The following is a 57,671-nucleotide window of genomic DNA, read 5'->3' on the forward strand; positions in this document are numbered from 1 at the left end:
TGCCGGAAATGCCCGCCGAACAATACCACACCCTCAGTTTCATCAACCGGGTTGAGGCCCACATCCACACCGAAGTCAAAAAACTCTATCCTGATGCTAATCCGCCAAAGTTTGATTTTCTGTCTCAGACAGAATCGACCCTCATCATGGACTACAAGTCAGCGCGTTGCATGGGCCACGTCTGTCTCGGGCTGATTAAAGGCTGTGCCGTTCATTTTGGTGACCGCATCGCTATCGAGATGATGCCGGTATCAGGGCAGCAGGATCATGTCCGTTTCAAAGTGGAGCGGCTCACGGAGTGACTATGGATTTGCACCAACACATTGCCCTCCTTGAAAAGAAAGTGGAGCGAGAGCGTGAAGCCAGACGAACCGCCGAGAAGTTACTGGAAGCAAAAAGTCGGGAGCTGTTTAACGCCAATTTACTCGTTCAAAAGAGTCTGGATAAACTCGAAGCCCGGGCGGAAAGTGATTCGGAACTCCTGGCTTATCAAATGCGGATTGAAAAGCAGCTGCTGGAATTTGGCCGCAAGTTTCTCAAGCATCCCCCGAATGAAGCCCTGTTTCAGGCGCTGGCTGATGCGTTAGTCGATAATCATACTATTCGCGCCTGCGGGTTATACCTCCGCTGTGAGTTGGATAAGGGACTCAATGTCAGTTATACCTCCGGACGACAACAGAAATGGACCAGCCCTGACACCCTGCATCTGAATGGCGATTACTGGGATGCCAAAGACGGCACGTTATGGTTGTCTTTGTCTAACCACGCGGTCGACGGTTTTTTTGTCACCCGCATCAATACACTGCCGGAATGGTCTCAAACCATTCAGCAACATATGCACCTTTTTGGGGAGATGCTTCGTTCATCGATTGACCGTCAGCTCAAGCTGGAGGAAGCCATACGCGCCAGACAACAGGCGGAAGCATCCGAGAAATCCACCCGAGATTTTCTGGCCATGATCAACCATGAACTGCGAACGCCGCTCAATGGCCTGCTCGGCTCTGCTGAATTGCTTGCCGACACCTCGCTCGATCAGCACCAGCACCGTTTGCTCAGTACACTGAACCATTCCGGGGAGCTGTTACGAGCCATCATCAATGACCTGCTGGATTACAGTAAGATCAACGCCGGTATGCTGGAACTCGCCAACAAGCCATTTGATAGTCACAATCTGGCAACGGTGTTAAACGATATTTTTCAGCACCGAGCCAATGAAAAACAACTGGCCCTGAACATACACTGTCAACCAGACACCCCCCGATGGCTGATCGGGGACGAAGACAGGATTAAACAGATTTACGTCAATCTTATCGGCAACGCGATTAAGTTTACCCAGAAAGGATCTGTCAGCGCTGAGCTATGCTGGCGAGAAAACGCCTTGTCATTCTCAGTAACAGATACCGGTTGCGGCATTCCTGTGGCCAGCCAGCAGGATTTGTTTGAGCCGTTTACTCAGGTCGATAATTCAAGTCAGCGAAATCATGAAGGGACAGGACTGGGACTGGCAATCTGCAAAAAACTCACGGAACAGATGAACGGCGCTATTGGGGTGAACAGTCAGGAGAACGCCGGAGCCACATTCACAGTTGCCCTCCCCCTGGAACCACATCATGCCGATAATACCACCAATCTAATTTCTCCGGATTTGCCAGGGCCAATTGATGCGCTTCGGGTACTGGTTGTCGAAGATCTGAAAACCAACCAAATGATTATTACACTCATGATGAGTAAATTTGGCATTCAGCCAGTCATTGCTGAGAATGGGCAGCAAGCGCTGGACATACTGAAGAACACTGAATTTGACATCATTCTGATGGATTGCCGAATGCCCATCATGGATGGATACACCACAACAGAAAAACTACGAAAATCCGGTTACCGAAAACCGATTGTCGCGTTGACCGCCGGCACAACCACAGCGGAACGAGAAGACTGTTTTGCCTGTGGCATGGACGATATTTTGTGCAAGCCCTATCAGGCTTCAGAACTCAGAGAAATGCTGGAAAAATGGGGCGCCTGATGTGCGCCCCATGTGATGAGTTATCGAGTCTGACCGCGCTCAACGGTCGGTACTACCGTTTTCAGGCAGAAACCGTCAGCAAAGCTTTCGCCACGTAATCAAGCTGATTTTCCTGCAAGCCCGCGATGTTTATACGGCCATCGCCTACAGCATAAATGGCAAACTCATCCCGCAGTCGACCAATCTGCTCCGGGCTTAGCCCTGTCACAGAGAACATCCCTTTATGCAGACAGATAAAATCAAACTGCTCCGAGCCCTGCGCCCGTACGGCTTCAACCAGACCATGACGCAGTGATACTAAACGCTGTTGCATTTCAGACAGTTCCTGCTTCCAGACTTTCGTCAGTGCGGCATCATTAAGAACGGTTGCCACCAACGCAGCACCATGATCCGGTGGCATAGTGTAAGAAGAGCGAGCAAGGTTCAAAATACGGCCTTTCGCTTTGTTGGCTTGTTGCAAGGAATCGCTGACCACAATCGCTGCACCAGTACGCTCACGGTACAAACCGAAGTTTTTAGAACAGGACGTTGCGATCACCATTTCTTCAACGTTATTAGCCAGATGCTGCAGACCTGCAGCATCCTGCTCCAACCCGTCACCGAACCCCTGATACGCGATATCGACAAATGGCAGGAAACCATTCTTATTCGCCAGATCGGTAATAGCCTGCCAGTCCGCGAAGGAAATATCTGCGCCGGTCGGGTTGTGGCAACAGCCATGCAGCAGAACAACATCTTTCGGACCAGCTTTAGCCAGCTCAGCCAGCATTGCGTCACTGTCCACCTGTTTGGTTTCAGGATTAAAATACGGATAAAAACGTACTTTCAGGCCAGCAGCTTCCATCACAGGCTTGTGGTTAACGTAACTTGGATTCGTGATCCAGACCGTTGTATCAGGCTGCGCCAGATGCATCAGATCCGCCAGCATACGCAGTGCGCCGCTGGCACCCGGCGTTTGAACTGCAGCTGCACGCGAATGTGCCGATGTACCAGTTAACAACAAATCCATCATTGACTGGTTGAAAGGTTCACTGCCAGCCAGCCCAACATAGGCTTTGGTTGTCTGGTTTGCGACAACCTGTTGCTGCGCCAATTGCACAGCTTGCATGATAGGGGTCTGCCCCTGATTATTTCGGTAAACCCCAATACCCAAATCGACTTTTTCTTCACGCGGGTCTTCACGAAAAGCCAGTGTCAGGGAAAGTATCGGATCCGGTTGTGCTTCGGCTAGCTGCTTAAACATAATAAAAATTCCGTTTTATGGTGATTTCATTCTTCGTACTATCAAGCTACCACTTCATTTGCCTGCCGTCACCTTGAAATGAAGAGGAAAATCAACATCAAACGCAATTAAAAAAGTTGATCTGGAATAAGGATTTGACAGGTTGTCTTGCAGCCCATATAGCAGAATCTAAATTTAAAAGTAGGAATAGAAAATTCTGCGATATTTGCTACCCGCTATCGGCCCTGAATGTACCTGCATTCATCGACAGCAGAGATGGAGGCTATTATGAAAAACAGCGTTGATGTACGTACCCTTTTGAGTGTCTACGAAAAAATAAAAACCCAGGGAAAACCCATAGAATTCGGCAGTCAGCTGGAAGATATTAAATGCACTGAAAGTCATGATGGCTACTCTGTCAGCCTGTCGGATGAGCATGTCAGCCTGGATATCAACTTCCACAATACATATCACTTCCATACCATGAACGAAGACCCTGAATCAGTGATCAATCAAACGACCACAGAGTTTCACAATAACAACGAAACTCAAATTCAGGCATTCTTGAAAAAACTGGAAGAAATTGACAAGAACTATTGAGCTAAACATCTGATCTCAACATCGGTGCCGATGACATGGGTGGTCACGGCACCGACTGAGTCACTTTCCCACTCACTTTCATCGCTTGAACATCATACGGCTTATCATAACTCGCTGGCTTATGCTCACAGCATAAACACGCATAATTTTGCCACTATAATTATAGGTAACTACCCACAAATTTTATAAAAACACGTATTATTGCAGTATAAATTCGCACCAAAATCGCAAATCCATTCCTTTTTGACATCGCTCTAACATTATTCTGACAGTTCCCCTACTTTCCTTGATTACTCTTATTGATAACTTACAGTTTTAAAGAAGCAATCATAGAAAAACGCGTGAGTCCATTCAGAGATGGTTCATGACAAACACTGTAAGTTAACACTGAGACTTTTCATCCAAGCAATGATTGTAATCGGCATAACACCTCGCCTGTATGCCCCCATCAAGCGGCCAGGTCAATGCCTTATTAAGGAAAAAGCAATGTTTGCAAAACAGTTAAAATCGAATGAAGCAGATACTGTGATCCGTGCGCTTGACGAATGCTACCGCCGCCTTAAAGCCGCTGACATTTCCGCTAAAGAGCTGACCCAGGATGGTTTCACGCTGATGTTCAAATCAGCCTATCAAACCGTCGCAACCAAACGACGCCACTAGCAGTTAACATCGCATACGGCTGATTCTTTACTGGTTCAGGTCCCGACCTGATGTGATCGGTATCGATAGATACAAACAAAAAAGCTCAAGGATATCCTTGAGCTTTACTTCACATTCCCGGTCTGCAATCACTTATCCCAGTCGCGGTTTTGAAGCACAACACGGTAACCGTCAATGTCTTCAAAAGTCTTACCGACCTGTTCCCAGTATGGATTGCTTGATTCAACGACGCTAAAGCCTGCATCAATCATGCTGCGACAAGCGCGCTCCCAAGCTTGGCTGCAATCAACATAAAACACCAGCAGATGCTCCTGAGTCGGGGCTTTACCTACTTTTGTTCCAATCTGATGCACAAATTCCAGGTGATAAGGGTGCTTTTTGTGTCCGAGCACAACACCGTCAAAGCCTTCGTGATCTTTGAATTGCTTTAGCATTTCAAAACCCAGCGCTTTGCTGTACATGATGGCAATATCATTGACATTGTCGGTTGGTCTGACAACGCGAAGTGTCGAATCTGTCGGTATCATATTGAACTCAAACTCCATTTTCTTTGGAATGCATTATTTTATGCTTCTAGTTGAGTCTATTCAACTAAGTTGATAATACCTTCTGTACATTCCTTGAATTTAGTCACACAAATATTGGGTTCTAATGATTTTTCCCGGGATTTATACTGTTTTGGCTCAGGAAGTCCAGTTATCCCTATGAACAATTTACCGCGCCGAGCCAGACATCTGACAACCTCTTAACATGAAAAACCCGACCAATTCTTTATTAAACAGGTATAATACCTCCAGTTTTTTATTATTGATTCGATTACAGAAAAGCATGAGTAAAGTTCTTACGTTTTTGAAAGGAATGGCAATGGGGGCAGCAGACGTTGTTCCTGGTGTGTCTGGCGGCACCATCGCCTTCATTACGGGCATATATGACACCCTGCTTGAGAGTATCCGCCGTGTTAACCCGAGTCTGATTGGGCTTTGGCGACGCGAAGGCTTTAAAGCCGCATTTGCCCATATTAACGGTACATTTCTGATCCTGTTGCTGACAGGTATTCTGACTAGCATCTTCACGCTTGCCCGTGTCATTACTTGGATGCTGCATACCCACCCAATCCCATTGTGGTCATTCTTCTTCGGACTGATCATTATTTCCGTGATTCACATGTTCAAGCAGGTCAGCCAGTGGGGTTTCAGCCGCCTCGTTGCTGTCGCACTAGGTGCCTTGTTTGCCTTCGGCATTACGGTGTTGCACCCGCTGAACCTGGAGCCGACCTCGCTCAATATTCTCCTTGCTGGTTCTATCGCCATTTGTGCCATGATTCTGCCGGGGATTTCAGGTAGCTTCATCCTGTTACTGCTTGGCATGTATACCCCGATTCTAGGAGCTGCTAAAACGCTGGATATCACCACCCTGGGACTGTTTGCTACTGGCTGTGTCATTGGCCTGCTGACGTTTTCCCATGTTCTATCCTGGGTACTACGCAACTATCGGGACATTGCCCTGACATTTCTGACTGGCCTGATGATAGGTACTCTCAGCAAAATCTGGCCGTGGAAACAAACACTGACTTGGCGTACCAACTCCAGCGGTGAACAAGTGCCCCTGATTGAACAGAACCTGTCCCCTTTCAACTTTGAACAGCTAACCGGCCAGCCTGCACTGCTGGGCTATGCTGTTCTGGCAATGATTGTCGGTATTACCCTGGTATGGGGGCTTGAAAAGCTCGCAGAAGATTAAGGTATACCTTTAATCATTCACCAAAATACAAAAAGCCCGGACTATGCCGGGCTTTTCTGTACCTGAACTGTGCTTACTGAAAACTGTACTTACTGATACTCACTACAGCCTGAACAAAGCACTCTCAATCGTTCACACTGAAATCAGTAATACTGGAACATCTTCTGCACTTCACGATAGTCCTGAGTTTGTGTCAGGGACAGCATAAGCAAAATTCTGGCTTTCTGCGGGTTTAGCGTACCGGACGCAACAAAGCCATATTTCTTATCGTCCACTTCTGCATCCAATGTTGTGGAACCCGCCCCCGTTCTGGCACTGCGTACCACCATCACGCCATCTTTACTGGCTTTTGCCAGTTCATCAAATACCGTGTGGTACATATTACCGTTACCGACACCGGCGCTCACAATACCGTCGAAGTTAGCTTCAACCATGGCTTTAACTGGCAACGCCGAGGCATTCGCATAGTTATAAACGATACCGACTTTCGGCAGTTTATCGAGTTTAGTCACATCGAAAACCGTTTCCGATGTGTGCTTACGTTCCGGGCTACGTTGGTAGCTAACGTCGCTGTTGTGGATATACCCCAACGCCCCCATGTTTGGTGAGCGGAAAGTATCAACGGCAGTGGTATTTGTCTTAGTGACGTCACGTGCATCAAACACCGTATCATTCATGGCAACCAGTACACCGCGTCCGGCAGAGTCTTTATCAGCCGCAGTCACAACTGCATTGTATAAGTTGACCGGGCCATCCGCGCTCATTGCGGTTGACGGGCGCATTGCACCAACCAAGACAACAGGCTTATTACTTTTGATTGTCAGATCCAGGAAGTATGCTGTCTCTTCCATAGTGTCTGTGCCATGGGTGATCACCACGCCATCAACATCATCTCGCGCCAGCAATTCATTTACATGTTTAGCCAGTTTCAGCCAAACCTCATCGTTCATATCCTGCGAGCCAATGTTCACAACTTGCTCGCCGCTGACATCCGCAATTTTGGTCATTTCGGGTACAGCTTGGATCAGTGACTCAACACCAACCTGTCCTGAGGTATAGCTGGATTCTGTCGCTGACTGTCCTGCCCCGGCGATAGTCCCGCCAGTTGCCAGAATTTTGATGTTAGGTAAGTCGTTAGCAGCGAAACTGAGGGAACTGAAGCACAGACCTGCAACCATTATTCCCAGAGACACTTTATTCTTCTTCATCGGAATTATCCTGTAGCAATTTATGTATTTGATTGGAATCGGATCAGGATATTATTCCTATTGCGTAATACTTTTGAGGTAGAGGTCACTTTTCGTATTCTTCTTAAAGTGATCCTGCTAGCATTTTCCTGAATACAGCTCAGAACACCAACAAGGTGATAACACGGATGTTATTAACGTCAAAAAGGCATTACAGACATCCAGTCACAGCAACAATTCCCCCTTTTTATCAAAAGCCTCCTCACAAATTGCACATATCAGCACCGTGACTCGCCTGCTCAGTGATATGATTCGCGCACTGTTTTCTGTTAGGTCTTTGAAATGAAGCGACATCTGAATCATCCCGTACTCCTTGCCGGCGCATGTGTACTGGGGTTTGGCTTAACATACTTGATGGGGAAAAATGTCCTGTCCGGCTCGCTTGGGGATAGCATGTCCTCTCATGCACAGCAAACCTCGACGGCAACACTGATAGCAGGTGTACCTGATGAGGAGATTTGTGCGCTATCGACAACCCCCTGTCACACAACCTCAGCACAGCTTGAGTTGGACACAGATATTGTTCGCCCGATGGCACCAGCCAACCTCTCTGTTACCTGGCCAAAACTTGATAACAATATTAAAGAACTCATAGTGGAACTCGAAGGGCATGAGATGATGATGGGTGTTTATAAGGCCAAGTTGACCCGAGAATCTGACAGCCCACTTTTTCGAGGTGAGCTGATGCTGCCTTTCTGTGTGTCAGATGCAATGACATGGAAAGGGCGGATTATACCCACTACGATCAATAATGATTATCAGCCGCAATATATTTCAGTAAGGATGAAGCAATGAAATACCAATGGATAATTCTGGCTTTGGCGCTCGCTGCCGGCCTTATTACCAGCATTATTGTTGATAAGCAAAATCAGACCGCTGCAAAGCCTGAATATCCTATGAATATTCTGGAAAGCGGCAAAGAAGCTATCGATTTATATAACAATGAAGATTCACGTATCCGTGTCGTTTATTTCGGATATACCCATTGTCCGGATGTCTGCCCTACTTCTTTAGCTGTACTTTCGGCAGCATTACAACAATTAAATGACGATCAACTTCAACGTGTCTGGCCTGTCTTTATTACTCTTGATCCAGAACGTGACACAGCTGAAAAAAGTGCTCAATATGCGCAATATTTCCACAAAAATATTACTGGGATGACGGGGACAGATGAGCAGATTAAAGCCCTAGCGCAAAAATACGGCGTGTTATATATGCGAACAGAACTGGAAGGATCGGCCCTTGAATACGCTGTCGATCACAGCTCTTACTTCTATTTCCTGAAACCTGACGGTTCGCTAATCGAAAAAGTGCAACACACACTCAACCCGAAACGCCTGGTTGATACCATCGAACAAGTCTTACAAGGCAAAAGCTCGTAACACCGCAGACCGCATTTTTACGCTTGTTTAGGCGATGATTCTCACATTTGAGAGAAAAAAAATCGCGTTAAATTGATGTTCAAGCAGCAAATTTCACAAGTTCTGCCATACTAATTCTGCCGACTGAATCTTTTAACACTCGGTCTGTAGTGGCAAACAAAGGAGAATTAAGAAAAATGAACCGTTCATTATCTATCCTTACCGGAATCATCCTGAGTGCGACGCTAATTGGCTGCTCAAGCTCAGACGAAGTAGATCAAATGCAGCAACTCACCAACAAAGTCGATATGCTTTCTGATCAGGTTGGTGCGCTACAAAGCCAGCAAGATCAGATGGCTGGCGCTGTAAACGATGCACGCGCAGCGGCTGATGCTGCTTATCAAGAAGCTATGCGTGCCAACCAGCGTATTGATAATATCGCTAGTTCTTACAGAAAATAACTAAACAGTGGCGCTCTGGCGCCACTTTTTTTGCCTCCACCCTGCCACTCTCCTCTTTTCAAGCCTGAGTTAAATTCAACTAACCGATAAGCCTTAATACACAAAAAATTACGTCATATCTATTTTTACTCATTTTTGTATGCCGTCTCAGATGTATTATTTGCCTACTGGTTCACAATAACCACGTAAAAATTATCACCACTTTTGTTCAGTTCCCAAATACCATTCAGGGCGAACTTACTCGTACACTCTTGCCGTTTCAAAGCCGTCATTCCCCAGAGCTAAATGAAAATTGGTCCTCTGAAAAAATATTAGGTATAGAAAATCATCAGACAGAGCCATTAACCGAAAAATACTTCACTCGGCACGTAGAAATCCAATGACTCGATGCCAGGAGCCTGGCTAGCCCAAAGCCTGCACATTAATGCACGGCCCTCCATCCCGTTGCAGTCTATAACCTGACGAAATCAACACGTGTAAAAACAAACAATATAAACAAGTGAGCCATTTCCGAGCACCACTTACCGGAGGGTGTTGGCCTCCGAGGCACATCATCTTTCGTTCAGCACCATTTAGATATCTAACAAATTGGACACCAAACCCGAAAAAATCATCACTTTGTGAAATTTCCACTCAAGATGTCGATTAATTGAACTGCATCAAGGGTGTTGAATTTACATCATTTTTCATTATTCAAAGGTATTGACTTTGCGGAAAGCAGCATGGCTATTAGCACCGGAGCATTTCCCACAGAGTTACTCACAACTTTTGTGGATAAGAGAGTTATCCACAGGTAGAGAGCTCACAGTTTACCCCCAGAGAATTAAGCCAGTATTGCATTCTATACTTTCCTGTTTGGCCAATAACGCGCGGCCGTAAAAACACTAGAACGCCCTTCGTCACAATCAGCTGAGCCCACCATCACCTTATTGAGCGCACATCAAACATTTTTCCTTCCTCTTCTCCCCATTTTCATTCCGGCATCACAAGCAAAGAGGTCGTAAAAAAGATGGATGAGATACCATATTCAGCCCCTTTTTGTGTTGGATTAATAAGGTGTAAGCGATACTGAAAAGATACGGCCAGCAGTCTGGAAATACTCAGAAACCGGAATTACACATAGGGACGATGAATGATGCTTAAAGCCAACCTGTTGATAACCAATGTCAGCCTGCGTGGAATCAGCGGCTTACACCAAATTCTTATAGAACAGGGAGTGATCAGCAGCATTACTTCCGTAGATACCAAGCTTAACTATTCAGGCACGATACTGGATGGCGAAGGCGGCATGGCGATGCCCCCGTTTTGTGAACCTCACATTCATCTCGATACGACACAAACGGCGGGAGAGCCCAACTGGAACCAGACCGGGACATTGTTTGAAGGTATTGAACGCTGGGCTGAGCGCAAAGCACTCCTCACCGAAGAGGACGTAAAACAACGCGCCCTGAAAACCCTGAAGTGGCAGATAGCAAATGGTGTTCAGCATGTTCGCACCCATGTGGACGTCTCTGACCCGACTCTGACTGCCCTAAAAGGGATGCTATCACTGAAAGAAGAGCTAAAAGAGTCGGTTGACCTTCAAATAGTGGCTTTTCCGCAAGAAGGGATTCTCTCGTACCCTAATGGAAAAGCACTGCTGAAAGAAGCCGTTGAAATGGGGGCTGATGTAATTGGCGCAATTCCGCACTTCGAATTTACCCGCGAGTATGGTGTTGAATCTCTTCACTATGTGTTCGAGCTTGCCCAAAAATACAATACGCTTATTGACGTACACTGTGATGAAATTGATGACGAACAATCACGCTTTGTGGAAACCGTTGCTGCCTTGGCCCACAGGGACCAAATCGGTCATCGGGTCACTGCCAGTCACACCACCGCCATGCACTCGTATAATGGCGCCTACACTTCACGACTGTTCAGACTCCTCAAACTCTCCGGCATCCATTTTGTGGCCAATCCACTGGTAAACATCCACCTCCAAGGAAGATTTGACGATTATCCGAAACGACGAGGCGTAACCCGTGTCAAAGAAATGCTGGCCGCCGGAATCAATGTCTGCTTTGGCCATGATGATGTTTTTGACCCCTGGTATCCACTGGGAACCGGAAACATGCTCCAGGTACTGCACATGGGGCTTCACATCTGTCAAATCATGGGCTACGAGCAATTAAATCAATCTCTTGATTTAATCAGCACCCATTCTGCACGCACCATGAACTTACAGGATAACTATGGTCTGGATGAGGGTAAACCCGGCAATCTGATCATACTACCGGCTGAAAATGACTTTGATGCCCTGCGTCGGCAGGTTCCGGTTCGTTACTCTGTCCGACACGGAAAGATACTTGCACAGACAACGCCGGCGTCGACCAGCATCTGTTTGAACGGAAAGGATGAAATGGTCAGTTTTCAACGCTGAGAATCTGTACGGCAAAACACTCAGCCAGGCTATTCAGTAGTCACTGAGAATATCGAGAAAGGATTAAGGCGTAATCTATTAAAAATGTCACTTCCTGCCGTTCAGAATAGCCAACTAAAAAAGCGTTCTGGGGAAATTTATATAGAAATAGCTCTGAGCCATTGAGAATAGCTCAGAGCTATTTAAAGTGATCATGCAGTCATAGTGGCGATGCAGATAGCTCCCTTACAGATAGCTACCTTACAGCTAACACCTTATAGACAAATAGATACGTCTTAAACCAATAGATCCCTCACAGGCAGCCGACATCAAGGTTTAGGCCCTATCGATTTCCTATGATTGTTTGCTGTTAACGATGACGAAATCGTCGCCAGCCTGCGACCACCAGCAATGAAAACAAGGCTCCCCATGAAGCAGTACCGCCACCACCCGATGAGATATTACAGTTGCTAGGACTGATGCCTTCGACACTCGGATTACATTCGCCAGTGATTTCCTCGTCTTTGCCGCCCGGCGTCCCCCCCGTACCACTATCACTGCCACCGCCTGTGCTGCTGTCATTGTTCTGATCAACAATAAAATCAGGTTCCGTGATGATTTGATCCGGGATCTTTCCGACGTTTTGCTCGATCCATTCAAAGTAGGTTCCTACACGGGTGTAGAATCCTGGGCGGGAATACGATCCACATACTGGTGTTCCGGCGGGACCTCCGCTAACGATGCCCAGCTGTAACCAGTTACCGTTAGCATCCTTTGCTCTCAACGGTCCACCACTGTCCCCTTTACAGGAATCAGCACCATGCCCAAGGGGTTTTCCTTCATCATCAAACAATGCCTCTGGTGGCATAGTACAAATCTTGGTCCGGTTCAGCGGACTATCGATAATGTAGTGAGCTTGGTTGCCTAGTTCCAGGCGCTCGAAACACTCATCAATCGGCAGGTATGCAAGCTCTGCTTCCATGAGCCGCTCAGCGATACCGGTGCCATCAGGCTTGATCGAACCCCAACCTGACACTTTAGTATTTTTCGGACGTTTAGAATCTTCCCATTCATCAGCCAAGCGTCTGTCCAGCTCATCTGCCATAAGGCCATTGCTTAACTGAATCGGCGTCGCTTTATACTCAGGCACACTTTGTTCCAGCCGGAGCAGAGCAATATCATTATCAAGCGCCAACGACAGGACTTCAGTGACGACTGAACCATCCGTCTGGGAAGTCACTTTCACCGTTGGCACTGGCGAATAAGCCGGATGGACAACCACATGCGTGATGGCATAAAGGTTGGATGTATCTTCAACATCCACACTTTTTGAACCGATCATCACATTCAGCTGATTTGGCGCCAAGACGAAAAAACCTTTATCCCCCGAATGAACCAAGCAGTGCGCGGCGGTCAGCACCCAATCTTTGTTGATAAGGCTGCCGCCACAGATATGGCTGGTATCTGCCTGGGTGAGCCGAATCGAGGCCATCCAGTTCTGATCATCTGTTGCCACTACTGGCTCTCCACCAACCACATAGCTAGTCACATCAGAAGCCAGCGAGTATGGCGTGTTCAAGGCAGCCCCGATCGCCAGTAATAAAACAGGTAATTTCATGAGATTGATTTCCAAGACAATTTAAGCTCGGGGCAATGTATCAATCTTTCAAAGCAAATTACTGATATTAAGTAAGGCCTGCGACTGAGTAGCTGAATTTTATTGAAGTCCGGAAGTGACGTTTCCAAGAAGCGTTATATGTCTCGCAACTTGAGGAGCCGCCTCATAATGAGGCTGAAAAGAACAAGTATGCAGGGGCTAATTCGCAGGCCAATGCTACGTGAGCATCAGTAACATTAGCATCAACTACGTCAAGATCGGTGACAAAAAAAGAGGTCACATCAACATACATTGCTTGGACAAGATGAGAGCATAAGAACAATTTACCGTGACGGTGCCTGTTTCAAGGTTCCAAGGGAAGACGCCAGCACGGCAAATTCAAATCAAAGCTCAGCTATTGCCCAATAACTGAGCAAGCCACCTCGTCGATATCAAATGACGCATAGGTATTGCCTAACAGTTCCGCGGCGAGTTTGGGATAAAAACCATTGTCATACGCTAATTTCACATCACCGATACTGATTTTGTAAATGGTCAGTCCTACAGTTTGAACTTCCGACGGAACACAGGCTTTATTGCCTTCTTCGCCAAAACAGACGTCGCCATTACTGGTATCGATGGCACCGCAGGATGTCTCTTCAACGTCAATGCCCAGAGATGCAAGTCGTTGAGCCAGCTCATCCGGTGTGCCAGCCGGAAAATCATCAGGAACCGTAGTGCCTGTCTCATTTTCCAGTGTTGCCAGATCCTTGAAACGGTCTTCACCATCAAGTTTGGCCGACGTAACAGCATAAACATCAGCTTTTCCTGTCAGCGTATCTTTAACATCATCGTCATTACATCCAGTAAGTCCCAGAATACAAAGCAGTACAGCCAGCTTTCTCATAGCATCCCCTGATAGTCTGTTACCTAAATGACAGTTAATTTCTTGTCATAGAAAGCTTAGCTGTTACCACAAATTTATCCCAGTTTAACGCAGAATTTTACTGATTCCGACTGCCGGTGATAAGCCCGATACACACTTTACTCCTGTGATCTTGATCTGGATTCCTTCCCTTTCTGGGATTTAATGGCATAATATTAAACCGAACAACACACTGTATGTGAAATTACCATTACACAATAACGGACAATTTTCCTATGAGTATCGAATCTATTGTTAAGCAGCGTTCTGGTGAACAATGTGAGCTTTGTACCTCCACTGAAGGCCTGAGCGTTTACGAAGTACCAGCGTCTCCAGATGCAACAGCTGGTAGCTGTGTAATGGTTTGTGAGAAATGCCGTTCAGAAATCGAAGATGCGGAAACATTGGATCAAAACCACTGGCGCTGCCTGAACGACAGCATGTGGAGCCAAGAGCCAGCCGTTCAGGTTATGGCTTACCGTATGCTTAACCGCCTGGCTTCTGAAACCTGGGCACAAGATCTGCTGGATATGATGTACTTGGAAGAAGACACTCGTCAGTGGGCTGAAAAAGGTATGTTGTCTGACGAAGACAAGCCTCGCGACGTTAATGGCGTTGAGTTGAAAAAAGGTGACGATGTCACTATCATCAAAGATCTGCCGGTTAAAGGCAGCAGCATGGTCATCAAACAAGGCACTGCGGTTCGTGGTATCAGCGTGACAGATGATCCTAAACACATTCAGGGCAAAGTTAACGGTCAGACAATGTTCATCATTGCTGAATACTGCCGTAAGAAATAAGCTATTTTTCTTGATTTAAAAACAGGCACCTAAAGTGCCTGTTTTTTCTTCTGCTTAAGGGAAAGACTCACGTCATCATATTTTCGGATCAATATGAATGTGAAGACTGCCAATTTTTTATCAGCAAACCATACAATGCAGAATCTGATACTTTGCCGTCAATAATCCATCTTTCAGGCAGGTACCCTTCCTTTATAAAGCCCAAACGTTCCAGCAATCGAGCGGAACCGAAATTAGCAGGATCAATTTCCGCTTCCAATCTGTTCAGGGCCATGGTTGTGAAAGCGTATGTCACAAGAGCCGATGTCGCCTCCAGCGCAATGCCTTTTCCCCAACTTGACTTTGCGATTCCAAATCCTAATTCAGCCCGCTTCGATTCCTCATGTATTTTAAACAACATACATTTCCCATGCAGCTCACCTGAATCACGCGCAAAGATACCCAACGTCAGGCTTTCCCTACGCTCATTTGCCAAATGGGCATCATGGATAAATGCATGTGCTTGATCGATAGTGCGCCACGGTGAACCATCCCAATATTCCATAACTGCAGGGTCAGAGAATATATCAAATAAGGAGTCACTATCTGTGTGCGCTAATGGACGTAATACGAGTCGTTCTGTTTCTATATTTAACACCGTTCTTCCCTCAGCTATTTAGCAACATTCTCAAACGCATTTAAAACAACCACTATTGAAGATGGATAATAATGGTATTCATACTGTGGATAAAAATGACTGAATTTCTTGCGTTTGGATGAATAACGCCTTACATCACACTAGTGAAATCGTAGAAAATATCATCTTCGCTGAGAATCTGTAAGCCCAATGACTGATATAACGCAATAGCAGGAAGATTATTTTTAAACGCACTCAGTGACAATACCTTATTTTTTCTATGCGCTTCTTCTGATAACCGAATTAAAACCTTTCGCCCAATGCCTTTTCGTTGATACTCAGGAAAAAGAATCAACAAATGTACATGCAGGTGAGTGTCAGTGTATTTATAACAGACATAACCACATCGCTGGCCATTTTGCGTTAGCCAGTAAAACCAATCAGGGTGAAGCCTGTTTTGGTATCTCTCTTGCTGAAAGTCTTCGTCCCATCCAATTGCTTCAGAAATGATTGGCATCATACCTTGTTTATAAAAAGTGAAGGTAGATCTGACATCCTCTTGGTCCATCGTTTCAAAATGCACTTCCATCAGACATCCACTCCTTTTGCTGAAGATAAATAAAACAGATATTGTCAACGCCGCACATATCCAGTACGACTTACCACTAACGTCAAAACGTCAAGGGTACAATTAGCATCAGAACCTTATCCATTTCCGGTCCACTGACACATATCGCCCTTTCCATCCTGTTTCATTTACTTATTGGTTATTCTTTTCTGCGCTCTATATGCATTTAAGCCATTTCATCCAGAGCCCTGACAGCCTCTTCGATCGTTGCAAAGTTGGATTTCGCCGCACAACAGAAACCCGAGCATGATTGATGCAGCTGCACATAACTCAACATTTCCGTCAACGTTAGCTGACGCCCGGTCGGTATCAATGCCGCCTGCTGGCTAGCCAATGCTTGCGGTACAAAGAGCATTCCTTTGGAATCAATCAGAACATCTTCTTCCTGATAACCCAGCGCATGCAAGTCAGTGTCTTCGGCCCATGCTTGCTCACCAGAAACATATACCAACTCAGAATCACCGGCATATTTGAGCACCGCAGGCCAATTAACGTTTGTCATGTCGCATACCTTGAACATGTTTTAACAACTTTATTAATCTCACGATCTGCATAAAAAGACTAAATCACAACGCCTTATCCCTGTTAAAAACAGAAACAACACGCCTGATGGCTGGCAGTATAGCGAATTTTCTTCACCGTTGATGTCCTACACTGCTAATGTTCTACATTGCTAAGGTTCTACACTGAAAATGTTTTACACCACGAATAGTCCGCACTGCTAAACGGTCAAGTCGGCTAGCCAGATGCTGACCGTTTGACACTTTACCCACAACGTGATTTCTCTACTAACACCGTATGACGAAGACGGTAGAGGTTAATCGCGGGCAGCACAATAACAGCTTCCATCGGAGTAAAGAGCAAACATGATAGCAGAGTTTCCTTAAATCCGATGGTATTGACACACAGACCTCCTTGTTTGGCTCTTTGATGTAATCGAACATTCGCCCAAAACAGCACCAAAGCAAGATTCCCTAACACGAAAAGATAGCCGAACAGCCATTTCGGGCTATCAAAACTATATAAAATCAAGAGGGTAATACTGATAGCAAGCAGAATCCAAAGGCCGTATAACCCCAATACCAAACGATAGAGGTTCCGCATCCTCACTGTTCCAACCACGGTCCCCGCAGCGATACCGTTTCGGCATCAAAATCAATATCAGCTTTGACACCCAATGGCGTCACTAACATCGGATGTGTATGACAACTGTCAAAGCCATTGAGAATGGGCATTTCCTGATCGTTCAACACTTCCTGCAATACTGCCAGAGGGGTACGTCCGGTTCCTCGATGATTAAAAAGCTCATGTTTACCCAAAATAATGGCGGAAACACGATCAAAAACGCCGCAAAGCTTCAAATGACAAAATGATCGCTCAACGGTTTCAATTCCTTTCAGTGAGTCTTCCAGCAAAAGAATGTCACCTTCCCTAACCTCTGGCATAAACTCACTGCCCCAAATCCCTGTCATGGTATTCAGGTTACCGCCAATGATTCTACCGGACACCGTTCCTGTACCCAGAAACTCCCACCGATTGTCATGGGTTGACTTAGGCGCAGTCTGTTTTTCCCAGTCAATCATTTCCTCGCTCCACTGTGCAGGCACACTGTAGGTAAAGGATTGCTGACGTTCAGAACATAGCAAATCACGAAAGGATGCAAATGTTTTATCCACCAAAGGGGGAAGCTCACCCATCGAGGCCACCAAAGCCGGACCATAGAAGGTAATCAGGCCAGTTTTGGCATAAATACCGAGCAGTAACGCGGTGACATCGGAGTAACCGATGATGATTTTGGGATCGCGTTTCAGCGCCTCATAGTCAATATACGGCAATAACGCATTACTGTTACTTCCCCCAATTGTCGACATAATGCAGCGTACACTCGGGTCACGAATCAATGTGTTCAGTTCACTTACCCGCTCCGCAATCGTCCCCGACCGATAATGATCGCTGCATCCGGTTAATTGTCCGGCTTTGAGCACAAACCCTTGCTGTTCAAGATAGGCTTTTGCGCGCATAAAACGTGTTGGGGCAAACGCGGTGGCTGGGGATGAAGGTGAAAAGAAACCAATCGTATCTCCAGCTTTCAATGGCTTAGGTAAAATAACGTCCATGTTTTCTCCGTACTAAGTGGATATTGAATAGACTCGATATCAGGCACCAGGTTGTTTATCAAATGTCGGCATCCCTTCCGGAATCTGGTACCAGCTCAGTTTTTCACTGACCCAAACGTGCATGGTCGGCGCAAAAACCGTATCGTCAATCATGCCAACCGGTTTCAACTTCAGCTTGATAACGTCCGGTTCTTCCGGATTGAAATGAAAAATCCGATTTCCACAGCCGGAACAAAATTTAGCGTTGTTTCTGTTACCACTCTCAGCCAAGCGTCCCCACTCATGCATCGTCCCGGAAAATTCAATGTCTGCGGCGGACACAATTGCTGTCACACTAAAAGGGCTGGTTGCCAGTTTCTGGCATTCACGGCAATGGCAGGCAATCACTTTCTTCGGTGGTGCTGATAATTTGTAAGTGACCTGACCACACTGACAACTTGCTTCGATCGGATAGCCCATTTTCATTCTCCTTCATGACGGGGTATACAGATATGCCGTTTTGCAACCAAATATTCATCACGATGAATATTCCTTTGCACTATGCCTGAGTCGCCGGTTATTGAAAAGGTGAGGACACATTTAATTCCCAGCAAGTTCAACCCCACATTCTGAGAGCAATGACGCAACCCCCATCAGAAGGAAACATTCATACACAGGCAGCTCCCCTATTAAGGTTGCAGGTAAGGTTACAGGTAAGATTGCAGGCTTATCTCCCGGTAGCAGAGAAAACGGGTGAAAACAGAGCAAAACCAATAGAACGTTTTTATCGCAACAGATCGCAAAAATGGAATACCGCACTGCAGCTAATACTTTGAAAGATTGAGGTTGATCGAGCGACAGGCAACTAACAATAGACATGTTGAAACACAGAATTTTCATCTGTTGTTATTGCTGATTGTTCTAAAAGGTGTTTAAATCAATTTACTTCAGGCGTAAGTCTGAAAAACAATTTAATATTTTCCGGTTTTCGTTTATCTACCGGAAAATCGAAGACTGTTAGTCGGGGAGCCTTGTGCTGAGACCACTCTGTGGGACCCGTTGAACCTGATCCATTTAGCAATGGCGTAGGGAACTAGCTGAATATCAGATCCCACTCTCCCTCACCGGAATCACTGGGCATATCTCTGGCATTAGCTACCTACGCAAGACTGAGGTAGTTATGGCCAATATTTCCAACACTCCAATTACACTCACTATCGCAGGCTCAGACAGCGGTGGTGGCGCAGGCATTCAGGCCGACATTAAGGCTATTTCAGCCACAGGCGGCTACGCCTGCTCCGTTATCACCGCCCTGACGGCACAAAACACCATAGGTGTAACCGGCATTCTGGGTATCGAGCCGGCATTCGTCGAGCAACAACTTGATGCCGTATTCAGTGACCTTCACATCAAAGCCGTAAAAATCGGCATGCTCAGCGACACGAACATTATCCGTGCCGTCGCGCGGAAACTGCGCGAATTTCAACCTGAATTCCTGGTCATTGATCCGGTCATGGTTGCCACCAGCGGGGATCTTCTGCTGCAGGAAGATGCCATTACCACGCTGAAAACGGAATTGCTTCCTTTAGCCACAGTGATCACCCCCAACCTGCCGGAAGCCGCGGCACTGACGCAATTACCGATCCCAGAAAATGAATCGGATATGGAAGCGATGATAGGTGCGCTTCGCACATTAGGGGCACAATCTGTGCTGCTCAAAGGGGGACACCTGGAGAGTGACAAGAACAGTACCGACCTGCTAATCACGGGCACCGATGTTCTCCGCTTTAGCCAACCTCGAGTTGCAACACGTAACACCCATGGCACAGGGTGTACTCTGTCAGCCGCCATTGCTTCGTTTCTGGCTCAAGGCTACCCACTGGCGAAAGCTGTGGGGCACGCCAAGCAGTACATCACACTGGCCATTCAGCATGCGGATGCGCTGACTATCGGTGAAGGACATGGCCCGGTTCACCATTTTTTTGCCGGTCATTATCAACCTGAGTGATCCCGTATGAGTCAATTCTCAACTGGGTGCTCCGTAGACATCCGGCAACTCACCCTGCGGTATCGGGATGCCAACCAACCGCTCTTCTCGTCTCTGGATCTGTCTCTACCGGCGGGTGAGTGGACCTGCCTGCTCGGCAGAAGTGGCTGTGGCAAAACAACCCTCCTCAGATATCTGGCCGGGTTACTGGAAGATCAGGTTGAATGGACGGGCGAGCTGACACCGCACAACCGTCAGCCGACAGCGAATAATATTGCTTACATGGCACAGCAGGATTTACTGCTGCCTTGGCTCAACGTACTGGACAACGTCTGCCTGAGTGCCCGTTTTAATCAGCCGCATAAACCTGACTCCGACAAAGCGCGGCAACTGCTCGCGGCTGTTGGACTGGCTGAGCGTGCATCTGCCATGCCGGATCAATTATCCGGCGGTATGCGTCAGCGCGTTGCGCTGGCGCGAACACTAATGCAGGACAAACCACTGGTACTGATGGATGAACCCTTCTCCGCTCTGGATGCGGTTACCCGCCATAAGCTTCAGACGCTTTCCGCTAATTTGCTGAAAGGCAAAACCGTTTTGTTGATCACGCACGATCCGCAGGAAGCATTGCGGCTCGGTCATCACATTCATGTAATGTCCGGTTCTCCAGCCCGTTTGGAGACGCTGACTGTACCCCATGCGCGGCCGCCAAGAACCTTTGATGCAGAAATGGCTGAGCATCAACAGATGATTATCACTCAGTTGGAGAATGATTATGGCTGACGGTTTCTCGCCTTCACTCAGCAATGAAGCTGTACAAAGCAAAAAGCCCGGTACAGAGACGCTACAGAATCCGCTGATGCTACAACGCCATAGTGCCGATTCTACGCGTAAGAACCTTACAGGTCGTCAAACTGCCGGGCTTGGGATGCAGCTGATGCGTTTCGGGATCAGTGTAGCTGTCATTCTTGGTCTCTGGCAGTCTTGCGTCACCCTGTTTGAGCTACCGCCTTTTATTTTGCCAGGTCCTCTCGCCGTGTTTACCAAGCTGGTAGAGCGCTTTGATGTACTGTGGCAGCACACACTGGTGACCGGCAGCGAAGTGATTCTTGGCCTGATGCTGGGCCTGACCATGGGACTGTTTTTCGCGCTGCAGATGCTGTTGTTTGCACCGCTGCGCCGTTGGTTATTGCCGATTTTGATCACCAGTCAGGCAATTCCGGTGTTCGCAATCGCGCCTATTCTGATGCTCTGGCTGGGGTACGGTATTGCATCAAAAGTCGTCATGGCAGCACTGATCATCTTTTTTCCGGTCACGACCTGCTGTTACGACGGGTTACGGCACACCCCTCACGGTTACCTGGATCTTGCCAAAACCATGGGAGCAACGCGCTGGCAACTGCTGTGGCGAATCCGACTACCTGCTGCCCTGCCTGCCTTAGCGTCCGGTATTCGGGTTGCTGTCGTGGTCGCGCCGATTGGCGCAGTGATCGGAGAATGGGTCGGCTCCAGTGAGGGACTGGGCTACATCATGCTCCAGGCCAATGCCCGAATGTTTGTTGATGAGATGTTTGCCGCCCTGTTCATTCTGGCTTTCTTCTCGGTCACCCTTTACTTCGCAGCCGATATGCTGCTGAAAAAAGCCATTCCATGGCAAAAACAATAACGTCATTTCGCTTGCACAATCAAAAGGAATACACAATGAAATCCCCGATTAAACCGTCTCACCTGTTAGCGACGCTGCTGTCCCTGACAGCCTTCAATGCGGCCGCTGCCGAAAAAGTGACCCTAATGCTGGACTGGTTCGTAAACCCGAACCACGGCCCAATTATTCTGGCAAAAGAAAAAGGCTGGTTTGCCGAACAAGGTCTGGAGGTCGAGATTCAGGAACCCGCCGATCCGAGTGTGCCGGACAAGCTGGTTGCCGCCGGTAAAATTGATCTGGCCGTGTCGTACCAGAGCACGCTGATTTCATCAACAGCTGCCAAGCTGCCGCTGGTTCGCTCTGCCACACTGATTTCCGGCCCGCTGAACTCACTGATTGTGCTGAATAAGTCGGGAATTCACTCTCTGGCCGATCTGAAAGGTAAAAAGATTGGTGTCGCCATTGGCGGAAATGAAGATGCCACCATCGGCACCATGCTGCGCTCTGCCGGTGCCGAGATGGATAACGTCCAGATTATCAACGTAGGCTGGGCACTGTCTTCATCTCTGGCTTCTGGCAAAGTAGATGCCATCTGGGGCGGATTACGCAACTTCGAACTGAACCAGCTTGAGCTGGAAGGCTACGAGGCGACGGCCTTTTATCCGGAAGAGCACGGCGTTCCTCCTTACGATGAACTGATCTTTGTCGCGAACAAGAACAAATATGATCCTGAGGTTATCGCCAAATTCAACCAGGCGCTGGAAAAAGCCACGGTTTACCTGATCAACCACCCGGAGCAAGCCTGGAAAGAGTTTGTAGCTTACTCTCCAGACACACTGAACAATGATCTAAACCGCCACGCCTGGGAAGATACCCTGACCCGCTTTGCGCTGCGTCCGGGGGCCGTCGAGCTGAAACGCTACGATGACTATGCCGCCTTCATGAAAAAGTTCGACATTATCAAGAGCGTACCGGCCGCTAAAGACTATGTACTGACGTTCTGATTCACCTCGCAGCCCGGCGCAAAACCAGCAAAAACCGCAAACAGCAATTTGCCTGAGTTTAGTGTGATAAGCCGGCACCGGGCTGCGTGCCTTGGCGATAACAAAACACAACCAAGAGAGAATACTGATGGACCATAAAGATCTGATTCAATACTGCCAACAGGACTGGGCAGAATACACCGAGCACGAATTCGTTATTCAGCTTGCGCGTGGTGAGCTGAACAAACACGCCTACCTGCATTACCTGAAACAAGACTTCCTGTTCCTCAAGCACTATTCACGGGCGTATGCACTGGCCATTTACAAGTCAGTCACGCTGGAGGAAATGCGAGAGCCCCTGCCCAGCCTGACAGCTCTGCTGCAAACCGAAATGTCACACCACGTGGCATATTGCGGCACCTGGGGGCTGACAGAGCGTGATATGGAAGCCGAGCCGGAAGATTTTGGTACGGTCAGCTACACCCGCTATGTACTGGATACTGGTATGGCGGGAGACAGAACCGATCTGTTTGTAGCTTTAGCGCCTTGTGCTATCGGCTACGGGGTGATTGGTCAGCAACTACTGGCTAACAACGAAACCGTATTGGAAGGTAATCCTTACCGGAGCTGGATTGAGCTTTATGGCGGCGAAGAATTTCAGGCAGGGATGGCAACAACAATTGAACGCCTGGATGCGATGCTGAAAGAAATTCCGCTTAACAGCCAGCGCGGGCAGCGTTTGTGTGAGATATTTAAAACCGCAACCCGCATGGAAGTCGCCTTCTGGCAACAGGGCATGAATGCCGCCCAGCCGATTTAACGGCAGTATGCTGGCTGTGTCTGTTCAGATCAGAGGGGGCTATTCGGCCCCCTCTCTCAAACGCCCTGTCTATACGGATTCAGACCTTATCGTCGCAGCATTTATCTAGCCTTTAGTGGCGGCGATAAGGTGTCTGAAGCGACAAGGTTTCTGAAGCAACAAGGCAATTCAGCCGATATGTTAACTGGCTTGTTTGCCTCACTGGGCTCTGGCGTCGCTTAACTGGTGCTCTCTTCTGGCTCTTTTGCCACTAGATGACCGTCAAACCCCAGCTTCACCAGTTCATTAAATGCTGCCCACACATCGTCAGGAATGTCCTGTTCAATGGCAAAACCATATTGTGGGTACACTTTAATCCGTTCCAAATCCCCCACCATCACGTTCACAACGTCACAAAAGGACAAGTGGTCATCCGGGTAGTTGTCAAAGCTGATTGGCGGAGAGGCAACCATCACCTCTTTGCCCGGCCACTGACACATGAAGGTCGCATAGCTGCGGCGTTCCATAAATGGCTTTTGCACCAAAATAAAACGCTGTGGTGCCAAGCCTTTGGCTTCAAGTAAGGCGCGGGTAAACTGGATATTTTCTCCGGTGTTGGTCGACTGTGGCTCAATCAGAATATCGGAAGCAGGTACGCCCATATCCGTTGCGATAGCAGCGAAAGCTTCAGCTTCTGATGCGTCAAACAGTCCTTGGGTCAGTTCACCAACACCGCCGGAGAAAACCAGATAAGGAGCAAAGCCATCAAGGTAAAGTTGTGCTGCATACTCAGCGACCCGAAGGTCATTACTACATAGCACGACAATGCAATCGGCGGGAGACAAGGTGTGATTGAGCTGGTGATAATTCCATACCTTGGTGGCCAGGGCATGAACCGTTGATGACATAGCATTACTCCTTATCAGTGGGATATTTCCATCGAATGTCATCACCATACATCACGGTATGTGTAAGAAGGTAACAAGCAGGTCATTGCCTCGAATTCAGAATGAGGCAATGTGTACCGTGATTCGCAGGTGAGTTCACGACATTCTTTTGCGCGATCTCAATCAGATGCTTTCAGTATACAGTGGCGAAATCAAATGACGGCTTGATGACAATCATTGCAAGCCGTCTTCTGAGCATTTTTCACCCGAATAACCTGACAGGGAAGAAATTATAACGCTGACCTAAAAACTGACTGGTAATCAGGCGCGGTGCCACCACTCAGGATTGATCGTGCAGCTCTTTTCACCAGCACTCAGCCACCCCTGCTCACCTTCAATGGTCAGCTGTAACTGCATTGAACGCTCAGTCAGGTCTTCCAGTTCTGCCAATGTCTGATCATTAACAAACATCACGGAAATATTGCCATACTGCTGAATTTTGGCTTTGTTCTGCTGCCACCAAATTGGCGCGGCATTATCACCATAAGCCACAATCAGCGCTTTCTTCGCACGGTGTGCCGCTTTCTTCAGTCGTTTCTCATCGGGTAAACCAAGATCAATCCATAGTTCGATCTCATCACTCAGGTTTTTAATCCAGAGATCCGGCTCATCAGTATCGCACAGCCCCTTGGTGAACAGCAGATCTTCATCCGCATTCAGTCCCCAGGTAATCAGTCTGAGCATAAGACGCTGAACAGTTTCAGACGGGTGACACGCCAAGGTGTGAGACTTGTCGATGTATACATGACGATCAAGATCCGCCACATTGATGTGTGCTTTGTAAATAGTGGCTTTAAGCGCCATAACAGTGTTCCCTAAACATTCCCCTTTCGGGGTAAATACGCGACCGAAAGCAGTTTAGTGTCAACTGACTGACGGTTCAATTTCCAAAAGATACCTTTTAACGATACCTAAAGGTTTAATGAGAGGAATATCAATCAATAACGGAAAGGATTACATTCAGTCTCAATCCAGCAGTGACCACAACAGTTGTGAGTCTTTATCACTCTGCAGGATAAGTTGCTCCTTTCGCGCTTTTGTCAGCCGTTTTATCCGATATTCCAACTGCATCGCTGTCCGTTTATCACCAACACTATGCGACCAGACAAGAGACAGCGGACCTTTTCCTTTCAGATACTTTGCCCCTCGGGGCGAGGACTGATGCTCCTCAAAACGGCGATCGACGTCTGTCGTCACACCACAATAAAGCTGGTCTCGGGCCGTTCTGATTAAATAGACCGACCAGACAGCCTGTTTCTTGCAAGTCTGTTTCTGAAGAGCCTGATCTGTGAAATCCTGTGTGGAGAGGATCGGTTCACTGGCGGTTGGCAATTCCATCGAAAGTCCTGACACTCTCAACTCTGCTCTTTTAACCACTCATCAATGATGTGGATAACCAAAGAGTAGATAACTTGATTGGCAAAGTGTTACGAAAGACGCAGCCTAACACAAAAAAGCCCGGCACTGCCGGGCTTTGTGTAAAAACAGAATTAAGAGGTTAAAGATTCGACCAAGGCTTTCAATTCCGCCACTTCCTGCTTCAGGGCTTCAACCTCACTCTCAAGCGCTTCAATACGTTCAGACGCAGCAGATGAAACCGGTGCAGCGGAAGCGGCAGCCTGTTGCAAAGCGTCCAGATCCACTTCTCCGCTGAACAGATGCATATAGCGGGAGTCACGTTTACCCGGCTCTTTAGGCAGTTTTACGACAAACGGCCCCTTCGCATGTTCAACCAGATCATTGAGAACCTGTTCCGCTTCCCTGACATCTTTAAAATCACAAAGACGATTGGTACGAGTACGAATTTCACCGGCAGTCTGAGGACCACGCAGTAATAACACACAAATGACCGCTTTTTCCTGCTGGCTGAACTGGAACGTGCTGAACTCTGTATTACAGAATCGGTGCTGATACTTTGACACGCGACTGCCAAAGCCTGCGGTCACTTCCTGAATAATACGCTTTACTTTCAACGCTTCGACCGTATCCTGCACATCCGCTTCTTCCAGCGCCATCACAGGATCACGATTACTTTTCTGATTACAGGCAGTCGTCAGACTGTTTAATGTTAATGGGTATTGATCAGGTGTGGTTACCTCTTTCTCTAGTAAGCAACCGACAACACGCGCTTCTGTTTGTGAAAAGCAAATATCCATGATCTTCCCTCACCCTTTTTTCAACAATACAAATTCAACTAGGCACCTGCCAGCACTGACAAATCAACCGGTTAGAACCTGTGATTAAGAGAGAAAGATACCCACTGGAATACGCACTGGTTTGAAGGAGATTAGCACGCTCTGCCGGAACGGCAAGCATCTTGGGTGTCGATTGGTGCTAAAAACGCCAAATCGTCGTCATTGAGGAAAATAATGTTAGCGCTGTCATAGAAAAAGCGGCCGCACAATTTATTTTATTGCAGCCACTTCAATACGTTGATTGTTTATCGGTTCATTTATAGACGGAATGTTGCTGTCGAGCAGACCAGACACTTCAGAGACCAAGTACTCGATATTTGTGTACCAGACATCAGGTGAACTCTGCCGCCACAAAGCGGTTACGCCCCTGCTCCTTGGCTTTATACAAAACTTTATCCACGATCTCGTACATGTTCTCAGCCGTCTCCAGCCCTGTAGGCACCCATGACACCATCCCCTGACTAACAGTGACAATATCTGACGTCAGGGACTTAGAATGTGGAATTTCCAGCCGTTGAATGCCGTCTTTGAGGCGTTCACATTCGCGAACAGCTCGGGTTTTATCGCAATTACTCAGCAGCACCACAAACTCTTCACCGCCGTAACGCGCGGCCAGTTCTCCGGCTCGACTGAAGTTTTTCCGCAGTTCATCCGCAACGGCCTGCAGGCAACGATCGCCTTCCAGGTGGCCGTAATGATCGTTAAAGAGCTTAAAGTGATCCACGTCGATCATAATCATGGTCATCGGGAAATTATTGCGGCCATGCCATGCCAGCAACTCTGTCAGCTTCTGATCCAGATAGCGACGGTTTGCCAACTGAGTCAGGCCGTCTTCATTGACCTGCTGTGACAACAGCTCATTGGCCTGCTCAAGTTTTTCTGAGGTTTCTTTAAGCTGGTGACGCATATGCGCTATACGCTGCATGGCTTTGAGCTTGGCCGCGAGCACAATTTTGTTGACCGGCTTCACCAGATAGTCATCGCCGCCCATATCAATAGCCGTCGCGATCATTTCAGGTTCATCATGACCACTGAGGAAGATAATGGGGATCCAGTCCGGGTGTTTAATGCGGATTTTCTCCGCCACTTCAGTGCCGCTCATGTCAGGCATACTGACATCAAGCAGGATTAAGTCAGGGTCAAATAAGGGATATTTGTCAATAGCCTCCTGCCCGGAAGCAACGGCTTCGACAATATGCCCCAGACGCTGCAGGCGCATCGCCAACTGCATCCTTTCCAGATGCACATCGTCTACCAGTAGTATCCGCATTGCTTCCATGTCGGCATCCCTTTGATTTAGAGTCTTTTCCTTTAGATAAGTTATAGCACAGGTTGCTTATTTCCCCAGCATTGCCTCAATACTAACCACAGCAAATGCATTGAACGTGATTCTGATAACAAGTTTGATGTGTACGCGAGAAGTCTTTGCGAGAATCTATCGCAAATTACGCTATGCTAATCCTGCTTCATCCTGCGGTTCGCTGTTGACATTTTGTCACAGGACTATAGGATTCCGACCCTCAATCTTTACATGCTGTAGGAACTAGCGATGTCTGATATCGTAAACACTGAAGAACAACTAGAAGAAACGCTGACACTGGATGATTGCTCCCCTGAGCTTCGTCAGGTTGTTGAGTTTGAGCAAGTACCGGAAGAACTGCTGGGCATGCTGGTAAGTGTGTATAAAGCTTCTGAATCAACAACACGTGAAGCGTGGGATCAGCTACCAGGCAGCGCACAAAACGTTCTGGATAACTTCGAACAGTTCCACGCTCTGGTTGCTCTGAGCCAAAGCTACTCTGGCATTGATTTCCTGGGTGAAATGCAGGAAACAGAAAAACCATCAGACATGACTGATGAAGAATTCGCTGAATACAAAGCAGTAATGCTGGATAAAGTGCTGCACAACTGCGTTAAAGACATGTGTAAGCAGCTGAAGAAAGCGCGCCGTCACCCACCAATGAAGCGTGAGTTTTTGGAAATCTTCAAAAAATAATCATGCGCTTACGGGGAGGTCAGCCTCCCCGTTCACGGTTCCACATCAGTTGTTAGTCATCAGTGAATAGTAAAAGCCTGCTAATCCAAGGTAATGGCCTGATAGATTCTTATCAAAAAAATTTTTTATTGATAATTTAATGACTCTCTACCCGCTCCGAACAGGTATATTGGCCTGACAGTCGACAGCATCTCATTACACCATGAACACACACTTGCATTTACCACAGGATTCTTCCGACGTGTCTGAATCCGGCTCTGTGACGGCGTCACTAACAGCTCAAACGTCGCTTTGCCGATATGTGTTTAAGAATGAGTGCGAGTTTATTCCTCATCAGAGCCTGGTTCGCTCACAGCATCGCTCTTATCCGCTCAACTATTCTGAACACAACATTCTGAGCTACCTACTGGCGCACAAGGCACATCCGGTCAGTAAAACGGATCTCCTGAAAGCAGGCTGGCCAGACCGGGTCGTTTCCGAAGCCTCTTTGTTTCAGGTCATCAGAAGCCTCAGGGTCAAGCTGGAAGAATCAGTGAAGGGCGAAGTTATCAAAACTGTCCCACGGGTTGGTTATCAGATTCCGGAAATCCGCATTGAACCGATAGTAACGCAATCGCCGCAGGATCTGAAATCGCCCCCTCAGCATGAAAAAATAGGTGTCAAAGCATGGGTGACAGGGTCACTAATCGCAACTGGTGTTGTGGGTACGTTGCTCTCGTTTGCGGTATCTCGAAACGCAGAATCTGAGCCTCAATTTCCGTTCGTCACCCATCAATATTTGCTGGATGCCAGCCAGATCACCGTGATTGCTGGCACGCAGCCGGAAATCGAAGATCTTATCGCCAAATTAAATCAGCTTTATCACGACTATCAGCAGGTATCTGGATCTACTTTGAAGGTGCGCGTTTTCGCCTTTAAAGATGAACAGGCCTATTCTGTCTCATGGTGTCAGCTGAGTGATGATCGTAGCTGTCTTTCGGACACCGATTTTTCATTTGTGATTGCGCAAAACAACTGGGATGTATTTCATCAGTCAGCCCTGTCCCAACTGCCACAGAAACGCGCAACGCCGATCATTCAGACGGACATGGCACGCGAGCCCACCTCGCAAATCTATATTCAGTATGTCGACGATTCCGGCATCGATTCCAAAGTGGTTTATCAGTATGCTTCCCAGACCGCTGATGCCTCGTGGAGTTATTCGAATATGAGCTTTATCTCCGAAGCCGTATCGGATTACCACCATGTTTTGTCAATCAGTGCCACTGTTCTGCAAATGACGCCTAATCAATCGGCCACACTAGCAACAGCTCAAGTGACACCAGAAATGTACCACTGGGCATATCAGTCAAATACGATCATTCAGGAAAATGCCTCAATGGCCATTCAGGCCGAAAATGCCCTGCGTCAGCACTACGAATCGCATGCACCTATGAATCAATTCCTGCTTTACCAGCAGCCCTATCTGGATTTGGTCTTTAACGAGTATCTGGGCATTTACTGGGTGCATAACAGCGAGAAAAACACGCTTTTCAGACCTACCGCGCCTTTGAAACAACGCACAGAGGCACAAGAAAATAGCGGCAATCATTTACAGCAATAACAACGGATAGCATCGCAGGTTATTCGTTCTGCTATTTCTTCATAGTAGTATCAGTCATCTGCTCGTTACCGATGGCAGATAGCGAGAAAAGAATAACGCATTCCCTCCCAGCCTGCCCTGATAGTCAGCCAGTTCAATACCGGAAGCCTGGGCATTTCGCCGACAGCTCAGGTACAATTCATGCTTTCTCTCGATTTTGGGCAAACGCTGCGCCAAGTTTGCTTCATTTGGGATTAGTCTTAAATTGATAAAGGTTATGCCCTTTGTCTATCGGAAGCAGTTTTGCATTCACTTTTTGCCGGTTTATTCATTCATGCTAACAATAACAAAATCAATAAAACGAATAGCGCTCGTTGCCGTAACACTCCTCTTCTCTGGTTGTGCCATTTATGCCGGTATCAACTTCGACCAGATTTATGGCAAAGCCGCTCCCCAGCAACGTATCGCTCCCCCCGCATCCCTTCAGGCCAATATGTATCTGACGGAAGTAAAGCCGATCATTGAAAACCGCTGCGTTGTCTGCCATGCCTGCTATGACGCGCCCTGCCAGCTGAAGTTTTCTTCTGCGGAGGGGATTGATCGTGGTGCCAACAAAGAAAAAGTGTACGAAGGGACGCGACTGCTTGCGGCCAACACCACTCGCATGTTCATCGATGCCCAGAATACGGCTGAATGGCGCGACCTTGGCTTTAATGCCATTTTAAATGAACGCGCTCAGACGCCGGATGCGAACACTCAGGCGGGCGTAATGGCGCGTATGCTGAAACTCAAGCAAGCGCACCCACTCCCTCAGCAAGCAATACTGACACCCGATGAGTGGGATTTTTCGCTCGATCGCAATCAACAGTGCCCAACCATTGAAGAAATGTCAGGCTTTGAGCTCAACTATCCACAATGGGGAATGCCATATGGTTTACCTCAAATCAGTGATGCTGAACACGAAGTACTGATGAACTGGTTGTCTTTAGGCGCGCCGATGAGCAGTGTTTCGCCACCCGACGCGGCAAACCTTGCTCTGCTAGAAAAATGGGAAAGCTTCCTTAACGGTGACAGCCTGAAGCAGCAACTGGTCAGCCGTTACATTTACGAGCACCTGTTTGTCTCGCACCTGTATTTTAGCGAAGTCAAACAACCAGTGTTTTTTAATCTGGTTCGCTCACGTACCGCACCCGGTAAGCCTATCGATCTGATTGCAACGCGCCGCCCGTTTGATGATCCTGATGTTGATCGCGTGTATTACCGCTTCCAGCAGGTTCGGGAAACCATTGTCGACAAAACGCATATGCCTTATGCACTGAACGCCGACAAAATGGCACGTATTCGTGCGTTATTTTTTGAACCTGAGTACGAGATTGATACCCTGCCGGGGTACGAACCGGAACTGGCGGCTAACCCGCTGAGTGCCTTCCGTCAATTACCGGTAAATGCCCGTTATCGCTTCATGCTGGATAATGCGCAGAATACGATCATGGGGTTCATCAAAGGCCCGGTATGCCGGGGCCAGCTTGCCCTTAATGTGATCAACGACAGATTCTGGGTGTTCTTCGTGAATCCGGAAATGTCAGACAGCCCAAAAGTCAGTGCCTTTTATGATGAGCAGACTGCCAATCTGCGTATGCCAGCAGAACATGAAAGTAACACTCTGCCAATCAGCAACTGGATTGGCTATGCCAAACAGCAGGGACGGTTCCTGCGCGCAAAAAATGCATTTCTTGCTGATACCTTTAAAGGCGGTGAGCACCTGACAACGGCGGTAATTTGGGATGGTGACGGCCACAATGATAACGCCACACTCACAGTATTACGCCACTTTGACAGTGCGACTGTCACCAAAGGACTGGTAGGTACGCATCCTAAAACCGCATGGGTACTCGACTATTCCCTGTTTGAGCGGATTCATTATTTGCTGGTCGCCGGTTTTGATGTTTACGGCAACTTCGGCCACCAGCTTGTCACCCGGATGTACATGGACTTCTTGCGGATGGAAGGTGAATCCAACTTCCTGTCTCTGCTTCCGGCTGATATACGTCATCAGGAATTGGCTAACTGGTATCAGGATGCCGATCAAAATCTGAGCAAATTTATTCAGGGTGATATCAATCAGTTTTCGCAACCTACCGGCATTACCTTCAAAACCGATGACCCAAAATCGGAGTTGCTGAATATGCTGGAAAATAAACTGAAGCCAGTCAGTTCGCCGCGTTACGATTATCGTCAGGCAACACTGCAACCTGAAAGTCTTGCGCTGCTCGAGCAGATCGATGCACTTAAAGGCACGCAGGCCACCCTTTTTCCTGAGCTGACATTTATCATGGTCGAACCGGCCGCCGCCAAAAGCAGGCCACAACTGTTTACCCTGATCCGAAACAGCGCACACAAAAACGTTTCCAGCCTGTTTGATGAAGAATCGAACCGTCTGTACGAACAGGATGACATGACTTTAGTGAAAGGGCTGCTGGGCAGTTACCCTGGCGCTTTCTGGCAAGTCAAAGAAGCTGCTTTGCCTGAACTGGTTAAGCAACTTTCTCAGACCACCGATGAGAAAAGCTATCAGGCTTTTATGACCCGGTTTGGTGTTCGCCGTACTGACCCGAACTTCTGGTCGTTCAGCGATACGATTAATACACTGTATCGTGAGAACTACCCTATTGAAGCTGGTTTGCTGGATTACAACAGGTTAGAAAACAGATAAGCCTGATTAAACTGTTCGTCTTTGTGTCTACCTGGCTATTTTTATTCCGCTAGTTGTCTAAATAGTCATTTGTTAAGCCGCTAATTTTTAGATAGCTATTTCTTAAGTAGCCATTTCATAAGCAGCTATTTCATAAGTAGCGGTTTTCCTTCATGACAGCCGGCCCGCCGCAACGCGGGCCGCTTCAATATCCATCAGACTCTTCCATTTACTCTTTCTCACAGCCAGCAGCGTAGACATAGACGAAGAACGCATTTCGCTTGGTGATAAATGTAAATAATTGAAAATATTTAGCGTCCTGTGTAGCCACACTGTTTTCAGAAGGTAAAATAGGTGCATATTGAATGCACACGTTCAGACATCACGGAGACTCCTCGCATGGCATCCACCACCCACTATCCGGTTTGGGACAGTTTTATTCGCGGCTATCACTGGCTTCAGGTGATGTCTGTTGCAGGGCTTTGGTATACAGGCACTGAAGGGTTAATGGACTGGCATTTTGCTATTGCCTATTTCCTGTTGGCGTTGCTTTTAACGCGTCTTATCTGGGGCGTGATCGGCAGTGAAACCGCTCAGTTTCGCCACTTCGTCCGTTCTCCGTCAACAGCACTCCAATATCTGACAGCAATACGTCGCGGTGGCGAATCATCCAATGTTGGTCATAATCCTGCCGGGGCATACATGGTCGTTGCTTTCATGTTGCTGCTCGCCACTCAGCTGACAACGGGCTTATTTGCCAACGATGATATTATTTCTGAAGGCCCGCTGGCGCAATATGTCAGTGGGGAACTGAGCAGTCTGATGACATCTATTCACGCCATTAATTTCAATCTTATTCTTGGTGCCATCGCGTTGCATGTCATTGCGATTACCGTTTATCTGCTGCGTAAAGACAACCTGATCACTCCAATGATTACGGGTAAAAAAGCGCTGAAAGCCAACCCACCCCAAATGCATAATGGTCTGGTTGCCTGGGGAATTACCGCCGCAATCGGCAGCCTGATTTATTTTACCTGGGCTGAAGAAGTTGTCGCCTACTTGTGGTGATAACTGACCTCTGTGTTGACGTCATCGCGGGGATTTTGCGCTTATAAAACGGTTTAAATTATTACATTCTAAAAAAGCCAGGTTTCTTACCTGGCTTTTCTGTTTCAGTGTCATGACAACAATTAGCGATATTTGTAATCACTGTGGCACGATTTACAGTTTTTCGCAGCCTGAGCAAACGCACGCTTGGTTGCTTTTTCATCGCCATCACGGGCAACGTTTGCCAGATTGGCCATATCCTGTTGGAAGGTAGTTAGTTTGGCACTGAAACCATTCCAGTCAGACCAGATTTCAGGGCGTGCTTTCGTTTCGCCTTTGTCTGAACCTTCGTATTTAAAGCCTTCTTCAGGCATATAAGTCAACTGAGAAACAAACTGGGCACGCTGGCTGAACAGCTTCTGATCCCATTCTTTGCTTCCTTTAACCATTGCAGCCATGTCGCCAAAATTGGCAGCAATCAGAGTAAACGCAGACTGACGGTATTTGATAGCTTCAGCAGGTTTTTCAAACGGGCTGGCGACAGCCCCGGCAGCAAGAAACATGCACCCAGCGATCATTATTTTTTTCATTGGTTCACTTCCCTATTTTGGTATTGTGGCCTGAAGATAAAACCATGTAATTAAGACAATATGATTTTATTCAGGATAATTGGGCATAGCAGTAAAAATGATACCAAGATGCAAATAGCTGTAAACACATGCCTTGATTAACTTACAATTATTTACAATATCCGAACACAATTGCCTTATATATCACAGTCTTCCTATATGATTAGGGCATAATAATCTCTGTAATTAATACGTCAGGCTATATCAGCAGGAAATATTAGATTCATCAGCAAAGACAGTGCACTACACTTTCATTTCACCTTGGTGAAAAAATAGTTTTCTGCGGTTTATTCCTAATTCTATTTTGAGAAAATCACAAAGAGATAAATTGTCAGCAGGTTAGCTATGTTTGAGCATGTTAAAAATGACATCCTTCCCTTTAACCGTTTCTTGTTCAGGCTGTTCAAATTTTACTGTCTGGCCTGTGCACTGCTGCTTTTTGGCATTCTGCCAGGTGTGATTGGCTTTATGGTGCTGGATGATTTACCCCTTTTCCAGTCCTTCATGAATGCGATTTCATTGCTGGGTAGCATTGAACTGCCCCATCCACCGCAAACTGCCCACTCCCATGTGTTTACGGCACTCTACAGCTTATTCATTGAAACCGTTTTTTTGCTGGCCGTTGCTACCTTGCTCGCGCCGGTTGTCCACCGTATTTTTCATAAAATGCATTTACAGACCGATTAAACGTCATTTCGCTGTAATTACAGCGCCGACAGCACAAAGAGCCAGCAACCTGCCATATCATCGGCATCAAAATTTCGTTACCCTATCCTTATACTTATCAGGCGGTATTCGGCCCACTCTTCATTGCCCTCTTCATATCGAAGACTGGCAACGGGTTGAAGAAAACGCCGCACTATTACAACTATAATGATTTGAGCAATATCAAGAGGATGCAATGTTAGGCACACTGAATAAAATGAAATCGACCTTAGGTGAGGTGGTGGAGTACCACCTGCCGGTCGGCGACGAGTTGCTGGCGCTGAACCCACTGATTGGTCAGCACCTGAAAATGACGTTTACCGGTAATATTTTTTGTGATGCCTGTGGCCGTAAAACCAAAAAGAGTTATTCACAGGGACACTGTTTCCCTTGCATGAAGAAACTGGCCCGCTGTGACATGTGCGTCATGAAGCCTGAGACCTGTCACTATGCTGAAGGCACATGCCGTGAGCCTGAGTGGGGCGATGACCATTGTATGGTGCCTCACTTTGTCTATCTGTCGAATACATCAGGGCTGAAAGTCGGTATCACTCGCCATACCCAACTGCCAACCCGCTGGATTGATCAGGGTGCCACCCAGGCCCTGGCCGTTCTGAAGGTCAAAACACGCCAAATTTCCGGTTTTGCCGAAGTGGCACTGGCCGAACTCGTTGCTGATAAAACCAACTGGCGCGCCATGTTGAAAGGCAGTCAAGATCCAATGGATCTGAAAGCCGAAGCCGAAAAACTGCTGCCACAGATTGAAGCCCGACTCTGCGATTTAGCCTTACGGTTTGGTGCTGATGCCATTGAAAAGCTGGATGAGGAGATCGTTGATATTCATTACCCAGTTTCTCAATATCCAAGCAAAATTGCCTCACACAACTTTGATAAAAACCCGGTTGTGGAAGGTACACTTCTGGGTATCAAAGGCCAGTATCTGATCTTTGATACCGGGGTAATTAACATTCGTAAATTCACCAGTTACGAAGTCAGTGTTGAAACCGCCTGATATTGATAATGCAACAAAAAAACGGCTGTCTCGCAGCCGTTTTTTGTTCGTTCTAAACGTTTTTTTGCTTCAATTAGGGTTCTCGCAGACAGCTCTTATAACAAAGCGCATAAGCAACTCTCTTAAACAGTTTCCGTAAATTGCTCCGAAAACCTGTTTCCACACTCGACGCCAATATTGGACGCTTTAGCTTAAATCTCACTACCTGCAAAGCCTACTGTGCTGCCTTCTGGATTTGCTGTACTGCAAGCAGGGGTCACAAGATTACTAGCCTACTTTACTTTCGGCTGAACAAATTTCCGTTTTCCATCAACAACAGCCACATCGCGGATGAAGTTCACCCCGAGCACAATTCCCTGACCAGCAGTAAGAGCAAATTCAGTCAGCTCATTCAAATCACCCAGCTTAGCCCGCAGTTTAACCACAGCCTGTTTACTGTCGTTCTCTTTTGATTTCAACCAACGCTCTACGGGTAACTCGACACTCTTACCGCCAGAGCTGAATTTCACCCAGTCATTGCCATCACGCTCAAAGGCCTGAATATTGCTCACGCCTAGTGTTGATAGTTGCGCCTGAGAGTCCACCTTAGCCCGGATATGCTGTTTGGGTTGAGTTAACCAAACCCATTCTTCACTACCCAGAATTAACTTGCCATCGTCCGTCTTTGTAACCGCAGGTTTTTGAACCGGAATTGGCTGCGGTTTAGGCTTTGGTTTGGCTTCCGGCTTAACCACAGGTTTTGGCTGCGGCACAGGTGCAATGACCACCGCGGGTGCTGGCTCTTTAATGTCCGTTTCCTTCGCCGTTTGATCAGGTGTTGCTGTCTCAGGCTTGGTCACCTCAGGATTAGCTGTCGCTTCTCGGGAAGTCGTTGTCTGCTGCGCACAACCAGCCAGCAATGCCAGTGCAAAAAAGGCAGTCACTTTATTCATTTTTTTCATCCGGCAGTGTCCACTTATCCCTTATTACTAATACTTACCAATACATTGGCTTCTATGATAATAAATCATCCGCCTAATAAAAGTGTACTCTGTTAGATTGTCGTCAAATATGTGGCAAGCCCAGTCTGGCGCGCAAGCTTTTTACTTTGTCGTTGATAGACAGTACTTACAACTCAATCGCGCGGAACACATCCACTTTCTTCTGCAACCAGGCTTCGTCATACCAGCCCATGTTACGGCTATGCTTGGCATCATCCCACAAGCTGAAAAATGCCCGTCGCAGTTCAAACCCATCCGGTAATTCAACCGCCTGACGATATAAAGTACTCAACTCCAGTTCAGGGCGCACATCATCCAGATGGAAAATATCCAACTCGCGATGTTTATACCCTACATCACAAGGATCAAGGATCGCACTGACCTGAAATGTTGTGGCATCGAACATCACGTTCCCGATATGACAGTCGTCATGGGTCAACGAAGGCGTTGAAGAGATACCGCTTAAAGTAATATGGCGATGTTGCCAGATATCATGAAGTGCTGACTTTAAAGAAAGGGAAAATGGAGAGACTTCACTCATTACATAACGATACACCGGCTCCATCCAGTGGTCATAAGCTGGAGCAAAGTCAGATTCGTAGTGTTGCTGAGCCACTTCGAAGCCCGATGCAGATGTGTATTCGTGAAGGTTCAGCATCACCTCGATGAAACTGTGAGAAAATGCTTTTGTTGCTGCGGGCGTGTCAGGTAATTGATGGCCCGGGATACCCTCTACCCACTCAAGCATCAGGTACTCATGGCCTTCCTCCCGGCCAAAGAAAAACACCTGAGGGACCTTACAAGGCAAGGCTTTTCTCAGTCGCTCCAAGCCCTCAATCTCTTTTGCCAGGCGTCCAACCTCACGAGAGAATTTCACGACCACTTTTCCTTTCGGAGAAGCCAGAAACACCAGCCAGCCGTAAAAGGTCTGTTCTTGTTTACAAAAATCCGGGGCCTGCCGAAACATCATTTTATAGGCGGATAACGCTATTTGCTCTAGCCCGTACTTACTCATCCGGCAATCCCTTACACGTCGAGAAACGCGCACATACAAAAATCAAACGTTTTGCTGTACGTCTTTAATAAAACAACTGAATATTTAATCGCTTATACATTAACGTTTCATTAACCTCGAATGGAATTCGCGACGCAAAAAATGTGGCATCCCTCTCATATTAAATACCGAAAAAGTGAGGTTTCCCTATTAGCAGAGAAAAACCATTTCTCATTACATAAATAAAATAGAGATAAGTAGAGTTCCTGGCATCAAAATTTGACCTTAGTATGCCGAAAAGCGTAGAAGTGGCTTAACTTAAATGCGCAACCTGAATAATTAACGCATTGAATAGAAACAAGTTGATAGTAAGAACTGAAAATACGCCCTGGCAGAACAGGGCATAAGTAAGGCAGCGGATAAAATCAGCTAATTGCAATGCCGAGGGCATCAGCCAACAGGATTAGTTGCTCTTCATTATCCAGGCGTACGGACCAGTTCACCCCAGTTCCCATCGCAGTGACAACATTGACTCCTTTACCACGTAAGGAGACATCTTCAGCCATCGCCTGAAGCGTAATGCGGGCGTCGCCATCAAGCCGAATAACCAGTTCGTGCTGGTTAGCAATCACTCTGCCTTGTGAAAACACAATATTCATGCTGGCTTCTTATGCTTCATAACGGCAATGGTTAACCGGCTAGTACATACCAGTCGTCCCCGCTCATCAGTGATCTCAATTTGCCACACTTGCGTGGTTGCGCCTAAATGAATCGGACTTGTTTTACCGATAACCATCCCTGAACGCATCGCACGGATATGATTCGCATTGATATCCAGACCTACGCAATACTTGCTTTCATCCACACACATGTTGGCAGCAATCGAGCCGAGTGTTTCGGCCAACACTACCGATGCACCACCATGCAACATACCAAGAGGTTGATGCGTTCTGGATTCCACCGGCATTACCGCAGTAATACTGTTGTCGTCGAAACTGGTATATTCAATTCCCAAATGTTCAACCAGGGTATTTACCGAGGTTTTGTTCAGGCTTTCCAGCGTGAACGGTTTTTTCCATATACTCATCACGTTATCCGAATAATGAAAGTTAGGCACCATAATACGCGATATGTATAATTTCGCTATTGTCTCGCTATATTTGTTTTATGTCGTAACGCAATGAAGTACAGAAAGGAGTCTCTCATGAAACGCTTACTGCCGGCCTGTGTTTTAGCAGTGGCCGCGCTGCTTTCAGCTTGTACCAGTTCCCCAACCGGACGCCAGCAGGTACTGTTATTCTCAGAGCAGGATATGTCGCAGCTAGGCGCTCAGTCATTTGACGCACTGAAACAAGAGGAAAAAATTTACACCGACCGGAAAACCAATCAGTACGTACAGTGTGTCACGAATGCTCTGACCGCAAAATTGCCGGGTACCCAGGCATACAGTCAATGGGAAGTGGTCGTTTTTGACAGTGACCAAATCAACGCCTTTGCGCTGCCAGGAGGCAAAATTGGAGTTTACACTGGTCTGCTGAAAGTTGCCGTTAACCAAGACCAGTTGGCTACCGTCATTGGCCACGAAATTGGCCACGTGATGGCCCAACACAGTAACGAACGCCTGTCCCGCTCACAATTGGCCAATATGGGCATGCAGATTTCAAGCATGGCGATGAGTGGCACACAGTATCATGATATGGCCATGGCTGGCTTAGGGCTGGGCATGCAATACGGGGTGTTAATGCCGTATGGACGATCGCAGGAATCGGAATCGGACATTATCGGCCTGCGACTGATGGCAGAAGCTGGGTTTGATCCGAACGAGAGTATCCGTTTATGGCAGAACATGGCTAAAGCCTCAGGGGGTAATCAGCCACCGGAACTGCTATCGACCCACCCGTCGCATTCAACCCGTATTGATGATTTGAAAAAAGAGATCGGCAAACTACCGACTTACAACACGCCTCACCCTCAATGCCGTTTATAACGGTTAGCCGCAAAGCATTGCAAAATACTGCATGCACAGAAAATTTCGGTGCTCAAAACAGCAATCAGACAAATACAAAAAAGAAAGACCGGCTTAAGCCGGTCTCTCGGTATATGCAAACACGCAGTTCGTAAACAGGTCGCTACTTGCTCAGTTCTTCAAATTTCTTGCTGAGCTCGTCTGCGGTGTCTGACGCTTTATCTGACATATCTTCCATGGCATCACGCACATCTTCCATAGAACGGCTGTCGGTCAAATCTTCGATTTCGTCTTTGTAGGTCACCCCGATATAGATACCCAAACCGACCAGCGCCAATACAATATATTTCAACATGAACTTTCTCTTAAAATCATAGCGTCTAATAAGTATAACGCTTAACTTAACGCGCCAGTGTTGTCAGTGACTTGCCCAACAACCACTCCAGCTCTTTTTCACCCTCAGCACCAAAGCGTTCCTGGCACAGCACATAGAGTCTTTCTATGCCGCGTTGCGAAAACCCGCTATCTGACTGGGCCGATGCAATATGGTGAAACAGTAAGCGCAGGGTGGCGCAGAACTTCTCGTCACTCAGAGCCGTCAGCCAACTGTCTGCAAAGCCTTCAACCCCTTTTTCAAGTTCAAGTTTCTCAACAAACATGCTGAATATGCGCTGATCCAACGCATTGGCAAAATCTTGCTTTTTGGGAAAATGGTGACTGATTCCGGTACGGGAAATGCCTGTCTGCTTGCTCAGGGTGGTGTATGACATTTTGTCATAACCCAGGGTCAAAATCTGTTCGACCACTGCATCCATAATTGTCTGAATAGTGATTTCAGTATCTTCTTTACTACGCTTTGGCATAATCCGTTGACTCTGTCTTCATCTTTATCAACAAGCCCGTCAACTACTCACGGTTTTAAGTTAACCCATCAGCAGCTCACTAAAGTCTGGCAAGTATAATAGAAACAAAATTTTATGAATAGGCGATAGCTGCAATAAAAATTGTACACCTGTTTGAATTTTGTTCTATTTTAATCAGTGAAACACTCTGCTTTTCTTTTACCCGTCAGGCGGCATGAATTTCAGGAAACGCGCGCTGACAGCGTTTTAACACCTTGACCAATAGTATAAAATTGCTTTAATTTTACAAAATAATAACATTTCAAAGGATCGAAGTATGAATCTACCTCTGCAATCGGAACGCTTAAGGGACTCACTCATGACACAACCGCTGCCAACTGACATGATCTTAAAATGGGCAGAAGAGCGACCCAATGATGTCTATCTTCGCCAGATTATGAACCGGCAATTTGTCGATTTCACTTATGCAGAGGTGGCCGATAAGGCACTACGCCTGGTAAGCGCCCTCCGAGCTCAAGGTTTCATGCCCGGTGACCGCATCGCGCTGATGTCAAAAAACTGTGCAGAATGGTTTATTACCGATTTGGCATTAATGCTGGGAAGCTATATCAGTGTGCCGGTTTTCCCAACGGCCGGGGCTGATACAATTGAACACTGCCTGACCCACAGTGAATCAAAAGCTATCCTGATCGGGAAACTGGATAATTCTCAAGCCATCGAATCTGTCATGGCGAAATATCCTGACCTGCTGTCAATTGCGTTTAATTATCCTAGCGCGCCGAAATGTCATTTTGATTTCAATGACTTTATTAATGAGCATGCGCCAAGTGAAGAACGGCCAGAGCACCAGCAGGACGACATCATGTCCATTGTTTACACCTCCGGCACATCAGGCCTGCCTAAAGGCGCCATGTTGAGTTACGGCGGTTTTGCCTGGTCAGCGCAACGACTGATTGATCATATCGGTATGCAGGACGGTGAACGTCTGTTCTCTTACCTGCCTCTGGCGCACATTACCGAACGCGTTTACATTTTTGGCTCGTCCGTCATGGCCGGGATCCAGGTTGCCTTTCCGGAGTCGCTGGATACTTTCATTGATGATGTCAAAATGTATCGCCCGACTCTGTTCATTTCGGTACCTCGTCTGTGGACACTGTTCCAGCAACGTATTCTGGAAAAGCTGCCGCAATCAAAACTCAATATTTTGCTGAAGATCCCGTTTATCTCTGGCGTGATTAAACGCAAACTGGCACAGGGGCTCGGGCTGGATAAAGCGCGCGTTCTGGGTTGTGGTTCGGCACCGGTTTCACCAGCATTACTTCGCTGGTATGAAACCATTGGTCTCAATATCACCGAAGCCTGGGGCATGACAGAGTCCTTTGCATACAGCACCCTGAACTACCCGTTCCGCAGCGATAAAATTGGTACTGTTGGGAATGCAGGGCCGGGTATCGAGCTGAAAATCTCAGCCGATGAAGAAATCATGGTTCGCGGTAATGGGTTGTTCACCGGTTATTACAAAAATGAAGAAGCTAGTCAGGCCATGTTTGACCATGAGGGCTGGCTGCATACCGGCGATATCGGTGCCATCGATGAAGAAGGTTACCTGACGATACAAGGACGTAAAAATGACACCTTCAAAACCGCCAAAGGGAAATTTGTATCACCGGTTCCTATTGAAAAACGGATTTTTGAGATCGCTAGTATTGAAATGATGTGTCTGGTCGGCTCGGGGATGCCCGCTCCTATTCTCCTTGCCGTTCCACATGATTTTCCGAACTTCGACCGCCAACGTTATGAAAAAACTGCGCAGCGGGTTATTGAAACGATCAACAAAGAGCTGGAATCACATGCTAAAATCAAAGGCGTTCTGATGATTAAAGAGCCATGGAGTGTGGAAAATGGCTTCTTGACACCAACACTGAAAATTAAGCGTCATTTATTAGAGAAAAAATACCACAATATTGGGGCTGGCTGGCCAAAAGATCGTTTGATTCAGTGGGAAGAATAAACGGGTAACTATTAAGCAGTCACTCTATAGTGACTGCTTAATTCATAAAACAATCACTTGCCAGTCAAATCTGCACCTAATCATCATTTTTCAATGAAAACACCTGCATCACAATATTAAAAACGATGCATACCTCCATTTTTGCGCCTTTAGTTATTCTCTGCGTGACAGATTATTAGCCCACCAAATCTGCCGATGTTACTTTCAAAGAAATCCCGAGTTCTTTTTAAAGGCTTTTCTTTTCAAAATGATGCGCACCCGATTTTTTAGCTTTTTTCCACTGCTACTTACTGCAGCACTGACTTCACAGGCGGCAGCTGAAACACAACATGATGCATTGAATGTTCAGGTAGATCAGTATCTCTCGCATCAGAATCAATACGGACGTTTCAGCGGCAATATTCTGATTGCCAAAGAAAATAAGCTTATCTATGAAAGTAGTTTCGGGATGGCTGATGTGAAAATGAAGCGCCCTGTTACCCCTGACAGCCTGTTTAAAGTCGGCTCATTAACCCAGCCTCTGACCGCTGCGGCCATTCTGCGATTGCACGAGCAGGGGAAACTGAATCTCGATGAACCTGTTTCTAAGTACTACCCGAAGCTGAAGAAAGCAGACAATATTACGATCGCAATGTTACTGAACCACACATCCGGGCTGTTTCGGGATAACTCATGGCGTGAATATGACAGCAGCTGTAAATCAGACCAATTGATCAAAAACACAATCAACACCTCCGCAGACTATCCCCCTCATCTGATTTTTAACTACAGTAATGCCAATTACTATCTGTTGGGCGGCATCATCGAAAAAGTCACCCAATCAACCTTTGAAGAGTTTGTGACATCGGAAGTGCTACGCCCATTAGGCATGAAAGACTCCAGCTTAAAGCTGACTTTGTCCTTTCAGTTGGCAAAATCCTATGAACTATCCGGACTGGTTGATGCTTACATTACGCCTAGTGGTTGTGCCTGGGCCGCGGGCGAGCTCATTACGTCTGCCCGCGATTTAATGACATTCAGCCAAGCGCTGCAAAACGGTGAACTGCTTTCTCCTGCCTCCTACACTATGATGCTAACCAACGAGTATGGTTTGTTTAACGAAGAAATTGAGGGACTGCAATATTATCTCCATCAGGGCCAAATTGATGGATTTAAAGCACTTTTTCTCCAGCATCCGGAAACAAAAACCACCATTGTTGCGTTAAGTAACTTGCACAATACGAACATAGACTTACTGACTGTGGACTTGCTCCGTTTAGTCGATGGCAGAGACCCACTTCATACACTGAAGCTACCTGAAAGCAAGTTTGCCACCTGGCGAAAAGATGTGGATATCATAGGTAACTATCTCGACAACAGCGGTGTGCCTCTACAGGTTGTGTTTGAAGGCGGAATTCTGAAAGCCAAAGTAAACCAATTTGATATTCCGTTACAGATTCAAAGCAAAAACAGCTTGTTTGCATTAGGTATCGATAATCAAATCCGTATTTATCGCAACGAAAACGACACCACCAAAGAGATCATTTTCTTTTCAAGGGACGGTCGCTATCTGTCGAGATTTACCCGAATCTAGCGATTCTCTGGCCTAGCCTGATTCAGTATCAGGCTAATTTACGCACTTTTTATACCTTTTCTGATATTGGCAGGGGTTAGATATAGGCAGTATGTTGAAACAGTGACTAAACTTGCTTTTAGTTTTGAATAACGAGAGGTAATCAAATGATGAAAACCTTTCGGACACGCAACATGCTCGACACTATACTATTGAATATCCGATTAAAGTAGGAAAGGAAAAAGCATTCAGGCGACACGAATGTAAGAAAAAACAACGAAAAAATTGGCACTGTTTACCGTCCTACACGAAAGTACAAGTCAATATCAGACCACTCATCTCCCGCTACTGAGAAAAGTGAAGATACAAAATTGCGCCAACGACTCGGTAAACAGTGCCACAACGTCAAATGACAACGTGATTATGTACCCATAGCCGCAACTCACAGAGCACAGCGTGAGGCCCAGCAAGTTGCAATGTGTATACTGCATCATACGTGCCAACCTTTAACTAAAATAAAATCAAAGGATTACCACTTAAATTCACTCAGACCTGCCCTGTTATGGTGATAATCTGCACCATGACTCAACATTCTTTTCTGGCTTCCCATAGTTCGATAACATGCGCCCAGCTCCCTCCTGCCCACCGACAGACAACATATTTTATAAGCAGTCCTGAAAAGTCATAAAGAAAACCTGAGCACTGACTAACTTCACAGCTCAATCCGAAACTTGAAACTTGAACCTTGAACCTTGAAACATTTAGCTGACAGCAAACTGAGCTTCGTTTAAAAACAAAAACTCTCCGCCAGAGCCTGCATTGCAGTGACTGAGAAATACAAACAGGGGATCCTGACAAACTCACACGCCATCATGAATTTCAGTAATACTTTTTTTCAAGGTTTTCGCGACTAACCAAAGAGTTTAAGCCTCCAAAAATACATTACAGCTCTAACATAAGAACGTGCATTTTTGCGATTAACAAAGAGAAAACAAAAGTAAAAACCACCGTTTTTACTGGATATTTAAGACTGAAAGTGCCAATTACATTCTACTCAAATCATTAGAGAGCAAGTTAAGTTTTTTCTAATAGTTATGAGATAAATCAAATTCAGCATTGACATTAGTTTTACTCATTTTACCTGACAGTAATTTAGGTTCATATTCCACCCAGATTGAGTCCTCAATCACAATTTTCATCACACGTATTCTGGCTTTATTCGAGTCAAATGGTGCCATAACGTCCTGTTGTGGCTGTGAGTTTTTCTATCAATCTGGAGTTACCCGTAGTGAACACACACGCTACTCAGGCACCACGTAACAGTGTCTGGGTTCCTGTTTCTGGCCTTACCATTTTTGCCATTGCCTCAGGTTATTTGATGAGCCTGCTGCCTTTAACGCTGGAAAGTCACCAATTGCCAACAAACGCGGCGAGTTGGCTGGCAAGTGTGTATTACCTGGGACTGCTTTTCGGGGCCATGCTGATTGAACCCGTGATCAATAAAATTGGTCACCGACTATCATTTGTTAGCTTTATTACTGTACTGACAGTCTCTGTCGCTCTAATGATGGTCAACCATACCCTAACGTCTTGGTTATTAAGCCGCTTTGTTGCCGGTGTCGCGGTCGCCGGGGTATTTGTGGTTATTGAGTCCTGGCTTTTGATTGGTGACAGCAAAGAAGAGCGGGCGAAGAATCTTGGCCTTTACATGACTTCGCTGTACGGCGGTACGACTCTGGGACAATTCGGTATTGGCCTGATTGGCACCACTGGTGCACTACCCTTTATAGTCATCATCTGTCTTTTAGCGATGGCTACCCTGCCGGCAATGGCAGGAAAAGGCGCCCAACCTAAAGTTGAGCACCACGTGAGTCTGTCTCTACGTCAGATTTTGGGGTTGAGTAAACCGGCGATGGTTGGTTGTATGGTATCCGGCGTTGTCATGGGCTCTATTTACGGTCTACTGCCTCTTGCTTTGCAAGGCAATACAACCAATGACGATCGTATCGGAGTATTGATGGCTGTTACTGTTTTGGGCGGCATGGTTATCCAACCAATCATCGGTAAGGTATCTTGCCGCATATCAAAATCCGTTCTGCTGGCACTGATGAGCCTGCTGGGTGTGTTTGCGATGGGAATCTACCTGATTGATCAAAGTTACAGTATTCAGATTGTCAGCCTGGCACTGCTGGGAATGTCAGCCTTTGCCCTATACCCGATTGCAATTACTCTGGCTTGTGATGGCTTAGCGTCAGCATCCATCGTATCAGCAACTCAGGTTATGCTATTTTGTTACAGCATTGGCTCAGCACTGGGACCTCTGGCCGCAAACCGCTTTATGGAAAGCCAATACGGACTGATGGGATTTTTCTTTGCAGTTCTGCTGAGCACCTCAGTATATATGCTGATTGCCAGCCTCAGAACAAAGTCTACCGTTGTGGCGCAGTAACCACATACCAACAACGGCAGAGCAACGCACGAATAAAAGCAGTGCGGTTCAACGTGAAGTGAAACGCCTGAGAATCGCCAAAACCCAAAAAGCCAGCTTCTGCTGGCTTTTTTCATTCGAGATTGGGTATCAGAAGGCAACGCCTTTCTTTGTGACACTATTTTTGAGCCTATCTGTACGGCTCTTTGTTTGTGAACATAATTCAGGAACATGGCGCTGACTGGGGCATAGTGCTGAAAATGGCCACAATTTGAGGTCGACAAGTATTTCTAACTCGTTGATTCATCTCTTTCGTCTTATCACGCAGCTTAATCTAAAAAAGAGTGCTTCTGATAAGATTGGCCCTTTACTTTGAATGAAAGGCCCAAAAAGAGCGGGCGCGACATAAGTCGCGCCCTTGGTCTTTTTTGCAGCAATCCCGCTACGATGGTGCTCCCTGCATCATTCCTTGATTAAGCTGTTTCCTTCAGCGCAGTCCCTTATCTATCCGTCCTGGATATGTCCTGTTGGTCTCGCCTTGACCCGTCGAAGCATCCTGTTTCGACTCTCTTCTCCATCCTGGAGGTGTCCCTTACTTCATCCTGAAGTGGTCCATTTTGTCTTCCTGACCCGTAAGCATCCTACTTACGTTATCGACTCCGTTCGATTATCCCTTCACAGTCCTTGTCCGATATATCATCCTAATACACCGACCTCTTCCTGAGGTTGCCAACATCCCTGGCCGCTTTCCTGTTCCGTTCCGTCAGTTCCTTCCGACGGGGTACAGATTAAAAGATCTGAGTTTTTGAGCAAGCAACAGAGATCACATTTTTCTTTGATAAAAAATTTCGAGTTAACAAGAAAACCTCAAGCATTTGATTTTAATGCTTTTATTTAAATCACGTATTAATGACTTACATAACATTTCGTTAAAATCTTACTCCTTTGTGAGAGATCTCTTACACGCATCCCTACCAAATTCATCACCTGCTGACTGATTGTATTCCAATACGACCGGCTAATTGGAAACCAACCACAATCCGAAACCGACTATGGGACACAATACCAATAAAAAACCGCCACATTGCGAGAGCAAAATGACGGTTTTGGGTTTGTTCACCATGGCAGTGAATAGTAACTCTGGCAGCCGCTCTTAAAACGAAATCAGCAAGAGTAGCTTTTCACCCATGCTTCTGAACAACGCATCCAGGTAGAGTCATCACTGCTGATTCGATGGAGACAGATTAGTCTTCGTGTTTTTTAAAACGGTAAAACACTGTCGCTAACGGTGGCAAATCAATCTGAATGGACTGTGCTAATCCGTGACTTGGTTCCTCTGTCACTTCCAGTACCGCTTTCACTGGTGCTTGTCCGCCCCAGTATTTCTGATCATCGGTATTCAACAGCAAATCATAATGACCAGTCAGCGGTACACCCAAACGATAACCTTGTCGTGGAACCGGTGTAAAGTTGGTCACGACCAGCACTTTTTCGCCGTTCTGTGCCAATCGTTCATGAGCAAGAATACTGTTTTCCGCATCATCATGTACACGCCATTCAAACCCTGCTGGATCGCAATCCAGTTCATAAAGCGCGGGTTCTGAGGTGTATAAATGATTCAGATCTTTAACCAGTTGCTGTACCCCACTATGGCGCGGGTACTGCAGCCAGTGCCACTCTAACTGCCCTTCGTGTGCCCACTCCGCACTTTGTGCCAGTTCTGCACCCATGAAGTTCAGTTTCTTACCTGGCTGACCATACATAAAGCCCAGATAGGCCCGCAGGTTTGCCGTTTGCTGCCATTCATCACCCGGCATTTTATTCAGCAACGACCCCTTGCCGTAGACCACCTCATCATGGGACAGAGATAACACATAGTTTTCACTGAAGGCGTACACCATCGGGAAAGTGATGGTGTTATGGTGATACTTGCGATGCACCGGATCTTCTTTCATGTAAGTCAGACTGTCGTGCATCCAGCCCATGTTCCATTTGAAACCGAATCCAAGCCCCCCCATACTGGTAGGTTTGGTTACACCAGGAAACGCCGTTGACTCTTCCGCGATAGTCATCGCGTTCGGATACAAACGGTACACTTCTTCATTGACCCAACGCAGCAGGCTGACGGCATCAAAGTTGACGTTGCCGCCTTCGTGGTTAGGAATCCACTGATCGTGCTCCCGGGAGTAATCCAGATACAACATAGAGGCCACGGCATCTACGCGCAGGCCGTCAACATGGTAGTGCTCAAACCAGAACAGAGCGTTGGCTACCAGAAAGCGACGGACATGCTCACGACCGTAATCATAAATGTAACTCTGCCAGTCCTGGTGCCAGCCACGACGCGGATCCGGATCGTTATACAGAGCTGTGCCATCAAAATTGGCCAGACCGTGATCATCGGAAGGAAAGTGTGCCGGTACCCAGTCCAGCACTACGCCAATGTTGACCTGGTGACAACGGTCAACAAAGTATTTGAAATCATCCGGCGTGCCATAACGGCTGGAGGGCGCAAACAAGCCAATCGGCTGATAACCCCATGAACCATAGAACGGGTGCTCGGCAATCGGCATCAGCTCGACATGGGTATACCCCATATCAGTCAGGTAAGGGATCAGCGCGTCAGCCAATTCACGGTAATTAAGAAATTCACCTTGCTCGTTTTTACGCCACGAACCGGCATGCAGCTCATAGAAAGACAACGCTTGCTGATGTTTTGCTGTGACCGGGCGTCTCTGCCAGGTTTTGTCCTGCCACTGGTAGTTCGACTGCTGATAAACAACCGAAGCAAATGATGGATATTGCTCTGCCTGATAACCCCAAGGGTCGGCTTTATGAGGCAGACCGTTCCCCTGGCTGTCTTTCAATTCAAACTTATACCGTGTCCCGGCATCCAATCCCGGTACAAATAGTCCCCACAGCCCGTCATCCAGTCGCTGCATTGGGTGACGACGCCCATCCCAACCATTAAAGTCACCAACAACACTGGCGGCAGACGCATTAGGAGCAAAAACCAGGAAACGTACTCCTGATACAGGCTTATTGCCACGGTTCAGGGTGATCAGCTGCGCCCCCATTTCACCATGCATTTGTGATGGGTCAGAAAGTGCAGAAGATGAAGAGATAAGATTGTGAAACTGGTAAGGATCATACAGAGTCTGAGGACCATCTGACCAATGAATAACTAGCTGGTACAAGGCTTTTGAAAAATCAAAGTGACCCCGTAACACAAAGCCACTGTCAGCTTCGCGCTGAAGCGAGTAACGATCACCACGTTCGGTGAGTACTTCAACCTTGTCTGCACCCGGCATAAAGACCCGGAGTGCCAAGTCCTCAGTCTGGTATTGAGGCCCTAAAAATGAAAACGGATCTGAAAATGCAGCTCTCTCGAGCTGCATGTATTCCTTTTCACTGCGTGTCACGTTTGATGTGTCCAACGCATTACTCCTGATTACTGTTTTTGTGAGGCTTTTTCTCGCGTCTCGGTTAGTCGGCGCGTCAAATCAATGATGTTCTGACGGGTAAAAATGTCATCCAGTGTCGTGGACAACTTACGACGCCAGTTTGGATACTCATCTACCGTGCCAGGAATGTTCACAGGCTTGTCCATTTCAAGCCAGTCTTCCAATTGCAGGCTCAGTAAAGCACTGGAACCTGCGGCAAGATGCAATTGCATGGCTTCACTAAGATGCTGATCCATAGGGACATATGACGCATCATGGCCAATACCTTCTGGAAGATAACCATGCCATGCCAAACTATCAAGGATTTTTTGTTTACTTTCTGCACGGCTATTGAACAAACCTTTGAGCTGTTCTGCATCCGGGTAAAGTCCTAACTCTTCACCCATTTTCAGGTCATCACAGTGCCAGAAACCCCGTAGCGTCGGCATATCGTGTGTACACAACGCGGACATCGACTGATCGGCATAGTGCGCCGGAGAGTAGTAACCACCGTCCTCTGCAGTTTCAAAGAAGAAAACCTTGTACGAGTGAATACCTGCCGTTGCCAACTTATCCACGATTTCATCCGGTACGGTTCCCAAATCTTCACCGATAACCGTGCACTGATAGCGATGACTTTCCAGCGCCAGAATGGCCATAAGGTCATCGACCGGATAGTACATATACGCACCGTTTTTCGCAGAGTCACCTTTTGGAATCCACCAAAGGCGCAGCAGGCCCAGTACGTGGTCAATACGCAGCGCGCCACAGTTACGCATGTTGGCACGCAGCAACTGAATATACGGATCGTAAGCCATCTCTTTCAGCGTCTCAGGGTTCAGTGGCGGCAGACCCCAGTTTTGACCAAGCGGACCAAGAATATCCGGCGGCGCACCTACGCTGACATCCTGGCAAAGTGCGCCGTGATCGGCCCAGGTTTCAGAGCCAGAGTCACACACGCCCACCGCCAGATCGCGGTACAGGCCGATAACCATGCCTTTTTCCTGTGCCAGTTCATGTACTTCTGCCAACTGACTGTCTGCGACCCATTGCAGATACATGTAAAGTTGAACCTGTTTGTAGTTCGACTTAATGAACTGCTGAACAGCGGCGTTATCAAAATGACGGTACTGTTCAGGGAATACCGGCCAGCCCCAGACATTGTCATCTTCCTGTTTCAGCTGTGCATGCAGGGCATCAAACGCGGCCTGATGCAACAGACTTTCTCCCCCCTTCTCCACAAAGGCCAGGAACTGTTGCGCACGGGCGGTATTGTTAGTCAGATGACGCTCGCAGAACGTTTCGAACAACAGTGGCAATACGGCCATCTTCAGGCATGACACTTCACTGTAGTTAACCCAGTTAGTGTCTCGGGCATCGCTCAGACGTTTCTGGAATTCCGGACTGCCAACCAGTTGCTGCGCTTCATCACACTGAGCAAACTCACTGACTGAGCTGACATCAATGTACATGAGATTGAGCCAGCGACGAGACGACGGGCTGTACGGACTCGCGCCTTCCGGGTTTGCTGGAAACAGCGAGTGAATCGGGTTAAGCCCGACAAAGTCACCGCCACGGGCAGCAATATCCGCGACAAGTTGTTTCAGATCCCCGAAGTCACCAATACCCCAGTTGTGATTCGTACGGACGGAGTAAAGCTGAACGCTGGTGCCCCACAATTTCTTGTTATTGAGCAGTGGCTCCTGCTTGTAACAAGATTGCGGAGTGATGATCAAAGTCATTTCAAACGGAGATTTGCGACGCTTACGGAAGATCTGCAGTTTGTGATAGCCCCACGCCAAATCACTTGGCAGTGAGAACACCAGTGTCCCGCCTTTTTCGCGGTCATCGGCGACCAACTGAGACTGCAGCCAGCCCTCCAGTACTTCACCCTGCTCGGTTTCCAGACGCCAGCTGAAATCGCTGACACGGGCGCTCTGCCCCAGATACATATCAACATGAACAGGCTGGCCACTTCGCACCACTTTAACCGGAGCCAGTACATCCGGACGTAGCTTTTTGGTGGCCGATTCGAGCAGCGCTTCGTCGCTTTTTGTGTCATAACCCAGTGCAGCCAGCAATCGACGAATCGTGTCGCTGTCTACATGAGCTTCTTCTCCCCAAGCACTGACATAGTTGTCGGCGATACCGACCATGTCAGCAACTTGTTTTAAAACTTGATCATCTTTCATCGTTCTCTCCGTTAGCGGCCTTGCGGCCGCTACGATGTTTGGGTGTTGCTGATATCAATTCGGTTTCGTTATGTCTGGACTCGCTCAGCACTTCACTGGCTTGAGGTTCCAGATATTATTGGCGTAGTCACGAATACTGCGGTCAGAACTGAATTTACTCATCAGTGCGGTATTGAGAATCGCTTTATGGGCCCAAGTTTTCTGATCGCGGTAAGCCGCATCAATTTTCTCATGGGTTTTTACGTAATCGGCAAAGTCTGCCAGCACCAGGTAAGGATCACCGCCTTCCAGCAGGTTCTGACGAATAGCGGACAGCAGACCCGGCTGACCTGGCGTGAATTCGTCAGAATCCAGCAGATCCATCGCCGCGCGAAGCATGCTGTCGGCGTTGTAGTAACGGTAAGGATCGTACCCTTCCTGTTTCAGCTTCTGCACTTCATCAACCAGCAAGCCAAAAATAAAGATGTTGTCATCGCCCACTTCTTCACGCATTTCTACGTTAGCGCCGTCCATGGTGCCGATTGTCAATGCACCGTTCATGGCGAACTTCATGTTACCGGTACCGGATGCTTCTTTACCGGCTGTTGAAATTTGCTCTGACACATCTGCCGCCGGGAACAGGATTTCCGCCAGGCTGACACGGTAGTCTGGTACAAAGACCACTTTTAGCTTGCCACCCAGACGCGGATCATTGTTCACCTTCTCGGCAACTTTGTTGATCGCAAAAATGATATCTTTTGCCAGCGCATAACCCGGTGCAGCTTTCGCCCCGAAGAAGAACACCCGTGGATGCATATCAAACGTCGGATCATTCAGCAGACGGTGGTAAAGCGCCAGAATGTGCAGCAGGTTCAGGTGTTGACGCTTGTATTCGTGCAGACGCTTAATCTGAATATCGAAAATGGCATTTGTATCCAGATCGATATCCATGTTGGTTTTCACCCAGTCAGCCAGACGTTGCTTGTTCTGTTTTTTCACGGCCATGAAGCGTTGCTGGAACGCCTCGTCATCAGCAAATTCCGCCAAACCGGCGATTTTTTCCAGATGAACCGGCCAGTCGCTGCCCACTTTTTCACTGATCAACTCAGACAGGCCCGGGTTACAGTATTTGATCCAGCGACGTGGTGTGACGCCATTGGTCACGTTAGTCAAACGTCCCGGATACAGTTCGTTGAACTCAGGGAACAAGTCACGCTTCACCAATTCTGAGTGCAGCGCCGCTACCCCGTTTACGGCGTAGGTGCTGACCACACAGAGGTTAGCCATGCGAACCATGCGCTGCGGGCCTTCCTGAATAATAGACAACTTGCGTTTTACATCATTATTCCCTGGCCAAGCCGCTTCTACTTCTTTCAGGAAACGGTGGTTGATCTCGAAGATGATTTCCATGTGACGAGGCAGCATTTGCTGAATCAGGGCTTCACTCCATGTCTCCAGCGCTTCCGGAAGCAATGTATGGTTAGTGTAGGCAAAAGTCTGCGAGCAGATCGCCCATGCGGCTTCCCACCCCATTTTGTATTCATCAATCAGAACACGCATCAGCTCAGGAATGGCGATGGTCGGGTGCGTATCGTTCAGCTGGATCGTTTCCAGTTTCGCCAGATCCTCAATCTCATTACCGGCGGCATGGTGACGACGCAGAATATCCGCAATGGAACAGGCACAGTGGAAATACTGTTGCATTAGACGCAGTGCTTTACCCTGATCGTGATTGTCATTCGGGTACAACACTTTGGTCACGTTACCCGCTTCCAGTGCCGGGTATTGTGCACCCACGTAGTCACCGTCGTTGAAACGGGCCAGGTTAAACGGTGCCGGTGAACGGCACTCCCACAAGCGGAGCGGATAAACGGAGTTGTTGTCATAGCCAACAATCGGCAAATCCCACGCAATACCGTCAACCGTCATACCCGGAACCCAGCGACGACAGTTGTTGCCGTCTTCGTCCAGATAACTTTCAACATACCCGTACAGGCTGACTGTTTGGGTCAGTTCAGGACGAACCACTTCCCAAGGGTAGCCTTCAACACCACGCCAGCCGTCCGGTGTTTCAACCTGGCGTCCTTGTTCAAATGACTGACGGAACAAACCGTACTCATAGTGCAGGCCGTAACCGACCGCAGGGTATTCCTGCGCAGCCAGCGAGTCCATAAAGCAAGCAGCCAGACGCCCCAGACCACCGTTACCCAGAGCCGGATCACGCTCTTCTTCGAGCAAATCAGTCAGGTTCTGGCCCAGTTCTTCCATTGCTGAAGCTACGTTTTCATACAAGCCAAGGCTAATCAGGTTGTTACCTGTCAGCCGGCCAATCAGGAATTCAAGAGACAGGTAATTCACGCTGCGGGCTTTTTCTTTTGCGAGTTTTTGTTCGGTCGCCAGCAGATTACCCGTGCTGATTTCAGCCAGTGCACGAGCCATAGCCAGATACCAGGCATGAGGCGTGGCATTCTCGGTCGTGTACGCATAAGTCGTGGTGAGATGTTTTTCTACAGCGGCTTTAAATGCTGCTTTATCAAACTGTTGTGTCTGACCATTCTTAATCATGGTTCAATCTCGCTCTAGGATTATTTCCAACTGATACCTATGTTGCCTGCCTTAGTCCGGCAAAACATCCTCCCGTGTAGGAAGGGATGAGGGAGGAGTATTAGGGGCGTAGTCCGTTTTCTCCCCATCATTGTGTGACAGCCTGCAAAAAATCGAGGTGGAGAAGCACTAATCAGCCGCTCCAAGTGCAATTAGGCTCACATAATCATCCTAAATTTTAATGTGCAAAGCCATGATGATTTCTCTGTGAAAGTTTTTAATTGTGTGATTTGGTTCATAAATATGGGGATGAGAGCACGAGATTTGCTGATCTCGCCATTTTGGGAGGTAAAGTTATGGGACAGATCAAAAGTTGCGTGAAACATTTCATGCAAGATGTCGGTCGCCCGAGAGCCTCTCCATGCTGATCACGCGCAGGAATAAGCGTGTTTCTATCATCAGTATGCAGAGTACAACGGAACTGTAACCTTAGAGTAAGATAGCAAGACTATGTGGATACCATCGAAATTAACCCGTCCGGCACGCCTTCATAACGCCATCATGCGTCCCCGTTTGCTGGATGCCCTTAATCAGGCCCCTTACTATCGTCTTGTTCTTTTTCGATCTCCTGCCGGCTATGGCAAAACCACCATGGCAGCGCAATGGCTGAACGAACACCCTCACACCGGCTGGTTTAATATCGACGAAAACGATAATGACTCGTTCCGTTTTGCCAACTATTTCCTGCAAGCGCTGAACAAAGCCTCGCAACTGGCCTGCCCGAAAACACAGGCGATGGCTGAACGTCGTCAGTTTGCCTGTCTGTCCACCCTGTTTGGCGAACTGTTTGCCGAATTGGTGGATTACCATGAACAAACTTATCTTGTGCTGGATGACTACCATCTCATTACTAACGATGACATTCACGACGGGATGCGCTTTTTCCTGAAAAACATGCCGGATAACCTGACTCTGGTGGTTACCAGCCGTACCATGCCACCGCTGGGCACGGCCAATTTGCGCGTCCGGGATCTGCTGATTGAAGTGGATAACGATTTGTTGGCCTTCGATGAAGAGGAAACAACCCGCTTCTTCAAAAAACGGCTGTCTGAACAAGTCGAAGTGGACATTCTGCGCTCGCTCCACCAGCAGGTTGAAGGCTGGCCATCTGCCTTACAGCTGATTGCCCTTCACGCTCAGCAAAGACCGATGCATCTGGTTGAGTCAGCTGAGTCCATGGCCAGTTTTAACCGGGGCCACTTGTGGGACTATCTGGCCGAAGAGGTGTTTGATTTGCTGGATCAGGAAACCCAGAAGTTTCTGTTGCAGTGTTCAGTGCTCGATATGTTCAACGCCCAGCTGGTAACCGACCTGACCGGTCGGAGTGATGCACTGGCGATGCTGGAGTCCCTCAACCGCTTTGGTCTGTTCCTCAATACGCTGGAAGGCGACAACAACTGGTATCGATTCCACAATCTGTTTGCTGAATTTCTGCGCCACCAGCGTTACGCGCAAATTCCCCAGCAACGTGGCGAATTACACGCACTGGCGGCAAAAGCCTGGCTCAAACAACGCTCACCACAGCAGGCCTTGTTGCACGCCCAGAAAGCAGACGATCCATCACTGGTCATCGATATCCTTTGCAGCTACGGCTGGGAAATGTTCCATCACGGTGAAATGACACTGCTGGAAGATGCCATTGCCGCACTGGGCAGTGATCACCTGTATACCCAGCCGCGCCTGAGCCTGCTGCGCATGTGGCTTCTGCAAAGTCAGCATCGCTATAACGATGTCGGCGATATGATGACCCATACAGAGCAAGAACTGGCAAATCGACATATTGAGCTGGATGATGCGCTGCAGGGCGAATTCAATGCCCTGCGAGCCCAGGTGGCAATTAACCAGAGCAAGCCGGAAGATGCCCTGATTTTGTCGGAGCAGGCGCTCGGGCAATTGCCATCCACCACCTACCGTAGTCGTATCGTTGCCACATCCGTTGTTGGCGAAGTCCACCACTGCCTCGGCAACCTGAGCCGTGCGCTGCCAATGATGCAGCAAACGGAAAAAATGGCTCGTCAGTATCATGTTTACCATCAGGCGCTGTGGGCACTGCTTCAGCAGAGCGA

The 57,671-nt window shown here is 47.5% G+C and carries 51 protein-coding genes, 1 pseudogene and 1 riboswitch (2 of these 53 only partly in view); of the genes and pseudogenes, 26 read left to right on the forward strand and 26 right to left on the reverse strand.

What is annotated here, in order from left to right:
• On the forward strand, positions 1-302 hold the 3' portion of the coding sequence (locus tag PGW97_RS21165) for a heme NO-binding domain-containing protein (RefSeq protein WP_273859737.1). It extends 238 nt beyond the left edge of the window; only the last 302 of its 540 coding nucleotides appear in the window; the start codon falls outside the window, past its left edge; the stop codon is at positions 300-302.
• A gap of 2 nt (positions 303-304) precedes the next feature.
• Positions 305-2,020, forward strand: a complete 1,716-nt coding sequence (locus PGW97_RS21170; protein ID WP_273859738.1) for an ATP-binding protein — start codon at positions 305-307, stop codon at positions 2,018-2,020.
• 61 nt (positions 2,021-2,081) lie between these two features.
• On the opposite strand, the gene PGW97_RS21175 is transcribed toward PGW97_RS21170, so the two are convergent.
• Entirely contained in the window at positions 2,082-3,263 is a 1,182-nt protein-coding gene (locus PGW97_RS21175) for an amino acid aminotransferase (RefSeq protein ID WP_217391608.1), read from the reverse strand.
• A gap of 267 nt (positions 3,264-3,530) precedes the next feature.
• Here PGW97_RS21175 and PGW97_RS21180 point away from each other — a divergent pair, with 267 nt between their 5' ends.
• Together PGW97_RS21180 and PGW97_RS21185 are read left to right on the forward strand one after the other, a co-directional pair.
• Entirely contained in the window at positions 3,531-3,842 is a 312-nt protein-coding gene (locus PGW97_RS21180) for a DUF3081 family protein (protein WP_047885940.1), read from the forward strand.
• Positions 3,843-4,328: 486 nt separating this feature from the next.
• Positions 4,329-4,502: a hypothetical protein gene (locus PGW97_RS21185; RefSeq protein WP_217391610.1), complete on the forward strand. Its 174-nt coding sequence runs from the start codon at positions 4,329-4,331 to the stop codon at positions 4,500-4,502.
• Between the two features lie 128 nt (positions 4,503-4,630).
• Here the strand turns inward: PGW97_RS21185 and PGW97_RS21190 are convergent, their stop codons facing one another.
• Positions 4,631-5,029: a VOC family protein gene (locus PGW97_RS21190; protein WP_047886350.1), complete on the reverse strand. Its 399-nt coding sequence runs from the start codon at positions 5,027-5,029 to the stop codon at positions 4,631-4,633.
• 301 nt (positions 5,030-5,330) lie between these two features.
• Here PGW97_RS21190 and PGW97_RS21195 point away from each other — a divergent pair, with 301 nt between their 5' ends.
• Positions 5,331-6,242, forward strand: coding sequence for a DUF368 domain-containing protein (locus tag PGW97_RS21195; RefSeq protein WP_273859739.1), 912 nt, complete (start codon positions 5,331-5,333; stop codon positions 6,240-6,242).
• A gap of 143 nt (positions 6,243-6,385) precedes the next feature.
• On the opposite strand, the gene ansB is transcribed toward PGW97_RS21195, so the two are convergent.
• Positions 6,386-7,450 (reverse strand): L-asparaginase 2, encoded by a 1,065-nt coding sequence (gene ansB, locus PGW97_RS21200; protein ID WP_273859740.1) that lies wholly within the window; start codon positions 7,448-7,450, stop codon positions 6,386-6,388.
• A 321-nt stretch (positions 7,451-7,771) separates the two neighbouring features.
• Here ansB and PGW97_RS21205 point away from each other — a divergent pair, with 321 nt between their 5' ends.
• The 4 genes from PGW97_RS21205 to PGW97_RS21220 all read left to right on the forward strand — a co-directional run bounded on the left by PGW97_RS21205 (position 7,772) and on the right by PGW97_RS21220 (position 11,733).
• Positions 7,772-8,284: a hypothetical protein gene (locus PGW97_RS21205; protein WP_273859741.1), complete on the forward strand. Its 513-nt coding sequence runs from the start codon at positions 7,772-7,774 to the stop codon at positions 8,282-8,284.
• A complete protein-coding gene (locus PGW97_RS21210) occupies positions 8,281-8,871 on the forward strand; it encodes an SCO family protein (RefSeq protein ID WP_047885943.1) in 591 nt (196 codons plus the stop codon). Before PGW97_RS21205 ends, PGW97_RS21210 begins: the two co-directional genes overlap by 4 nt.
• A gap of 176 nt (positions 8,872-9,047) precedes the next feature.
• Positions 9,048-9,311, forward strand: a complete 264-nt coding sequence (locus tag PGW97_RS21215; protein WP_047885944.1) for an Lpp/OprI family alanine-zipper lipoprotein — start codon at positions 9,048-9,050, stop codon at positions 9,309-9,311.
• A 1,135-nt stretch (positions 9,312-10,446) separates the two neighbouring features.
• Complete coding sequence (locus PGW97_RS21220) at positions 10,447-11,733, forward strand: cytosine deaminase (protein WP_273860640.1); 1,287 nt, start codon at positions 10,447-10,449, stop codon at positions 11,731-11,733.
• A gap of 349 nt (positions 11,734-12,082) precedes the next feature.
• Here PGW97_RS21220 and PGW97_RS21225 read toward each other — a convergent pair whose 3' ends face one another.
• Together PGW97_RS21225 and PGW97_RS21230 are read right to left on the reverse strand one after the other, a co-directional pair.
• Positions 12,083-13,330 (reverse strand): S1 family peptidase, encoded by a 1,248-nt coding sequence (locus PGW97_RS21225; protein WP_273859742.1) that lies wholly within the window; start codon positions 13,328-13,330, stop codon positions 12,083-12,085.
• 394 nt (positions 13,331-13,724) lie between these two features.
• Positions 13,725-14,216 carry a hypothetical protein gene (locus PGW97_RS21230; RefSeq protein WP_217391614.1) on the reverse strand — a complete coding sequence of 164 codons (492 nt, stop codon included), beginning with the start codon at positions 14,214-14,216 and terminating at the stop codon, positions 13,725-13,727.
• A gap of 254 nt (positions 14,217-14,470) precedes the next feature.
• On the opposite strand from PGW97_RS21230, the gene PGW97_RS21235 reads away from it, so the two are divergent.
• Entirely contained in the window at positions 14,471-15,034 is a 564-nt protein-coding gene (locus PGW97_RS21235) for a PhnA domain-containing protein (RefSeq protein WP_047885947.1), read from the forward strand.
• 88 nt (positions 15,035-15,122) lie between these two features.
• Here PGW97_RS21235 and PGW97_RS21240 read toward each other — a convergent pair whose 3' ends face one another.
• The 6 genes from PGW97_RS21240 to PGW97_RS21265 all read right to left on the reverse strand — a co-directional run bounded on the left by PGW97_RS21240 (position 15,123) and on the right by PGW97_RS21265 (position 18,854).
• The gene (locus PGW97_RS21240; protein ID WP_273859743.1) at positions 15,123-15,671 is read right to left on the reverse strand and encodes a GNAT family N-acetyltransferase; all 549 of its coding nucleotides are present in this window, start codon (positions 15,669-15,671) and stop codon (positions 15,123-15,125) included.
• A gap of 130 nt (positions 15,672-15,801) precedes the next feature.
• Positions 15,802-16,239, reverse strand: a complete 438-nt coding sequence (locus PGW97_RS21245) for a GNAT family N-acetyltransferase (protein ID WP_273859744.1) — start codon at positions 16,237-16,239, stop codon at positions 15,802-15,804.
• A gap of 205 nt (positions 16,240-16,444) precedes the next feature.
• On the reverse strand, positions 16,445-16,780 hold the full coding sequence (locus tag PGW97_RS21250; RefSeq protein WP_047885950.1) for a DUF4144 family protein: 336 nt from the start codon (positions 16,778-16,780) through the stop codon (positions 16,445-16,447).
• A 263-nt stretch (positions 16,781-17,043) separates the two neighbouring features.
• Positions 17,044-17,382 (reverse strand): hypothetical protein, encoded by a 339-nt coding sequence (locus PGW97_RS21255; RefSeq protein WP_273859745.1) that lies wholly within the window; start codon positions 17,380-17,382, stop codon positions 17,044-17,046.
• Between the two features lie 2 nt (positions 17,383-17,384).
• A complete protein-coding gene (locus tag PGW97_RS21260) occupies positions 17,385-18,395 on the reverse strand; it encodes a S66 family peptidase (RefSeq protein ID WP_217391618.1) in 1,011 nt (336 codons plus the stop codon).
• Positions 18,396-18,434: 39 nt separating this feature from the next.
• Complete coding sequence (locus PGW97_RS21265; protein WP_047885953.1) at positions 18,435-18,854, reverse strand: GFA family protein; 420 nt, start codon at positions 18,852-18,854, stop codon at positions 18,435-18,437.
• A gap of 532 nt (positions 18,855-19,386) precedes the next feature.
• Positions 19,387-19,483: riboswitch (TPP riboswitch) on the forward strand.
• A gap of 71 nt (positions 19,484-19,554) precedes the next feature.
• Between PGW97_RS21265 and thiD the strand changes: the two genes are divergently transcribed.
• The 5 genes and pseudogenes from thiD to tenA all read left to right on the forward strand — a co-directional run bounded on the left by thiD (position 19,555) and on the right by tenA (position 23,809).
• The gene (gene thiD / locus PGW97_RS21270; protein WP_273859746.1) at positions 19,555-20,382 is read left to right on the forward strand and encodes a bifunctional hydroxymethylpyrimidine kinase/phosphomethylpyrimidine kinase; all 828 of its coding nucleotides are present in this window, start codon (positions 19,555-19,557) and stop codon (positions 20,380-20,382) included.
• A 6-nt stretch (positions 20,383-20,388) separates the two neighbouring features.
• A complete protein-coding gene (locus PGW97_RS21275; protein ID WP_273859747.1) occupies positions 20,389-21,144 on the forward strand; it encodes an ABC transporter ATP-binding protein in 756 nt (251 codons plus the stop codon).
• Positions 21,145-21,298: 154 nt separating this feature from the next.
• A pseudogene (locus PGW97_RS21280) lies at positions 21,299-22,027 on the forward strand (ABC transporter permease); the annotation flags it as partial.
• Positions 22,028-22,062: 35 nt separating this feature from the next.
• Positions 22,063-23,010: an ABC transporter substrate-binding protein gene (locus tag PGW97_RS21285; protein ID WP_047885956.1), complete on the forward strand. Its 948-nt coding sequence runs from the start codon at positions 22,063-22,065 to the stop codon at positions 23,008-23,010.
• Between the two features lie 127 nt (positions 23,011-23,137).
• Positions 23,138-23,809: a thiaminase II gene (gene tenA, locus PGW97_RS21290; protein ID WP_273859748.1), complete on the forward strand. Its 672-nt coding sequence runs from the start codon at positions 23,138-23,140 to the stop codon at positions 23,807-23,809.
• A 218-nt stretch (positions 23,810-24,027) separates the two neighbouring features.
• Here tenA and PGW97_RS21295 read toward each other — a convergent pair whose 3' ends face one another.
• The 5 genes from PGW97_RS21295 to PGW97_RS21315 all read right to left on the reverse strand — a co-directional run bounded on the left by PGW97_RS21295 (position 24,028) and on the right by PGW97_RS21315 (position 28,209).
• Positions 24,028-24,696, reverse strand: coding sequence for a YdcF family protein (locus PGW97_RS21295; RefSeq protein WP_047885958.1), 669 nt, complete (start codon positions 24,694-24,696; stop codon positions 24,028-24,030).
• 300 nt (positions 24,697-24,996) lie between these two features.
• Complete coding sequence (locus PGW97_RS21300; protein WP_217391621.1) at positions 24,997-25,539, reverse strand: YaeQ family protein; 543 nt, start codon at positions 25,537-25,539, stop codon at positions 24,997-24,999.
• Positions 25,540-25,701: 162 nt separating this feature from the next.
• Positions 25,702-26,073 (reverse strand): GIY-YIG nuclease family protein, encoded by a 372-nt coding sequence (locus PGW97_RS21305; RefSeq protein ID WP_273859749.1) that lies wholly within the window; start codon positions 26,071-26,073, stop codon positions 25,702-25,704.
• Between the two features lie 152 nt (positions 26,074-26,225).
• Complete coding sequence (locus tag PGW97_RS21310; protein ID WP_273859750.1) at positions 26,226-26,891, reverse strand: YceH family protein; 666 nt, start codon at positions 26,889-26,891, stop codon at positions 26,226-26,228.
• 370 nt (positions 26,892-27,261) lie between these two features.
• Complete coding sequence (locus tag PGW97_RS21315) at positions 27,262-28,209, reverse strand: GGDEF domain-containing response regulator (RefSeq protein WP_047885961.1); 948 nt, start codon at positions 28,207-28,209, stop codon at positions 27,262-27,264.
• A gap of 270 nt (positions 28,210-28,479) precedes the next feature.
• On the opposite strand from PGW97_RS21315, the gene PGW97_RS21320 reads away from it, so the two are divergent.
• The 4 genes from PGW97_RS21320 to PGW97_RS21335 all read left to right on the forward strand — a co-directional run bounded on the left by PGW97_RS21320 (position 28,480) and on the right by PGW97_RS21335 (position 34,268).
• Positions 28,480-28,926, forward strand: coding sequence for a DUF3069 domain-containing protein (locus PGW97_RS21320; RefSeq protein WP_047885962.1), 447 nt, complete (start codon positions 28,480-28,482; stop codon positions 28,924-28,926).
• A 241-nt stretch (positions 28,927-29,167) separates the two neighbouring features.
• Complete coding sequence (locus PGW97_RS21325; protein WP_273859751.1) at positions 29,168-30,529, forward strand: winged helix-turn-helix domain-containing protein; 1,362 nt, start codon at positions 29,168-29,170, stop codon at positions 30,527-30,529.
• A gap of 313 nt (positions 30,530-30,842) precedes the next feature.
• Positions 30,843-33,221 carry a fatty acid cis/trans isomerase gene (locus PGW97_RS21330; protein ID WP_273859752.1) on the forward strand — a complete coding sequence of 793 codons (2,379 nt, stop codon included), beginning with the start codon at positions 30,843-30,845 and terminating at the stop codon, positions 33,219-33,221.
• A 378-nt stretch (positions 33,222-33,599) separates the two neighbouring features.
• Positions 33,600-34,268: a cytochrome b/b6 domain-containing protein gene (locus PGW97_RS21335; protein WP_273859753.1), complete on the forward strand. Its 669-nt coding sequence runs from the start codon at positions 33,600-33,602 to the stop codon at positions 34,266-34,268.
• A 122-nt stretch (positions 34,269-34,390) separates the two neighbouring features.
• On the opposite strand, the gene PGW97_RS21340 is transcribed toward PGW97_RS21335, so the two are convergent.
• A complete protein-coding gene (locus PGW97_RS21340) occupies positions 34,391-34,837 on the reverse strand; it encodes a c-type cytochrome (protein WP_047885964.1) in 447 nt (148 codons plus the stop codon).
• Between the two features lie 384 nt (positions 34,838-35,221).
• Between PGW97_RS21340 and PGW97_RS21345 the strand changes: the two genes are divergently transcribed.
• Together PGW97_RS21345 and PGW97_RS21350 are read left to right on the forward strand one after the other, a co-directional pair.
• Positions 35,222-35,563 carry a hypothetical protein gene (locus tag PGW97_RS21345; protein ID WP_273859754.1) on the forward strand — a complete coding sequence of 114 codons (342 nt, stop codon included), beginning with the start codon at positions 35,222-35,224 and terminating at the stop codon, positions 35,561-35,563.
• Between the two features lie 214 nt (positions 35,564-35,777).
• Entirely contained in the window at positions 35,778-36,593 is an 816-nt protein-coding gene (locus tag PGW97_RS21350; RefSeq protein ID WP_273859755.1) for a DUF2797 domain-containing protein, read from the forward strand.
• A gap of 272 nt (positions 36,594-36,865) precedes the next feature.
• Here the strand turns inward: PGW97_RS21350 and PGW97_RS21355 are convergent, their stop codons facing one another.
• From PGW97_RS21355 to PGW97_RS21370, 4 genes are all read right to left on the reverse strand, one after another.
• Complete coding sequence (locus PGW97_RS21355) at positions 36,866-37,525, reverse strand: putative ATP-dependent zinc protease (RefSeq protein WP_273859756.1); 660 nt, start codon at positions 37,523-37,525, stop codon at positions 36,866-36,868.
• A gap of 175 nt (positions 37,526-37,700) precedes the next feature.
• A complete protein-coding gene (locus tag PGW97_RS21360; RefSeq protein ID WP_217391629.1) occupies positions 37,701-38,588 on the reverse strand; it encodes a phosphotransferase in 888 nt (295 codons plus the stop codon).
• A 404-nt stretch (positions 38,589-38,992) separates the two neighbouring features.
• Complete coding sequence (locus PGW97_RS21365) at positions 38,993-39,226, reverse strand: DUF3389 domain-containing protein (RefSeq protein WP_217391630.1); 234 nt, start codon at positions 39,224-39,226, stop codon at positions 38,993-38,995.
• Positions 39,223-39,654, reverse strand: coding sequence for a hotdog fold thioesterase (locus tag PGW97_RS21370; protein ID WP_047885969.1), 432 nt, complete (start codon positions 39,652-39,654; stop codon positions 39,223-39,225). Before PGW97_RS21370 ends, PGW97_RS21365 begins: the two co-directional genes overlap by 4 nt.
• A 117-nt stretch (positions 39,655-39,771) precedes the next feature.
• Here PGW97_RS21370 and PGW97_RS21375 point away from each other — a divergent pair, with 117 nt between their 5' ends.
• A complete protein-coding gene (locus PGW97_RS21375) occupies positions 39,772-40,554 on the forward strand; it encodes a M48 family metallopeptidase (protein ID WP_273859757.1) in 783 nt (260 codons plus the stop codon).
• A gap of 142 nt (positions 40,555-40,696) precedes the next feature.
• Here PGW97_RS21375 and PGW97_RS21380 read toward each other — a convergent pair whose 3' ends face one another.
• Positions 40,697-40,888: a hypothetical protein gene (locus PGW97_RS21380; protein WP_047885971.1), complete on the reverse strand. Its 192-nt coding sequence runs from the start codon at positions 40,886-40,888 to the stop codon at positions 40,697-40,699.
• Positions 40,889-40,934: 46 nt separating this feature from the next.
• Positions 40,935-41,396, reverse strand: coding sequence for a TetR family transcriptional regulator (locus tag PGW97_RS21385; RefSeq protein ID WP_047885972.1), 462 nt, complete (start codon positions 41,394-41,396; stop codon positions 40,935-40,937).
• Positions 41,397-41,754: 358 nt separating this feature from the next.
• On the opposite strand from PGW97_RS21385, the gene PGW97_RS21390 reads away from it, so the two are divergent.
• From PGW97_RS21390 to PGW97_RS21400, 3 genes are all read left to right on the forward strand, one after another.
• On the forward strand, positions 41,755-43,407 hold the full coding sequence (locus PGW97_RS21390) for an AMP-binding protein (RefSeq protein WP_273859758.1): 1,653 nt from the start codon (positions 41,755-41,757) through the stop codon (positions 43,405-43,407).
• Positions 43,408-43,654: 247 nt separating this feature from the next.
• Positions 43,655-44,980, forward strand: a complete 1,326-nt coding sequence (locus PGW97_RS21395) for a serine hydrolase domain-containing protein (RefSeq protein ID WP_273859759.1) — start codon at positions 43,655-43,657, stop codon at positions 44,978-44,980.
• Between the two features lie 1,267 nt (positions 44,981-46,247).
• Positions 46,248-47,408 (forward strand): MFS transporter, encoded by a 1,161-nt coding sequence (locus tag PGW97_RS21400; protein WP_273859760.1) that lies wholly within the window; start codon positions 46,248-46,250, stop codon positions 47,406-47,408.
• A gap of 1,223 nt (positions 47,409-48,631) precedes the next feature.
• Here the strand turns inward: PGW97_RS21400 and glgB are convergent.
• The 3 genes from glgB to PGW97_RS21415 all read right to left on the reverse strand — a co-directional run bounded on the left by glgB (position 48,632) and on the right by PGW97_RS21415 (position 55,563).
• On the reverse strand, positions 48,632-50,785 hold the full coding sequence (gene glgB, locus PGW97_RS21405; RefSeq protein ID WP_273859761.1) for a 1,4-alpha-glucan branching protein GlgB: 2,154 nt from the start codon (positions 50,783-50,785) through the stop codon (positions 48,632-48,634).
• 53 nt (positions 50,786-50,838) lie between these two features.
• Complete coding sequence (gene malQ, locus PGW97_RS21410; protein ID WP_273859762.1) at positions 50,839-53,022, reverse strand: 4-alpha-glucanotransferase; 2,184 nt, start codon at positions 53,020-53,022, stop codon at positions 50,839-50,841.
• An 84-nt stretch (positions 53,023-53,106) separates the two neighbouring features.
• Positions 53,107-55,563, reverse strand: a complete 2,457-nt coding sequence (locus PGW97_RS21415; protein ID WP_273860641.1) for a glycogen/starch/alpha-glucan phosphorylase — start codon at positions 55,561-55,563, stop codon at positions 53,107-53,109.
• Between the two features lie 492 nt (positions 55,564-56,055).
• Here PGW97_RS21415 and malT point away from each other — a divergent pair, with 492 nt between their 5' ends.
• Positions 56,056-57,671: the 5' portion of an HTH-type transcriptional regulator MalT gene (malT, locus tag PGW97_RS21420; RefSeq protein ID WP_273859763.1), read on the forward strand. Its footprint extends 1,093 nt past the window's final position; 1,616 of the gene's 2,709 nt are visible here — the first part of the coding sequence; its start codon is at positions 56,056-56,058; its stop codon lies beyond the right edge, outside the window.

Source organism: Photobacterium sp. GSS17 (assembly GCF_028621875.1).
GTDB lineage: Bacteria > Pseudomonadota > Gammaproteobacteria > Enterobacterales > Vibrionaceae > Photobacterium > Photobacterium ganghwense.

Bases quoted from the DNA above. Each gene is read 5' to 3' on its own strand.
- PGW97_RS21225 (WP_273859742.1), bottom strand. From the start codon at position 13,330: ATGAAATTACCTGTTTTATTACTGGCGATCGGGGCTGCCTTGAACACG.
- PGW97_RS21185 (WP_217391610.1), top strand. From the start codon at position 4,329: ATGTTTGCAAAACAGTTAAAATCGAATGAAGCAGATACTGTGATCCGT.
- PGW97_RS21370 (WP_047885969.1), bottom strand. From the start codon at position 39,654: ATGAGTATATGGAAAAAACCGTTCACGCTGGAAAGCCTGAACAAAACC.
- PGW97_RS21195 (WP_273859739.1), top strand. From the start codon at position 5,331: ATGAGTAAAGTTCTTACGTTTTTGAAAGGAATGGCAATGGGGGCAGCA.
- PGW97_RS21305 (WP_273859749.1), bottom strand. From the start codon at position 26,073: ATGGAATTGCCAACCGCCAGTGAACCGATCCTCTCCACACAGGATTTC.
- PGW97_RS21205 (WP_273859741.1), top strand. From the start codon at position 7,772: ATGAAGCGACATCTGAATCATCCCGTACTCCTTGCCGGCGCATGTGTA.
- PGW97_RS21235 (WP_047885947.1), top strand. From the start codon at position 14,471: ATGAGTATCGAATCTATTGTTAAGCAGCGTTCTGGTGAACAATGTGAG.
- tenA (WP_273859748.1), top strand. From the start codon at position 23,138: ATGGACCATAAAGATCTGATTCAATACTGCCAACAGGACTGGGCAGAA.
- glgB (WP_273859761.1), bottom strand. From the start codon at position 50,785: ATGCAGCTCGAGAGAGCTGCATTTTCAGATCCGTTTTCATTTTTAGGG.
- PGW97_RS21250 (WP_047885950.1), bottom strand. From the start codon at position 16,780: ATGACAAACGTTAATTGGCCTGCGGTGCTCAAATATGCCGGTGATTCT.
- PGW97_RS21220 (WP_273860640.1), top strand. From the start codon at position 10,447: ATGCTTAAAGCCAACCTGTTGATAACCAATGTCAGCCTGCGTGGAATC.
- PGW97_RS21335 (WP_273859753.1), top strand. From the start codon at position 33,600: ATGGCATCCACCACCCACTATCCGGTTTGGGACAGTTTTATTCGCGGC.
- PGW97_RS21395 (WP_273859759.1), top strand. From the start codon at position 43,655: ATGATGCGCACCCGATTTTTTAGCTTTTTTCCACTGCTACTTACTGCA.
- PGW97_RS21170 (WP_273859738.1), top strand. From the start codon at position 305: ATGGATTTGCACCAACACATTGCCCTCCTTGAAAAGAAAGTGGAGCGA.
- PGW97_RS21230 (WP_217391614.1), bottom strand. From the start codon at position 14,216: ATGAGAAAGCTGGCTGTACTGCTTTGTATTCTGGGACTTACTGGATGT.
- ansB (WP_273859740.1), bottom strand. From the start codon at position 7,450: ATGAAGAAGAATAAAGTGTCTCTGGGAATAATGGTTGCAGGTCTGTGC.
- PGW97_RS21340 (WP_047885964.1), bottom strand. From the start codon at position 34,837: ATGAAAAAAATAATGATCGCTGGGTGCATGTTTCTTGCTGCCGGGGCT.
- PGW97_RS21385 (WP_047885972.1), bottom strand. From the start codon at position 41,396: ATGCCAAAGCGTAGTAAAGAAGATACTGAAATCACTATTCAGACAATT.
- PGW97_RS21180 (WP_047885940.1), top strand. From the start codon at position 3,531: ATGAAAAACAGCGTTGATGTACGTACCCTTTTGAGTGTCTACGAAAAA.
- PGW97_RS21275 (WP_273859747.1), top strand. From the start codon at position 20,389: ATGAGTCAATTCTCAACTGGGTGCTCCGTAGACATCCGGCAACTCACC.
- PGW97_RS21260 (WP_217391618.1), bottom strand. From the start codon at position 18,395: ATGGACGTTATTTTACCTAAGCCATTGAAAGCTGGAGATACGATTGGT.
- PGW97_RS21390 (WP_273859758.1), top strand. From the start codon at position 41,755: ATGACACAACCGCTGCCAACTGACATGATCTTAAAATGGGCAGAAGAG.
- thiD (WP_273859746.1), top strand. From the start codon at position 19,555: ATGGCCAATATTTCCAACACTCCAATTACACTCACTATCGCAGGCTCA.
- PGW97_RS21345 (WP_273859754.1), top strand. From the start codon at position 35,222: ATGTTTGAGCATGTTAAAAATGACATCCTTCCCTTTAACCGTTTCTTG.
- PGW97_RS21300 (WP_217391621.1), bottom strand. From the start codon at position 25,539: ATGGCGCTTAAAGCCACTATTTACAAAGCACACATCAATGTGGCGGAT.
- malQ (WP_273859762.1), bottom strand. From the start codon at position 53,022: ATGAAAGATGATCAAGTTTTAAAACAAGTTGCTGACATGGTCGGTATC.
- PGW97_RS21255 (WP_273859745.1), bottom strand. From the start codon at position 17,382: ATGCGGAACCTCTATCGTTTGGTATTGGGGTTATACGGCCTTTGGATT.
- PGW97_RS21355 (WP_273859756.1), bottom strand. From the start codon at position 37,525: ATGAATAAAGTGACTGCCTTTTTTGCACTGGCATTGCTGGCTGGTTGT.
- PGW97_RS21285 (WP_047885956.1), top strand. From the start codon at position 22,063: ATGAAATCCCCGATTAAACCGTCTCACCTGTTAGCGACGCTGCTGTCC.
- PGW97_RS21175 (WP_217391608.1), bottom strand. From the start codon at position 3,263: ATGTTTAAGCAGCTAGCCGAAGCACAACCGGATCCGATACTTTCCCTG.
- PGW97_RS21360 (WP_217391629.1), bottom strand. From the start codon at position 38,588: ATGAGTAAGTACGGGCTAGAGCAAATAGCGTTATCCGCCTATAAAATG.
- PGW97_RS21190 (WP_047886350.1), bottom strand. From the start codon at position 5,029: ATGATACCGACAGATTCGACACTTCGCGTTGTCAGACCAACCGACAAT.
- PGW97_RS21365 (WP_217391630.1), bottom strand. From the start codon at position 39,226: ATGAATATTGTGTTTTCACAAGGCAGAGTGATTGCTAACCAGCACGAA.
- PGW97_RS21330 (WP_273859752.1), top strand. From the start codon at position 30,843: ATGCTAACAATAACAAAATCAATAAAACGAATAGCGCTCGTTGCCGTA.
- PGW97_RS21245 (WP_273859744.1), bottom strand. From the start codon at position 16,239: ATGGAAGTGCATTTTGAAACGATGGACCAAGAGGATGTCAGATCTACC.
- PGW97_RS21210 (WP_047885943.1), top strand. From the start codon at position 8,281: ATGAAATACCAATGGATAATTCTGGCTTTGGCGCTCGCTGCCGGCCTT.
- PGW97_RS21350 (WP_273859755.1), top strand. From the start codon at position 35,778: ATGTTAGGCACACTGAATAAAATGAAATCGACCTTAGGTGAGGTGGTG.
- PGW97_RS21320 (WP_047885962.1), top strand. From the start codon at position 28,480: ATGTCTGATATCGTAAACACTGAAGAACAACTAGAAGAAACGCTGACA.
- PGW97_RS21265 (WP_047885953.1), bottom strand. From the start codon at position 18,854: ATGGGCTATCCGATCGAAGCAAGTTGTCAGTGTGGTCAGGTCACTTAC.
- PGW97_RS21375 (WP_273859757.1), top strand. From the start codon at position 39,772: ATGAAACGCTTACTGCCGGCCTGTGTTTTAGCAGTGGCCGCGCTGCTT.
- PGW97_RS21315 (WP_047885961.1), bottom strand. From the start codon at position 28,209: ATGGAAGCAATGCGGATACTACTGGTAGACGATGTGCATCTGGAAAGG.
- PGW97_RS21310 (WP_273859750.1), bottom strand. From the start codon at position 26,891: ATGGATATTTGCTTTTCACAAACAGAAGCGCGTGTTGTCGGTTGCTTA.
- PGW97_RS21215 (WP_047885944.1), top strand. From the start codon at position 9,048: ATGAACCGTTCATTATCTATCCTTACCGGAATCATCCTGAGTGCGACG.
- PGW97_RS21295 (WP_047885958.1), bottom strand. From the start codon at position 24,696: ATGTCATCAACGGTTCATGCCCTGGCCACCAAGGTATGGAATTATCAC.
- PGW97_RS21380 (WP_047885971.1), bottom strand. From the start codon at position 40,888: ATGTTGAAATATATTGTATTGGCGCTGGTCGGTTTGGGTATCTATATC.